Here is a 57,671-nt window from a genome sequence, read left to right on the forward strand (position 1 = left end):
CCCTTTAGTTTCAGGTACCATTTTCCAAATAAAAATAGCAGAAAGCACGCCCATCACGCCGTAAATCCAATAGGCAAATCCATGATTGAATTTTGCAGTCAGCCATACGTTGTCATTGAGCATGGGAAAAGTCAGCGAAACGATCCAGTTTGCGATCCACTGCGCAGCAACAGCGATTGAAAGGGCGCCCCTGATGCTGTTTGGAAATATTTCGGCTAGCAGGACCCAGCATACCGGTCCCCAGCTCATGGCAAACGACGCGGTGTAGGTCAGCATAAAGATCAGCGCCAGCAGACCAAGCCTGTCGAGGTAAAACGCAAATCCCAGCGCCACCATACTAACGGCCATGCCAATGGAACCAATGATCATCAGCGGTTTCCGGCCAAACTTATCGACAGTCAGAATAGCTACAACCGTAAAAGCCAGATTTACCGCTCCCACAATAATAGTTTGCAATAAAGAAGAATTGGTTGAAGCACCCATATTTCTAAAAATGTTCCCCGCGTAATAGAGCACCACATTAATTCCCACAAACTGCTGAAAGACCGACAGGAGGATGCCGATTAAAATAATCCCGAACCCATAAGAAAGCCAGGGAGCATTGACTTCGTGCACCGTATCTTTTATTTCCTGCAGGATCTTCGGTGCGTCTTCCTCTCCGGCAATTTTATTCAGAACCCCAAGCGCTTTATCATGCTCGCCATTAATAGCCAGGAATCGCGGCGTTTCGGGGACGAAAAATAAAAGGATCAGAAACACCACCGCGGGAATCGCGCCTGAGAAAAACATCCATCGCCAGCCGGTGTGTGTCAGCCACTCCTCATTTCCCCGACCGGCAATAAAATAGTTCACAAAATAGATGACCAGCATCCCGAAAATAATGGCAAACTGGTTAAAAGAAACCAGCCTGCCCCTGACTTTTGCCGGAGCGATTTCTGCAATGTACATGGGCGAAATCATGGATGCAATCCCCACGCCGATGCCGCCAATGATCCGGTAGATCACAAAGGAATAGACATCCTGCGTCCCGAATATGTTAAACGCTTCAGGTTTCCACGCGCCGATTGCCGAGATCAGAAAGGCGACAGCCGCAACAATCAGACCTTTTTTGCGTCCGAGGGATTTGGAAATAAATCCGGCAGCCGCACCGCCGATAATGCACCCGATCAATGCGCTCGCAATAACAAAACCTTTGACGGCATCCGCCGTATCCTTAATGTCTGCTGCCGTTTGCGGCAAAGGTTTGCTGAGAAAATAGACCGCCCATACAGTCAGTAGTCCAATTAATGAAGCCGAAATAATCAGGCCTTTCTTCCGGCCCGTAAGTTTTAATATTTGCCCGCTGATAATCACAAATACAACGTAGAGTACACCTACGAGTAACCCGCGGTACTGACTGATCACCTGCTGGATCTGATCCACGTATCTGTTATTCTCGGGATCGCCTATGTAAAATCCGACCAGAGCCTTTTCTGCACCGTTGACTACGGCCGTATCGTAGCCAAATAATAATCCTCCCAAAGTGGCCACCAGGGTTAACATAAGCGTGTACAAGGGTTTGCCCTTGCGGTAGTTCTCTGTTGCAGTTGACGCTGCGGTATTGATAAACGCCATTTATTGGTATTTAATATAAAAAAAGTTTATATATTTAAACCCGTACTCAGATATACCGGTTGATGATATTCTCCATGTATTCCTGTCTACCGCTGATCGTTTTCGGCTCACCGTGATCGATGGCATACTGCCTGAGCTCCCCCAGCGTCAACCTGCCTTCCTCAAAAGCCTTTCCCTCGCCTGTGTCATAGCTCTCGTAACGTTTCGTCCGCAGCGACCGGTATTCAGACTTCTCCCAGATCGCTGCCGCCACCAGCAACGCCCTGGCAAAACTGTCCATCCCTCCGATGTGCGCATAGAACAAGTCTGCCGCATCGGTGCTGTTGCGCCGGATCTTTGCGTCAAAATTGATACCCCCGCCCTTCAGTCCGCCTGCTTCCACAACCACCAGCAGCGCCTCCGACAGCTCATTGATATTCGTCGGAAACTGATCCGTATCCCAGCCATTCTGATAATCGCCCCGGTTGGCATCCATGCTGCCCAGCAGTCCCGCGTCCGCAGCCACCTGCAGCTCATGCTGGAAGGTATGACCCGCCAGCGTGGCGTGATTCACTTCCACGTTCAGTTTGAAATCATCCATCAGCTTGTGCTGCTGTAAAAAACTGATCACCGTCTCGCTGTCATAGTCATACTGATGTTTGGTGGGTTCGCAGGGTTTGGGCTCGATGAAAAAATTACCTTTAAATCCTTTCCCCCTTGCATAGTCACGCGCCGTTTTTAAAAACCTTGCCAGGTGCTCTTTCTCCCGTTTCATGTTCGTGTTCAGCAGGCTCATATATCCCTCGCGGCCTCCCCAGAACACGTAGTTCTCGCCTCCCAGCGCGATAGTCGCGTCCAGCGCCGCTTTCACCTGCGCCGCTGCATGGGTCAGCACGTGAAAGTCCGGGTTGGTCGCCGCACCATTCATATACCGGCGGTGGGAAAATAAATTGGCTGTACCCCAAAGCAGTTTCACTCCGCTGTCTGCCTGTTTCTGCCCCAGGTAGTCCGTCATCGCTTGCAGCCGCCGGTCATTGTCGGCTATATCCTGCGTATAGCTTACCACATCCACGTCATGAAAACAATAATACGGCAGTCCCAGCTTGGTCATGAACTCAAAGGCTGCATCTGCCTTATCCCGCGCGCGCTGCAAAGGATCGGGATCCTGGTTCCAGGCAAAAATATGCGTCGGATCCCCAAAAGGATCTGCTCCGCTGCCGCCGAAACTGTGCCAGTACGCACAGGCAAACCGCAGCCAGTCTGACATCCTACGGCCAAGCACCTCCCGATCCGCATCGTACCAGCGGAAACTCAACGGATTATCACTCTGTGGCCCCTCATAGCCTATCCGGCCAATCCCACTGAAATATTCTGTCTTTCCCATTGTAATGCTCATATGATTCGTTTTATATGGTTATTTAAATTTATATATATGTAAAGCTTATAGTCGAATTGAATAACACTTTGCGGTGTCCAAATGCAGGGGTTCACTTAATAAAAGCGTAGCAGAAAAAAAAGTCATAAGAGCTTTTGGAGTTCAACAGTCCATTTGGCGTACAGTTCTTCGTATGCAGATGCATTTTTTCCGGGCTGGATGGTCTCAACGGGCTTACGCTTGCTACCGGCTTCCTCGGCACTAAAAAATCCAGCACCAATACCAGCGCCTATGGCAGCGCCAAAACTTCCGTCTCCCTCGTAAAACTCAAGCACCACATCATTAGTGTCGGCAAAAGCCTGACTAAAAACTTCACTCTGAAATAAATTTGCTTTGGGTGCTCTGACAACTGAAGGAGACATACCATTTTCACGCATGATATTCAGTCCATAACGGAAAGAAAATACAATACCCTCCTGGACAGCCCTGATGAGATGTGGCGTCCGGTGGAGATTGAAGTCAATGTTTCGGAAATGTGCACCCACGATCTTGTTGTCAAGCATTCTCTCCGCACCGTTGCCGAAGGGTATTGCAAATAATCCATCCGAACCTGGCGCAACACGTCCTGCCAATTGATTCAATTCCCGATAATTTATATGTGCGCCGGCAATGTTCCGGATCCAGCTGTTGAAAATACCGGTACCATTAATACATAACAATACACCTATCCTTTTTTCCTCTTCGGTATAATTGACGTGGGCAAAGCTATTGATCCTGGAAGCCCTGTCGAAAGTCAGCGCATCGCTGACTCCGTAAATTACACCGGAAGTACCAGCAGTAGCGGCTACTTCCCCTGGCCGAAGCACGTTCAGCGAGAGTGCATTGTTAGGCTGATCACCTGCTTTGTAGCTGACCGGTATGCCCGGCTTTAGTGCCAGACTTGCCGCAACTTCTTCTGTTACCCCGCCATGGGTTGAAAACAATGGGTGAACCTCAGGTAGCAGATCCCGGCTAAATCCATAGTATCGCATTACATCTTCCGAAAGGTCGTTATTTTGGAAATCCCAGAAGACACCTTCCGAAAGCGCTGAGACGGTCGTGGTAATCTGACCGGTAAACTTCATGGCCACAAAATCCCCGGGCAACATGGCTTTGTACACTCGCTCATATATGAATGGCTCATTTTCTTTGACCCAGGCCAGCTTGCTGGCCGTAAAATTCCCGGGAGAGTTTAGAAGATGTGACAAGCACTTTTCTTCTCCAATCGTTTCGAATGCCCGGTTTCCGGTTTCCACCGCCCGGCTGTCGCACCAGATAATGGAGTGCCGGATGACCCTTTGATCCTTATCGACCAGCACTAACCCGTGCATCTGGTACGCAATACCTATTGCCGCAATGTCTTTCGGCTCATACAATCCCGTTGCATGACATTTCCGAATGGCCTTTTGGATGAATGCCCACCATTGATCCGGAACTTGTTCGGCCCAACCGGGATGAGGAGTGAGAATTTCTGCTTCCGTTTCGGGAAATGAGGCAGCGGCGATGAGCTGCCTTGTAGCGGCGTCAATAACAGATGCCTTAACAGAGGAAGTACCTAGATCTATACCAAGCAAATACATAATATTCTTTAAGGTTAAATTTAAAAACCGGTAAACAATCAATACGATCCGGCTTCACGGTAAGGCCGGATTACCGGCAATATGGTAAGCCGCACCAGGAGTCCCAAAACCTGCCCGTGACGTCCGGATTTTTTCCTGAGCGAATATAAAACATAATTCATTATTTTTGCAACCGATTGCAAAAATAATCACCTATTTATCCAAAAATCCGGCAGAATGAGTAACGACCTTTTATTTTGGCAAAGTAGGGGACTGAATATGAACTCAATAATTTTGCATTATGATTTCTAAAAAAGAAATTACCATATATGATATTGCCAGGAAGCTTGCACTTTCATCTGCCACAGTAAGTCGTGCGCTGAACAACAACCCGGCGATCAATAAAAATACCCGCAAGAAAATACAGGATGTGGCCCGGGAGATGGGATACCGCCACAACACCTTTGCCAGCAACCTCCGCAATCAGAAGACTAATACAATTGGCGTGATCATGCATGAGCTGAACTCCAATTTCATGACGTCGGTACTGGCGGGGATTGAAAAAGTAACAACTGATGCCGGATATGACCTCATCATTGGACACTCATCCGAAAGCTTTCAGAAAGAAATCGCAAACGCGCAGAACTTATACCACAAACGGGTGGACGGACTGATCGCCTCAATGGCTTTTGATACCCGTGATCTGGAGCATTATCAACCCTTTCAAAAGAAAGGTATTCCGGTTATATTCTACGACCGGGTAGATGAAAGCAGCGATTACACGCATGTGATCATCGACAACGAAAAATGTGGCTACATGGCCACGCATCATCTTATTGAACAGGGATGCCGGAAAATCGTGCTGATAACGGCCAGTTTGGCGAGGAACGTCTATGCACAGCGACATCGGGGATATGAGCGGGCGCTGAAGGAAGCAGGTATTCCTTATAAAAAGGAACTCGTTATCGTCAAAGACCTAAGCGAACAGAAAGCGGTCGAGGCAGCGCAGCAGGTCCTGAAAATGAAGCCCAGACCAGACGGCGCTTTTATAACCAACGATTTCTCAGCAGCGGTATTCATGCAAACCCTGAAAAAAAATGGCGTTAAAATACCAGGGGATATTGCAATCGTGGGATTCAACAATGATGCCATCAGCAAACTCGTGGAACCGCAGCTCACTACCATCGATTATCCGGGTAATGAAATCGGGGAAGTAGCTGCACGTACGCTGGTCAACCACCTGAAAGGCGTAGCGTCCCTGAATCAGATGCGGACGATTATAGTTCGCTCCGATCTTATTATCAGAAAGTCTTCTCTCAAAAAAGGCCAGAATCCTGATTAACCAGATAAATATTTTAAACTGATCATAAATGAGAAAACTGCTTTTTACCCTGATTGCCTCCTTTTTCCTGTGCCCGTTTATCAACGCCCAGGACTACAGATCGTATCCCATGTGGAACGCAAATCTCCCACTTGAACAACGAGTGAATGACCTGATAGGGCGTCTGACACTCGAAGAGAAAGTGGCCCAAATGCTAAATACGGCGCCTGCGGTTCCAAGACTGGGCATACCCGCGTACGACTGGTGGAATGAAACCCTGCATGGCGTTGCCCGCACGCCATTCCCTACTACCTCGTTCCCGCAGGCGATCGGGATGGCAGCCACTTGGGATACGGCTTCCCTGCGCAAAATGGCTGATATTTCGGCGACTGAAGGAAGAGCGATTCACAACCGGGCCATTGAAGAAAACAAAACAGGAAATCGCTACTGGGGGCTCACCTACTGGACTCCCAATATAAATATCTTCAGAGATCCCCGGTGGGGTCGCGGTCAGGAAACTTATGGCGAAGACCCATACCTCACCGGTGCATTGGGAATAGCCTTTGTCCATGGACTGCAGGGTGATAATCCCCGTTACCTGAAAGCAGCCGCCTGTGCCAAACACTTTGCAGTACACAGCGGGCCAGAGCCCAGCCGCCATGCTGATAATTTCGATCCCACGCCTTTTGATCTCTGGGATACCTACTTACCTGCTTTTAAAGCCCTTGTCACGCAGGCGAAAGTAGCCGGCGTGATGTGCGCCTATAACGCGATCTACAAACAGCCTTGCTGCGGCAATGATCTGCTGATGACAGATATTCTGCGCAATCAATGGAAGTTTACCGGTTACGTCACCAGCGATTGCGGCGCCATTGACGATTTTTTCCGTTTCCATAAGACCCATAAAGACGCAATGTCATCAGCCGTGGACGCCGTGGTGCATGGCACAGACGTAGAATGCGGGAATACGGCCTACCGCACACTCGTTAACGCCGTGAAAAGCGGGTTGATTAAAGAAGATCAAATAAATATCTCCGTTCGGAGACTATTTGACATTCGCTACCGGCTCGGTATGTTTGACCCTCCTGAAATGGTGCCTTATGCCCGCACACCGATATCCGTGCTGGAAAGTCCGGCTCATAAAGCACATGCCCTGAAAATGGCGAGACAGTCGATCGTCCTGCTGAAGAATCAAAACCAGGTGCTCCCACTATCGAAATCCATTAAGAAAATCGCGGTTCTGGGTCCTAACGCCGACAATAAAATATCAGTCCTCGGAAACTATAATGGCATTCCCTCAAAAGTGGAGACCGTACTGGAAGGGATCAGGGAAAAACTGGGTCGCGGCGTCGAAGTGATCTATGAACAGGCCGTCAACTTTACAAACGATACTCTTTTTCAGTATTCCAATCTTTCCGACCTCTACACTTTCGAAGGCAAGAAAGGCGTTCGGGCTGAATATTTCAATAACCCAACACTAGACGGTACTCCTGCCCTCACCCGAACAGAAAAAGACATTAACATGTACTTGACAGAGGGACAATCGCCAGCCGCCGGCATCTCCCCGTTTAGATTTTCGGCCAGGTATTCCACTAGGTTCATCGCGCCTAAAGATGATCGACTTCATTTTGAGGCCCGCGGAGACGACGGATACCGGATCTTTATCAATGATTCCCTGTACGTCAACGCCTGGGAAAGGAATAATCGCGGCGTAAGGACTTTTGCATTACAGGTGAGGAAAGGGAACACGTACAAAATCCGCGTCGAGTACTTTCAGGGAGAAGGCAACGGAGAAATAAGCCTGAAAAGCGGCGAATACCTGAAGTCTGATTTTAATGCCCTCGCCCAAAAGCTGAAAGATGTGGACGCCATCATCTTCGCAGGTGGTATATCACCACAACTGGAAGGTGAAGAAATGCCGGTTAAAGTGCCTGGTTTCAAAGGGGGCGACCGGACCAGCATCCTGCTGCCCGCTGTCCAGACTGAACTGCTCAAATCACTGAAGAGCACAGGTAAGCCAATCATTTTTGTGATGATGACTGGTAGTGCATTGGCTATACCCTGGGAAGATAACAATATACCGGCCATTCTGAATGCCTGGTACGGAGGACAAAGCGCCGGCACTGCCATCGCCGATGTGCTATTCGGTGATTATAACCCCGCCGGAAGGCTTCCCGTAACTTTCTATAAAAGTGATGCAGACCTTCCGGATTTCAGCAATTACTCCATGACAGGGAGAACTTACCGTTACTTCAAAGGGCAACCACTTTACCCGTTTGGATTCGGATTAAGCTATTCGCATTTCAGGTATGATCACTTAACAGTGAGCGGCGCCTTCAAAAAAGGAAAAACGATTAAAGCCAGTGTAAAACTGACAAACACCGGCAAACGCACAGGTGAAGAAGTTGTTCAGCTTTATATCAAACACGATGGAAAAATCAGCCACGCCCCGGTGCGTGCCCTTAAAGCATTCAGGCGACTGAGCCTGGCAGCAGGCGAAACGAAGACCATTTCATTTGAAATTACCCGGGACGACTTGTCCCTGACAGACGAGAATGGCCATTCATATCAGCCAACCGGGACTGTAACCATCAGTATGGGTGGCGGGCAACCGGGAATATCCAAAGAGGCAACAAGCAACGTTGTTTCAAAATCGATTAAAATTATAAAATAAGCAGACCGAACTGATTTTATCTGATAACTGCCGGGTTGTATTCCGGCAGTTTTTTTTTCGAGGTTTCCTGCACAAGCCATCATCAACTTTCTGCAGCACTGAAAATTAGATGGAGAACCCGCACAAATTACATCCCGATCGGCAAAATTTGGGATTGAGTATTCACATTAATTTGCAAGCCCAGGAATATTTTTGTTATGGTTGCGCTCGAGCCGCCAAGTGCGTATTCTCATTAATTTGCACGCCCAGCCGTCTAAAATCATATCTTTATTAACCGATGAAAAAAGAATTAGAAAGGAATTTGGCAGAGCTTGCAACCCATTTCACAGGCGAACTGTATTTTGACGAGTCGGCGGAACACCGCGCGCAACGAATGATCTATTCAACTGATGCATCCGTTTATCAGGAACTGCCCCTTGCAGTTGCGATACCTCGTGAAAAAGATGACATCAGGGCATGTATTGATTTTGCCACCAACCACCAGATCACCGTGATCCCGCGGGCTGCGGGCACTTCACTGGCCGGACAAGTAGTGGGAAATGGAATGGTGGTGGATATTTCCAAACATTTCAGAAAAGTACTGGAGTTAAATGTAGAAGAGAAATGGGTCAGGGTTGAACCCGGGATCATCCGGGATGACCTGAATCTATACCTGAAGCCCCACGGTCTAATGTTTGCTCCGGAAACATCGACCTCAAACCGGGCTATGATTGGCGGGATGATTGGCAACAATTCCTGCGGCCTGCACTCGATCGTCTGGGGCGACGCCCGCAAACATTTACTGGAGGCAAGCGTATTCCTGAGTGATGGCTCCGAGGTGGTATTCAAAAAACTAACCGCTGAGGAAGCTGAAGAAAGAGCCAATACCGAATCCCTGGAGGGTCGCATTTATCAACAGTTATTATCATTACTGGCAGACGACCATAACCGGCAACTGATCAGTGATCATTATCCTAAAAAAAATCTGACACGCAGAAATACGGGTTACGCACTGGATATGCTCGTGCAGGGACAAATCGCCAACGATGGCGCCATCAACTTAAGCAGCTTGCTGGCGGGCAGTGAAGGAACATTGGCATTTTTGACTGAGGCAAAATTAAATCTGATTCCCTTACCTCCGCCAAAAGATGCTCTGGTTTGTGCTCACTTCCATTCACTGGCAGATGCCATGCATGCTAACAAGATCATTTTAAAGCACGCACCTATGGCTTCCGAACTCGTGGACCGGTTTATCATGAATTTTACCAAAGATCATCCCACCTATAAACACAACCGCTTTTTCATCGAAGGAGATCCGGAAGCCTTGTTGATGGTGGAATTCATGGAAAACACCGATGAGGAATTATCCCTTAAGACATCCGGGCTTATTGAAGAACTTCAGTCGAGTGGACTTGGATACGCGTTTCCGGTGATAACCGGTGAACAGACCAAACAGGTCTGGGACGTGCGGAAAGCAGGGTTAGGACTGATCCGTAATTTACCGGGGAATAAACAACCCGTGAACCTGATTGAGGATTGTGCGGTTTCGCCGGATGATCTTCCGGATTACATCGATGACCTGCAGATGGTATTGAAAAAACACGAGCTGGATGCCTCCTTCTACGCACACGCCGGCGCGGGTGAAATTCACGTGGAACCCATGATCAATCTAAAAACTTCCGAGGGTAAGCAGGTCTTCAGGGATGTTCTGAGGGAAACCGTCGAATTAGTAAAAAAATATAATGGTTCTCTTAGCGGGGAACATGGTGATGGTCGTCTGCGCGGGGAATTTATCCCGGATGTTCTTGGTAAAGAAATTTACGAACTGCTGCGTCAGGTGAAACAAATCTTTGATCCGAAAGGTGTCTTCAATGCCCGAAAAATTGTGGACACGCCTTCAATGCTGGAAAAACACCGCTATGATGCGGATTATACTCCCCCGAAAATATCTACTGTTTTTGACTTTAGCGCACAGGAAAGCATCCTGGGGCTTGCAGAAAAATGCTCTGGCTCGGGAGATTGCAGGCGTTCCCACCTGTCGGGAGGCACTATGTGTCCTTCTTATATGGCTACGCTTGACGAGAAAGACAGCACGCGCGCCAGGGCGAATATTCTGAGACAATTTCTCACCCGTCCGGCAAAACAAAACCCGTTTGACCAACAGGAGATCAAGGAGGTGATGGATCTCTGCCTGAGTTGCAAAGCCTGTAAAAGTGAATGTCCAACCAAGGTGGATGTTACAAAGATGAAAGCCGAATTCCTGCAACATTACTATGACGACAATGGGATTCCTTTCCGGGCCCGGCTGATTGCCAATTTCTCCAGGCTCCAGCAGTTGGCCATGGTACTACCCGGGGTTTACAATGCTGTCGTCAAAAATGAACTAACCTCAGGTCTGATCAAGAAAATGATTGGATTTGCTCCTAAACGGTCGCTGCCAACAGTTGGAAAACAAACAGTCAGAAAATGGCACTTGAAAAGAATACACCGGGGTTTACATTACCATTCTGCAAAAAAAATAAACCTGTTTTGCGACGAGTTTACCAATTATAATGATTTCGAAATAGGTCAGAAGACCATTCTGTTATTGGAGGCCCTGGGATTCGAAGTGTTTATACCTCCACATGGGGAAAGCGGAAGAACTTACCTGTCTAAAGGTTTTGTTCGGCAGGCGAAGAAAATAATCAACGAAAATATTGCGCTTCTGAGCGAGGTTGTTACACCCGACCGACCTCTGATTGGCATTGAACCGTCAGCGATAATAACATTCAGAGACGAAGCCCTTGACCTTGCAACGCCTGAACTGAAAGAAAGTGCGAGGAGTCTCGCTAACAATAGCTTTTCGATAGAAGAATTTCTGCTGGCTTCATTCCGAAAAGGCGACTTTAGTGAAAACCAGTTTCACGATGAACCCAGAACTATAAAGTTGCATGGACATTGTTATCAAAAATCTTCGGGGCTGATGCCCGTGTTGGAGGAAGTGTTGTCTATACCGCAAAATTATAAGGTCGAAACGATACCTTCGGGCTGCTGTGGAATGGCAGGCGCTTTTGGCTTTGAAAAAGAGCACTATGAAGTCTCAATGAAAGTTGGAGAGTTAGTGCTTTTACCTGCTGTGAGAACAACAGATCAGGACACCCTGATCGCTGCGCCGGGCACAAGTTGCCGTCATCAGATTAAAGATGGCGCCGGCAGAATTGCCCTGCACCCTGTGGAAATTCTTTGGAGAGCTCTCAAAAATCGCCCCCCAACTGACTGAAATTTGCAAAGGCTGACTACGCATCACCAAAATGAAATAACTTTTACCGGAAAAGGACGTACAAAGTATTTTAAACATTGACAGCATATCTACCTTATATCACCGTCGTTCTTGAAATCCTGTATTTTATCGCCATTGGTTTGGTTGCCGTGAAGATCATCATGGACACCAAGACAACGGCCAAGACATTGGCTTATCTAATGCTGATCATTTTCCTCCCAATCATTGGGGTACTGATCTATTTCATTTTTGGCGTCAATTACCGGAAAAACAAATTTTACACTTTCAAGATCCGCCACAATGAAAACGTGTTCCAGAGCATGCAGGAGTATATCTCGCAGGTTAATCAACAGGTGATTCAAAGCCATGGGCAAGCACTTTTTCAATATGAAACGCTCATAAACTTCCTGTTCAACGCCACTCATTCACCCGTAATGGGAGGAAACGAGGTGGAAGTCCTGCAAAATGGTGAAAACAAACTGAAGAAGGTGATGGAAGTGCTTGGGCGGGCCAGGCATCACATCCATTTCGAATATTATATTTTTGATATGGATGAAACCGGCTTCAGCATCGCCGATGTCCTGATCAAAAAGGCGAAAGAGGGCGTTAAGGTCAGGTTTTTGTACGATGCATTTGGCAGCAGTGGCATTCGCAAGGATTTCATCCGCCGCATGGAAGCTGCAGGCGTGGAAATCTCACCTGTGAACAGGATCCGATTCAGATTGTTGGCCAATCGAATCAATTACAGAGACCACCGGAAAATCATCATTGTTGATGGATATGAAGCTTTCACGGGAGGCATTAATATTTCAGACAGATACATCAATAACGGAAAATACAAAACTTACTGGCGTGATACGCATTTGTATCTGCGGGGTGAAGGTATATTTTACCTCCAGTACATGTTTCTGAGCAACTGGATGTTTTCGAGACATGAGCAGGTTCCTTTAGACAGGGAGTATTTCTATTCCGGACCGGCGACAGGAGAAAAGATCATCCAGACGGTAGGTAGCGGTCCCGACACCAGGCCCGCAATTATGCAGAGCACCGTATCTTCTATTTACGCTGCAAGAAACAGGTTATATATTGCAACACCTTATTTTATCCCGGGGGAATCTGTCCTGAATGCGATTAAACAATCGGCGCTGGCGGGGCTTGATGTTCGACTGATGGTTCCGGCAAAGTCTGACTCAATTTTCGTGAACGCCGCGGCCTTCTCCTATTATTACGAGCTGCTCCGGGCGGGAGTCCGGGTTTACCTCTACCAGAAAGGATTTTTGCATGCAAAAACAGTGGTTATAGATGACAACCTAAGCATGGTGGGAAGTGCCAACATGGATATCCGCAGTCATGAGGTCAACTTTGAAGTAAACGTGTTAGTTTATGACAGGGACATTAATGAACAGCTCTATCAGGCATTTATATCCGATCTTAAAGATTGTGAAGAAATTGATCCGGAGAAATGGGCCGGCAGAAATAAATGGAAAGTATTTTTTGAGCACCTGGCCAGGCTGCTCTCTCCGCTGCTTTAAAATGATTGGTTTGATGCAGAATACCTGCGAAGATCCCATTTATTAAACAGCCTTCGCTGCGAGTGAGGCTTCCCATTCCTTCCTCCCCAAGCCCGGAATTACATGTCGCTCGCTATGATAGGATGAACGCACCAGGGGACCGCTTTCCACATAGTCCAGTCCCATTTTATAGCCTTCTTCCTTGTACATGGCAAATTCATCGGGATGTACGAATCGCTGCAGGCGCAGGTGATGGGGGCTAGGTTGGAGGTACTGACCGATCGTTACTACATCGCAGCCATTATCTTTCAAATCCTGCATCGTCTGCAGAACTTCTTCCTTTTCTTCGCCCAGTCCCAGCATAATACCACTCTTTGTACGCATTCCACCCTCTTTCAATATCCGGATCACTTCCATACTGCGCCAGTATTTTGCCTGAATGCGAACCTGCCTGGAGAGTCTTTCCACGGTTTCTACATTGTGTGACACGACCTCGGGGGCGACTTCTATAATTCTGTTGATATCTGCTTTATTCCCTTTAAAATCTGGTATGAGCGTTTCCAACGTCGTTTCCGGGCAAAGAGTTTTTACAGCTCTGATGGTATTCTGCCATATAGTGGAACCACCATCCCAAAGTTCATCCCGGTCTACCGATGTAATGACGGCATGTTTTACTTTCATCAGGAAAATGGCTTCCGCCACACGCTGTGGCTCATCAAAATCCGGCGCTTCGGGTTTACCGGTAGCCACCGCGCAAAATCCACAACTACGGGTGCAAATATTCCCAAGGATCATAAAAGTGGCTGTCCCTGCACCCCAGCACTCACCCATATTAGGGCAATTTCCACTTTCACAAATCGTGTGTAACTTGTGCTGATCGACCACATTCCTTACGTTTCGGTAACTTTCTCCTATTGGTAACTTGACCCTTAGCCATTCAGGCTTCTTCAGTTTATTGGTCGTTGGTAATTCTGTCATGCTGCGAAAATAATATAAATGTACGAACCTGCCTTTCAATCGCACCCCATCCCCTGTTTACCATTCAATATCTCACGCCACCATTGTGAACCTTCTCCGCGCGAGCGTTCCGGGCGATTTGCCTGCTCCGATGCCCGTCTTTCTTTATATTTGCCGAAATTCAACAGATGACATCAGAGGTAAATTACAAAGGAGATCTGCGGACTATCTGCACACACCTGAAAAGCGGTTCAAATTTTGAAACGGATGCTCCAACAGATAACAATGGAAAAGGAGAAAGGTTTTCACCGACCGATTTATTAGCCACGAGCCTGGCAGCTTGTATGATTACCGTAATGGGAATTAAGGCAAGAACCATGGACTTTGATCTGACCGACATAAAGATTGACGTATTAAAAATCATGGCTGCAGAACCACGAAGGGTAGGCGGTATTTCTCTGAAATTTCATATTCCTGCATCGCTTTCGGCCATTGATCCTAAACATATCAGCATTTTGAAGAACACGGGACGGAACTGCCCTGTTGCTAAAAGTATTCACCCCGATCTTGAAGTAAATATCGACTGGGGAGCCTGGGCCTGAGCGCATCCCATTCTCTATTAGACGTTTTTTAGCACAAATCCGCTCGCCCGAAACTTCTCTGAATTTTCGATTGATTTGGATAATACCCCCCCTATCCCGACAAGCAATGAACGCCTTCGGACTGATTGCCGGGGAGCTGTTGTAGCCACCCGGCTTTTGAAAAAACAGGATTACCGATTGTTGTTTGAATGACTAATCATCCAATGGACCTCATACTTATCGGCCAAACTACCAAAATAATCTCCCCAGAACTGGTCGCTCATGGGCATTTCCACTTTACCGCCTTGTGAAAGACCGTCGAAAAACTTGTCTGCTTCCTCCCGGCTATTCGCATTTATTGAAATATAATTGTTATTACCGGTGTTCAGCTTATGACCCATCGAAGGGAGGATATCAGAACCCATCAATATATTTTCACCTATGGGCAGGGCAACATGCATGATTCTGTCTTTTTCATTTTCAGGCAGCTTATCATCGAGACCAGGCGCCTCAGCCATTGTCATCACACCCAAAAACTCCCCGCCAAAAACGGATTTGTAGAAGTTGAAGGCATCCAGGGCGTTCCCGTCAAAATTGAGATAAGGATTCAGCTTTGTCATTGTTTATTTGTTTTATTGATTAAGATTCTCTGACATCTTTTTGATACGTTTCAGCAACGAACCCACCTAAGTCTTCCACGGGCAACTCGCCATTGTATGCAGCGAGCAAGGTTGCTATATCCATTTTTTTCATCTTCATGAGGGCCGTGTTCAGGCGGTCCAATTTTTCCTTATCGCCCTTCATGAATATTTCTATGAACTGTTCAGGCACGATCTGCCAGCTTAAGCCGAATTTATCCTTCAGCCAGCCGCACATGCTTTCCTGCCCTCCGTCTGCCGTCAGCTCATCCCAATATCGATCCACTTCCTGCTGGTCACGGCACAATACGACCAGCGACATCCCTTCTGTGAAACCAAAAGCATGCGGGCCGGTGCTATCCATACACATCAGGGTGTATCCATTTATCCGGAACTGTGCATGCATCACATTTCCCGGCGTGTCACCGTCACCCTCAGCGTATTTCAAAATACCGGTCACATCGCTGTCAGGAAAAAGCCCCGTATAGAGATGTATTGCTTCCTCGGCCCTTCCGTTCTGCGCTCCGGTAAACATCAGGGTAGGTGTGAATTTCTGTGTGACCTTTTCTTCTTCTGCTCCATACAATTGCCAGGATACGCCAAATTTATCCTGCACCCAGCCATATTTTGGACTCCAGGGGTAGCTGCCGAGTTCCATCAGGGACTGTCCTTCGTCAATAAGAGCATGCCAAAGCCGTTCCACTTCCTCCTCTGAAACGGAAACCATCATAGAGATGGAGGGGTTTGGTTTAAATAAGTCGCCTCCGTTCAGCAGCATAAACTGCTGCCCGCCCATGTCGAGAGTGACCACCACCGGATCGTCATGGGTAATGGTTGCGCTTTGAAAACGGTCTGCATAATATTCAGCCATTTCCCTGGCATTTTGATTACACCAGATACATGGGAAAACGGGATTTTTCATATTGATTTTTTTAGAGGTTGATTTAATTTGCCGCGGCGTCAGATCCGGATGCGCCGGTTGTTTTTAGTCGGGGCTACGCAGGCATTTTTCGGCGTAGCTGGTTCAAGATAAACGGAGCAGGCGATTCCATTATTGCGTTTTTTAAATACTTTTTGATTTAGTAATATGAAGTTCGCAATTTTCTTAACAACTTAAGAGATAAATTCATTAAATGCTCGCCGGATTTTTTTTCTTTGCTCCATTTACTGGCAACCATGAACCCGCCTCCGTCCCCATTAGCTTTCTACGTCACATTCGATTTCGTTTGTTTTCTCCTGCACCATCTTGCCTCCATCTCCTTCAGCTTTCTTCGTGACCCGGATCAATGACTTTCCACATATTGCTTGAAATTATCCAGGATCATCTGCCAACCCTGTTGCTGCATTTCAGCACTGTTCGTTTCTTCTGCCTCGAAGCTTTCTATGACGCGGGTTTGATGTTCTCCAGCTTTTTCAAATCGTACTTCCACCTTCCGGCCATCACCCATTGTATACTTTATGTAGCGGCCTGGTTCAACCAGATCATAAATTCCTGAAAAATCAAAACCCTGACTGCCATCTTTTGCCTCCATGCGGATATTGAACCGGCCTCCGTCCCTCAGATCATTTTCCGCACTGGGAGATATCCAATCATCAGTAGCATGGTTCCACTGCATAATATGTTCCGGAGAAGACCAGTATTTCCATACTTTATCAGTTCCTGCTAAAATCGTGGCTGTGACAGTAATCATCGAAGTCTCAATACCCATAAACTGTGTATTTATTTACGTTAAAAATACGCGTTCACAATTACCGTTAGGTTAAATATCCAGGAAATCTCGGGCCGTGTTAACCGGTGACTGTTCAATTTCTGCGATCTAAATAAACGTTGCGAGTCACTCCCTCGATCTTCCGATCATGACGGCGTTTTTTAGATACGGCACCTCTGACAATCTTTCCATTCAGTGGTTACCGGGGAAACTAAGTCAGGCTGCTAACCGGACTGGGATCAGGCCGCGCCGCTTCAAAGTATTTCCTGAAAGCATAACGGGACAGGAAGAGTAATATCAGGAAAAAAATCGGGAAAATCGCATTAAATCCAAATCCATCGACAACAGAATGCGATACCGAGGCTGAAAAAAAATCAAATGCAAAACCCGCGTAGGCCCATTCCCTTATCCAGCCCCTGATGGCGGGGATGGCCAGCACTACTGCACCAGCCACTTTCAAGAAGGTGAGCATTACGCGAAAATAATCGGGATACCCGAGGTGGCTGATACCTTCTCTTGCCTGCTCGCTATTCAAATACATCAACGGCATCACACCGTCGAACAGGATAATGATTAAAGTGGTGATCCAAAAAAGGATCAGGTTTGATTTAGCGGGCATTACGTTTGTTTTCATTGCGACGTTCAGTAACGCATATTGTCGCAGGAGTGATGAAATTTGTTGATTGGGCTTAAGCTTTTCGTACCTCAAAAAAAGCACCAAAGACTGTTAAGGCGAAGTTAGTCTAATCCGGCCCATTCTGAAAAAAATATCTGGTTGGGAATTTGCACCTGGGATGATATCAAAAACGATTATTAACAACTACTGAAAAGTAACTATTGAATACCCTAAAACCTTCGGCGCAACATAAAATGAGATTTTCGTTTACTTCATCCAGCACACTACATTGCACTATCGGATGGTCTGATGTACCGGACGAAAGCGATCCGTCTGCCATCTGGGGCCCAACTGTGAACGTTGAGGGAACCCTGCCCACCATAGAAAATCGGTGTTATATCTTTTGCCCTGCCTGTTGTCAGATCTAAAATTCTGATTTTGACGTCCTTTCCAAAAGGATGTTGTCCCTTTTGGTCCTGAAGATAAGCGATGTAAACCAGGTAGTTCCCGTTCGGGGAAGGATGCGGAAACCAGTTGTCGTATTCGTCAGACGTTAGCTGTTCCTGTTTTGTACCGTCCGGTTTCATACGGTAAAGGTGCATCCGCCCTGTACGGTTTGAGTTAAAATAAATCCACCTCCCATCATAACTGTATTCGGGTCCGTCGTCAAGCCCTGCTGCATTTGTCAGTCTTGTTTCTTCACCTCCCCGAATACTGATCTTATAGATATCCCACTCCTGGTTGCGGTTGGCACAGTAAACCAGCCACTTTCCATCGGGACTGATCCCATGCCAGTAGCTCGGAAATTTTTTAGTGATCAGGCGAGGTGTTCCGCCGTTTGCGGAAACAACAAATATTCGGGAGCTTCCACCCTTAACGGCGGAAGAATCCTGATGACTGATGATCAAAGTTCTTCCATCCACGCTAAAGCCATGATCATTGTTACAACGGTTTGCAAAACCGGTAGGTATAACACCAATTTTTTCACCATTAAGAGAAATTTTTTCAATTTTGCCGTCTGCATTTATAGCCAGGAATTTGCCGTCTCTGGACCAGTTTGGTGCTTCAAAATGGCGCTTCTCTTTGAGAACAACATCCGTTTTCCCGGTAAACACGTCGAGTACAACCAATTCGCTTTCCACAGGATGCTGATCCTGTGCCTGGAGTGGTAAATAGGTCATAGAGCAATAAATCAACATTAGAGCAATCGTCTTCCAAAAAAAATCCTTTTTCATGTTGCAGGTTTATTTTTCATTGAAAATAACAAAAACCCGTCAAACTGGCCCTCGTTTCGCCAATAAGTTTTCCCAAACAGACGTATCTTTGTTCATATGTTCAGGCGCACTTTGGAAATTGTTGATACCGGGTTCAGGATGGCTATCCAGGAACTCTGGAAGAACAAGTTGCGTACTTTCCTGTCATTATTTGGGGTTACCATTGGCATTTTCTGCATCATCGGGGTATTGGCTACGGTGGGAAGCCTGCAGTACAATATCCAGAACGAGATCAAGGCGATGGGTAATAACACCATTTATATCGATAAATGGGTTTGGGCCGGCGGGCCAGATTACCCCTGGTGGAAATACGTGAATCGCCCGGTGCCCAAGTATTACGAAATCCGCCAGATCAAAGAGCGTTCACGGCTGACCGGAAACATAGCCATGTTTATCAATACCAGGGACAATGTGGATTTCCGGGGTTCCACGCTTAATAACGCGGTAATTTACGGCGTAAGTGAAGAATATTTCAAAATTCAGCACCTGGATTTTGCTGTTGGCCGGCAGTTATCTGACGCCGAATTCAGCTTCGGTTCCAACGTGGCTGTGATTGGCGATGAAATAGCGAGCAAGATTTTTTCCGGTGCGGAGCGGGCGCTGAACAAGCAAATCACGATTAAAGGCCGGAAGATCCTGGTAGTGGGCGTTATAAAAAAGCAGGGTAAACAAATGACGGGCGGGTGGGATTTTGACCGTTGCGTAATTTTGCCTTTTCAGTTTGCGCGCACGATTTACAATGAGCTCCGCACAGATCCGGTCATTATTGTAAAAGGCAAGGATAAAGTGCCGATACCCGCGTTGACCGATGAGCTGGAAGGGGTGATGAGGGGTATCCGGAAACTCAGTCCGCGCAGCGAGTCCAATTTTGCCCTGAATAACATGGACGATATCAGTAACCAGGTAGGTCAGATTTTTACCGGGCTAAATATCGGCGGAGCGGTGATTGGGGGAATCAGCCTGATCGTGGGATTATTCGGAGTGGCCAACATTATGTTCGTAACGGTAAAGGAACGAACTCCTCAGATAGGTATTAAAAAAGCCGTTGGAGCCAAGCGGCGCATCATCCTGACAGAGTTTCTCCTCGAGGCTGCATTTCTGTGTATCATTGGCGGGCTGATAGGTCTGATCCTTGTGTTTATTCTGTCCGTCATTTTATCGAAAGCCCTCGAGTTCCCCGTTTTCGTTTCTGTCACCAATATGATCTGGACTTTATTGATTTGTATTTTAGTTGGAATTATTGCCGGTATCCTGCCAGCTATTCAGGCTGCCAAGATGGATCCGGTTGTTGCAATCAGAAGTTAAGTGAAAGAATCCGTTTGTATATTAGCTATTGAATCCAGTTGTGATGAAACCTCAGCGTCGGTTTGTTGCGATGGAAGTGTATTGTCTAATGAAGTTGCCACGCAGCAAATTCATGCGCAATATGGCGGTGTGATCCCAGAACTGGCCTCCCGTGCTCATTTGCAGAATATTGTTCCGGTAGTGGACATCGCTTTAAAAAAAGCAGGAAAGGATCTGCATGACCTTGATGCCATCGCATTTACGCAGGCGCCGGGGCTGATTGGTTCGTTGTTGGTGGGTGGTCAGTTTGCGAAATCATTCTCTCTGGCGTTGAACATTCCGTTGATAGCGGTCAATCACATGCAGGCTCACGTGCTGGCCAACCTGATCCCGGAAAGAAAACCCTCGTTTCCCTTTTTATGTCTGACGGTGAGTGGTGGGCATACTCAGATTGTAAGATGTGACAGCCCGCTGGACATGACGGTAATTGGCGAGACGGTTGACGATGCGGCAGGTGAAGCATTTGATAAATCGGCCAAGCTCCTAGGTCTCCCCTATCCGGGCGGACCATTGATCGATAAGTACGCGCGGCAGGGTAATCCGTCCCGTTTTCAGTTTCCCGAACCAAAAATTCCGGGTTATGGTTTTAGTTTTTCGGGTCTCAAGACGGCGATATTATATTTCCTGAGAAATGCGGGTAAGAGCCAGGTCTTTAAAGAAGAATTTGTAGCCACGCCGGAAGAGCAGAAAGCTTTCATTGATGAAAACCTGGCGGATATCTGTGCTTCGATCCAGGAGCGGATCATTACGATATTGCTGAACAAACTTACCCGGGCAGCCCGGGACCTGAATATCCGGGATGTTTGCATAGCCGGTGGTGTTTCCGCAAATTCCGGTCTCAGAGCGGCATTTGTGGAAGCGGGTGTCAAAAATAATTGGAACACATTCATTCCGGATTTTCAGTATTGTACGGATAATGCCGGCATGATCGGGATCACGGGCTATTACAAATTTCTGGCTGGCCAGTTTGCTGATCTGAGTGTTCAGTCGGTTGCCAGATCAGGGTTTTAGCTGCGGTTGAAAATTTATGTCCAATTCTTATTTTCGTTTCAAGGAGTTTTTGGTGGATCAGGATGCCTGCAGTATGAAGGTGACTACAGATGCTTGTCTCTTTGGTGCCTGGGTTGCGCGGGAGACCAGGAATTTTACGGAAGCAGATACGATGCTTGACATCGGTTCAGGGACGGGGTTATTGTCACTCATGGTGGCCCAGCAAGCTCCGTCGTTCATTGATGGTATAGAATTGCAGGAACCCTGTTATAGGCAGTCATTACAGAATGTCGCTGCTAGTCCGTGGGGAGGCAGAATCCGGATCCATCATGACGATGTGAGCCGGTTTGCGTTTGATAAAAAATATGCGGTGATTTTCAGCAATCCTCCTTTTTACGAAAATGATTTGAAGAGCGATGATAGCGGAAAGAACCTGGCCCATCATGATACCGGGCTTACCCTTGACCAACTTGCCGGTATCATTTCGCACCAGCTTCTTGAAGAAGGCAGGTTTTTTATGCTTCTGCCGGCCAGGCGGGAATCAGCGTTAAAGAAGGTTATTTCAAATGCGGGGCTCTTCCTTCACAGGATTGTCCGCGTGCATCCAACAGCTCAACATGAGGCTGGTCGGATCATGGTTGAGGGCGGTTTAACTTCTACGCATATCTGGGAAGAAACCTTGTTTATCAGAGATGGCGACAATTATTCCGGGGCGTTTACCACGTTATTAGGCGACTATTATTTATATTTGCGCACCTGATTTCGGAAGTGGCGCAGCGTCATAGAAAATCAACGCGGGATGTAGCGCAGCCCGGTAGCGCGCTTCGTTCGGGACGAAGAGGCCGCTGGTTCGAATCCAGTCATCCCGACAAAAGAAAAACAAAACCCCCACCAAGGTGGGGGTTTTGTTTTGAAATGCAACAATCAGGCTTGCCTGAATCGTGGAATGAAAAAACAAAAAGCCCAACGGGCTTGTTTTTCTTTTGATCCTCCCCCACCTCCTGGATCAATGAAATTAATCCAGCACACCTACACACTTAACGGGATACTCCCTTATATTTAGATAGAAAACTCCAATTTTCTTTTAACGTGTTTTTTTTCGTTTTCAATCATCCCCCTATTATGTAATAGTTCATACACTCTTTCCTTTTCCAAAAGTTTAAACCACATCAATGCCGGGAAGTTCTTATTTGAATGTATCTCTAACCTGTATATGAGCTTATCGGTTGGTTTCCGATGTTTATTAATAACCTGGCTCAGTTCTGTGGGATCAACGTCTATCTCGGCTGCAAATTCTTTGTTTTTCTTTTCTAAACGAGAGATATACTCTTTTAGAAAATATCCGAAATAATAGTTCTTATTAAAGGAGTTCGCATCTAAGTAATCCTCAATTAAAAACTTTAATTGCAATAAGAGTGAGATAGTTTTACTTTTCTCACTTTGCTTATCAGATATGTTCTTTCTAAAGTCCCGAAATTCAGAAAGTATAGCTTCCCTTTCTTTCGTATCTTTTGTTCCGGGGAAAACTATCGATTCTGCAATTTCCTCTGGGGTGTACTTCTTTTCAATTTCTTTATACGATTTCATACTATACGATTTTTTTTTCGATTGCTAACAAAATGCATTACAACTCCCGTAATATCAATCTAAATATTTTTTTATCAATTTTCTCGAATCTTCCTCATACAATATCATTAAGGCTTCTGGCCGCAGCACGGTTCTTAGAGGCATATGATGAAAACCGTATTTTGTGGGATAATGTTTCAATAATTGGGTTTTGGGAGTAAGGAATACAAAGCCATCGTGCCCACGCTTAAATGATTCCCTACACGCAAAAGCTATAAGGCAACCCCCTATATTATCCAGTCTCTTTTCCGATCCAATGTTTTCTTCACCTACTTCCAATAGCTCAATTTCAATAGCATTGGTTGCCTCGTCCGCATGATCTATCAGGCACATCAATCCCAAAATGGTATCATCACTTTTTAATCTGAGTTTGTAAACCTCCTCACCCCGGTAATCGTCCCAGTCAAACTTATTAAACCTAAGCTTACTTTTTTTGATAACTTTAAAATCCTTGTTGGTCATTGGCTCAATAACCGCTTCTAATGCCCATCCTGTTGCTACATCTTTTACATGCATTCATCAGAATTTAATTTTGTCAAAGATACGAAATATTTACGAATATGTAAATTATTTACAAAAATTGTAAATATTATTATTGGTTGATAATCAACTTATTTATATTGAAAAATTCAAAAATTAGCCAAATTTTGGCTTCATGGGTAATTATTTGATTTTTCTTTTCTCACAATCATCCCTTCAAACCCGGCGTATCCATATTCCGTTCCTGCTAGCGTATGAACAAGAATCCGTGCAGATATTCATTCGCCACTCGTTCCGTCGACCCCTGCAAAACAAAAGCCTGCAACCATTAAAGTTGCAGACTTCGCCACGTGCAGTACACGATAATTTTTGAACGGTAACTTTGCCGGCTTAGGGTATCTGTGCGGTCATCGTCACAGATCCGGAGCCGGAGTTATTTTGTACGGCCTGTTGTCCGTCAATGTCAATAGACCCGCTCACGGCACCCCCGGTGACGCTGTTAATAGTGAGTTTCACCTCCTTACCTTTTTCCGAAGTTGTGAAACTATAGGTCCAGGATGAAGATACACTGTTTACTGTTTTGAGAACCCAGTCGGAACCGGTGTAATTCACATTCATAGCACCGGCACTTGATACGTGGTAGGTTACTGTATGTTGTGTCCCATTGTCTTTCTTGCTGCACGAAACTGCAAGAACTGCGGCGAAAATCGCCATTACAAATACTACTCTTTTCATGATTATTGGTTTAAGTTTAGTGAAAGTTTCTCACATTTGTTGTAACGTAAGTTAAGTTTAGTCACATTCTTTTTAAGGTTCAAAAAAATCTTCAATTTATAATTTCCATTCACATACTTTGATGCAGAAAACTTTTTAAGCGTTGCACAGATTCAGAAAAAAAAAGTTAAACCACATCAAGGCTATCTGAAGCCACTTTTTAGACAAATAAAACTAGTGAAGATTGAAGCAGGTATGGTGGGAGTTCCAAACGATACACGCCTATTCTTACACCTTGATTCCCAGAACTACACAAAGCATTGAACTACAACATGCTTAGATATTCAGACTACCTAAACAAATAGTTTGCCAATTTTTCCATCAACCTGAAAGTTCCCGCATGCTCAAACGCGAAAACGCCAAACCCAGCTGCAACGCTACCCAAACAGCCACTCTACATCCTCCAGTTCCAGCCCCCTGATAAAGTCCTCATTGGGGCTGATCAGATCACGCGCAAGTTTCTTTTTCCGCTCCTGCAAGGTCAATATTTTTTCTTCAATGCTGTCTTTGCAGACCATTTTATAGGCAAATACTTTTTTATCCTGCCCAATGCGGTGGGTCCGGTCAATAGCTTGCTGTTGAACTGCTTCATTCCACCAGGGATCTACCAGGAACACATAATCAGCAGCAGTCAGATTTACACCTGCATTACCAGCTTTCAGGCTGATAAGAAAGAGCCTAATCGGGTTTTCCGTTTTCTGAAATGAATTGACCATATCCATCCGTTTCGCTGGCGCAGTCTGTCCATCAAAATGATAGTATTCAATATCTTTCTCAGTACACGCCGCAGCTATCAGATGCAGCATCCCTGTAAATTGTGAGAAAACAAGCACCTTGTGACCCTCCAGGACTTGTTCGAGTTCCGTAAACAATACTTCCGTTTTTACTGATTCAGCACCCGACGGCACTCCCTCGCCGATCAACGATGGAGCATTGCAAATCTGCCTTAATCGTGTGATTCCTTCCAATACATTTAATTTGCTCTGGGCTAGTCCCCTATCCCGAATGCCCTCCAGAATCTGTCCCCTGATCCGTTGCAGTGTAGTGTTATAGAATTCCCTTTGCCCTGCGCCCATTTCACACCACAACACTGTCTCAGTTTTTTCCGGGAGATCTTTGGCCACCTGTTCTTTAGTTCTCCGCAATACAAAGGGTGCAATCAACTTCTGCAGGTTCTTTGTTTTATCCTAATCTCCAAACCGGTCGATCGGATCTGCGTACTCCCTTTTAAAAAATTCACGACTCCCCAATATCCCCGGCATGACGGTAGTCATTTGAGCGTAAAGATCAAAAGTATTATTGACCACAGGCGTACCACTCAGTACAAACCGACTGCCTGCTTTCAATTGACCTACAGCCCGAGTTATCTTAGCAGCGGGATTTTTAATATTGTGGCTCTCATCAATAATAACCACATCAAAATAATGTTCCGTGAGTTGCTCCACGTCAGACCGGTAAGTGCCGTAACTGGTGATGATAACCCGCACTTCAGGGTCGCTCAGCACTGTTGCATCTCTTTGTGAACCATGATAAACAGCCGATGTCAACATTGGCGCAAATTTCTCCAATTCCTGCTGCCAGTTGTAAATGAGTGAAGCGGGACATATGACCAGGCTCTTCATGGCCGGAACCCTTTCCATGACTGAACCCAAAAAACAGATGGCTTGAAGTGTCTTCCCCAGACCCATGTCGTCCGCCAGACAACCACCCATTCCTAATTCCGACAATAAACGCATCCATTGATATCCTTTGAACTGATAATCCCGCGGATTGATCCGGATGAGTTCCGGCAAGGGGTATAGTTTGTCATCTTCCATCCAGCGTTGATACCGTAGCCACCAGTTTCTTCTGAGATCCGGTTTATCAGGGCTCCCGGCTTGTTTTTCGCGGCTTGCAACAATGGTTAATACCAGCCCCGGCGATACTATTATTTCGTTAGGTCCCGACACTTTGCCGTGTTTAATTAAGATGCCATATTCTTCCATCCATGGGTCTGGCAATATGCCGAGGCTGCCATCTTTCAGCAGCACTGCCCTTTGTCCGGCCCAAAGTATTTTCTGCAATTCGGAAAGCGGTACTTTTTCATTGCCAAATTTGACGGTAAAATCAAAAACAACCGTGTCTCCAATTTCCTTTTTCAATAATAGTTCAGTCGCAGGCAGATCCTGGGAGTATCTGAAGTGGACCAGCATGTCCATCCCTATCAGATCGATGCCCGAAGTCAGGAGTTTGTGGTACGATTTTGCAAACCATTGCTTTTTCTGCGCGTCCGCAAATGACAGGTAGTAGAAGTCTCTTTTTTGATTTGGAAAATTGGTATGCAGGGATTTCAACATATGTCTGAGCTCATCCTCTTTTTCCCGATTGCGTAGGATATGTACCTGCCAGTCATTTTTTTCGATGATTGTTTTTTCCTGCCACTCCCCTTCAACCCTGTATCCATCGTAAAACCATTGCGGCGTCAGCATGAGAAACGATCCGCTTAGTTCTGATAAAAACACCGCAGGTAATGGATCCACGCTGATCGTCTCTGAAGACTTCAGTAATTGCCGGTCAACTTTGTATCCTTTTTTCTCCAGTGGAATAATTACATGCTTCAGTAATTTTTCCGGAGGACCTGAAAACCGGTCCAATTGATCCTGCAACCAATCGAGCGCCTCGTAATCTCTGAAATAAAGGAGAAAATATTCGTCATCCCGCTCCATAAAAAAATGGTGGCGCCGGAAATCATTGAGGTTGAAAGCGCTCCCTTTGATCTCCACAATCCCTTCCAGTTCGAATCTATGATCGTTTCTGATAACCCTGAACTTTAGCTGAGGGAATGCGGGATTCATTTTGCATCGCAGCGTTAACAGTCGTTTTGAATCACCGCGTGAAACCGAATGGTACCAGGTGACCTGATCGAAACTTGATCTGACAGCCCTGAAAAGCTTATAATAATGACTGATGAGCGACTTCCGAAAGTACGTCCCAAACTGCGGTTCCGTTTGCTGAGAATCAAACGCTCTTCTGATATCTTCAATAGAAACGTTCATGACTTCATGGCCAAAACTCCTGAAGTTGCTACCATTAACTGAAGGCAGGAATGGGAACGCCTCAAGGAGGGCTTTAGGCGAGATGTCGATACTGTTGTAAACGGGGGGACTCGATTCTTTATTGATAGCCAGAATTCTCAAAACACCGGAGCCTTCTCCTAGTTTCTGCGGGAATAACTGTATCGAGAATGCTGTTTTACTACTCATAGCCCGTCCAAAAAGCCGCAATTTAATTAATGCAGTTGCCATCAAAGGCAAATTCTTTTAACTTTTCGGCAGGATTCATACGCCAGACGGAATTTAGGATTTGTTTGTTTATTTTTGACAGGATTAACATCACGACACATACGAAATGAAAGAAATCTGGGATGAACGGTATAACCGTTCTGAATACGTTTACGGCGAAACGCCTAATTTATTTTTGAAAGATCAACTTGATCAGCTCCAACCCGGCAGGATTCTATTTCCCGCTGAAGGCGAAGGTCGGAACGCCGTGTATGCTGCTTCCTTGGGGTGGCAGGCCGATGCCTTCGACATCAGCAGCGAAGGCCGGCGCAAAGCGAATTTGCTGGCACTAAAGGCCGGAGTACAGATCAATTATTTTGTTGGGGGTTTCGACGAGCTGTCATACCGCAACGAAGCGTTTGACGCCATCGCTTATGTTTTCACACACGTCGGCCCCGACCTGCGACATAAATTTTTCGGCGGGCTTGTCCCCCTTCTCAAGCGCGGAGGTATCGTAATTTTTGAAGCATTCAGCAAGAATAACCTGGCGCTAAGGCGAAAGAATCCCGCAATTGGCGGACCTGACAAGATTGAAATGTTGTTTACCACCTTAGAAGTTGAAGAAGAATTTAAAGAATTGGAAACTGTTTTACTCGAGGAAAGAGAAGTGGAATTGCATGAAGGCGCGCTCCACAACGGCATAAGTTCAGTGGTCAGATATATCGGGAGGAAGCGGTAAGCGAAATTCGAGTCATTCCCTTCCCCAGCCAGGAGTTTGCGCGCACGACCGATCTATTAAGGTATACTTTTTTTGGGGAATTTCCAAATTTATCGGTGACCCTCCGCAGGATGGACTGAGTCCCAGATTACCTCAAAAAATCCCTTGTCCAGGTACCAGATTTTATGCCTACACAAATCGCAGGCCCCCGTTGCCGGTCAGTGATCTTTGACTTTTTAAATAAATAGCTGAAAAACTACCACTTTTTTGAATTTTGATAAATCATTGACAATTTTATTAAAAGGACCGACAATCATTTGATCATTTTATTGAATTTTCTTATTTTTGCGCCCGCAATTGAGGATCTTTATCTGGAAGCCTGTACCACAACCAGGAACACTGTTTAAAAGGTCCACCATAAAACAACCGTATAGATTAATAAAATGGACAGGGAAATTTTAAAGCGGGAACAAGCCATCACACTGGTTAAAGATACATTTTCAAACGAGCTAATCAGACAATTGAACCTGGTGAAAGTGTCATCACCGCTGATTGTGCTGGATGGTACCGGATTAAATGATGACCTCAACGGTATTGAAAGACCTGTAAAATTTCCAGTAAAATCACTCAACGAGCACAAGGCTGTAGTAGTCCACTCTCTGGCAAAATGGAAAAGGCTGCGGTTGAAGGAGTTGGATGTAGAGCCCGGCCGGGGTATCCTGACTGATATGCGCGCGCTAAGACCCGATGAGGATTACAGCCCCCTACATTCCATTTATGTAGATCAGTGGGATTGGGAGAAGCACATTACTGCTGATCAGCGCAACCTGGAACTTCTGAAAAAGACGGTGAATAAGATCTATGCGGCGCTCAAACATACAGAACAGGTCGTTCATGATCATTACAAAAAAATCCTGACCAGCCTTCCCGAAAAGATCACTTTTGTTCACACTGAAGAATTGTTACGGCAATATCCTAATCTCAGTCCGAAAGAAAGAGAAAACCGGGCTGCCAGAGAGTTTGGAGCTATTTTCCTCATTGGAATCGGCGGCAAATTATCCGATGGTGATGCGCACGACGGAAGGGCTGCAGACTATGATGATTGGAGTACACCGAATGAAGAAGGTTACAAGGGTCTGAATGGCGATATTATTCTCTGGAATTCTGTTTTGGAATGTGCTTTTGAAGTTTCATCGATGGGCATCCGCGTTGACAAAAAAGCGCTCAGGCTACAAATGAAGGAAAAAAACTGCGAGGAAAGGGCTTCACTTTTATTTCATAAATTATTGTTGGAGGATCAGCTACCGGAAAGTATTGGCGGGGGGATCGGGCAATCCAGGTTAACCATGTTTATGCTTCGGGGTCGCCATATTGGCGAGGTTCAGGTAAGCGTATGGTCGCACAACGAAAAGGAAAAGGCCGCGTCCGCAGGTATTCATCTTCTCTAACCCCCGCATTGCATAGGAATTATGGAAACCCTCAAATAAAAAAAATACCCTGATAAGGGTACTTTCACTATAGTTTATTTTATTCAGGTCAATATTCATCCTCGTTAAACAGGAAGTCCTCCTGAGTCGGGTAATCCGGCCAGATATCTTCAATAGTTTCATAAACATCGCCCTCATCGTCCAGTTCCTGCAGGTTCTCAACAACCTCGATGGGCGCACCGCTCCGGATAGCATAGTCTATCAGTTCGTCTTTAGATGCCGGCCAGGGAGCATCTTCAAGATAGGAGGCTAATTCAAGTGTCCAAAACATATCAAACTAAAATTTAAGATGATCAAAAGGCTCTTTGGAACCGGTTGCCCGTTCCAATTTTTTTGCAAAAGTAATTGTATTCGGGAATCTACCAAATTGCATTTTTAGGATTTATAACGCGGTCGGGAATGTATTTGTTTTGAATTTGGCCCTAATTCCGGATATTTGAATGATTATTACCGGAATCCATGATTTCATGCACAAATATCTTTAAAGCATACGGGCAGGTGGAGGTGTTAAAAGGGGTAAATCTACATGTCAGGAAAGGTGAAGTTGCTGCCATTGCGGGACCATCGGGTTGTGGCAAGAGTACCCTCCTGCATATATTGGGAACCCTGGACAAGGCCGATTCAGGGTCACTCACGATGAATGGCGTCGATATGGCTAGTCTCTCAGGAAATAAACTCGCTTCATTTCGAAATTTGAATATCGGCTTTGTTTTTCAGTTTCATCACCTGCTGCCGGAATTTACTGCCCTTGAAAACGTATGTATTCCCGCCTGGCTGGCAAAACGGAAGAAGAGGGAAACCGAAACTAACGCCAGGAAATTGTTGGAAATTCTTGGTGTGTCACACCGCCTCAACAACAAACCTAACGAGTTAAGTGGCGGCGAGCAGCAAAGGGTGGCCGTTGCCCGGGCGCTGATCAATAAACCCGCAATCATCCTGGCCGATGAACCTACGGGTAACCTGGATACAGCAAACGCCAGGGAACTGCATGAGCTTTTCTTTAAACTGCGGGATGAATTTCAACAAACCTTTCTCATTGTAACCCACAATGAAGAACTGGCCCGGCTGAGCAACAGGGTCCTTCATATGAAGGACGGTATTATAGCGTAGGGCAGGCTGAGGCCTGATGAATTACGAATTACGATTATATTAAGTTAGTTGTGCGTTTTTAAAACGCTGTAATCACTCTTACCAATAAGCTAACCATTATTTAAATTATATATATCATTATACCTATACAACACATCTAGAGAATTAGTCTAACGTCTAGAGTCTAATGTCTCTTCTCTAATATCTGGTATCTAATGTCTGGCATCCCCGCCCCCGTCCGAATCGTCCGCCGTGGCGGACGGGCGGGCGTACCGAACGGTACGTTCGGGCAGGTAGCGTCTAATATCTAAAATCTAGCGTCTAATATTTCGAGCTTACCTCACAAAGAGCACTACGGTTTTCCCAAGCGGATCTGTTTTAATCAGCGTCATTTTGCTAATTGTACCGCCAAGTGTTTCCTGTATTTTAAACACATCTCCCTCCAGGATCATCGTTTGAGTATCCTGAAAGCTATAAGTCCTGGCATCATACTCAATCTGATCAGCATCGTAAAAGTGTACCTTGCTGTCCGACCTGAACTCAGCATACTGAAGTCCACTAACCAATTCCTCGGTCGTCCCTATCGTTGGCGTGGCAGCCGGGTAAAAAGTTTTCGTGACAGTTTCCCATCTTCCAGTACGGACAATGTTATTGATGGTGTTTACATCCAGACCATCTCTTGTTTTTGCACACGAAGCTAAAAGAATAACCAAAAGTCCCAATGTAGTGATATTCAATAATAATCTCATTCTTACAAATCATTAAACCAGTTCTACAACGCAACAAATGTGCCGGACCCCGACACCAATAGCAAAAATTTCCAAAAAAAAAAGGAAAAGATCCGCTGCCAACCCCGGCAAGGTTATTGTCCGGATCGCGGATGCCATTTAATTTCTGTCACCCCAAGTTTGAATGCCGCATAGCGCGCCAGCACGAAAAGGTAGTCACTAAGCCTGTTCAGATATTTGATGACAATTTCATCGTCCATGGATGACTCCAAAAGACGAATACAGGCTCTTTCGGCTCTCCTGCAGACGCATCGGGCAATATGCAGATTTGATACAACCACATGGCCCCCGGGCAATACAAAGGATTTCATAACCGGCAACTGTCCATCCATCCGGTCGATCTCCCGTTCAAGTTCTACACAGTCTGCTTCAGCCAAACTCGGCAAGGCCATTTTAATTTCCTTATTGGGATCACATGCCAGCTTTGAACCCATCGTAAAAAGCCTGTCCTGTATAGTTGGCAAAATAGACTCAATTTCATGTCCGGATAACAAATCCTGGCATAGTCCCATCCAGGCATTCAGTTCATCAACCGTACCATACGCTTCGATCCTGGTATCTGATTTCGAAACCTTGGTACCGCCCAGTAAAGAGGTTTTTCCCTTGTCTCCCGTCTTTGTATAAATTTTTAAGGACATCCCGGAATGAATATTGTTAAGAAGTTACTGTATCTAAGTATGAGGCAAACCTACGGGGATCTCTGAACGGATCCGATCGCTTTCAATCATCCCATCGCGAAGCCGGATCACCCTTTTTGCATATTTCGCTATGTCCTCCTCATGCGTAACAAGTACCACGGTGTTGCCATTGTCGTGGATCTTTCCAAATATATCCATAATCTCATAGGAAGTCCGGGTATCCAGATTCCCGGTTGGCTCATCCGCCAGAATCAATGCCGGGTTGTTTACCAGGGCTCTGGCGATAGCCACCCGCTGGCACTGGCCTCCGCTTAACTCATTGGGTCGGTGGTGAGACCGGTCGGTGAGGTTCACGGTTTCCAGCATTTGCATGGCCCTTTCCTGCCGGTCATGCCGGTTCATGCCCGCGTAGATCAACGGCAACGACACATTCTCCAGCGCTGTGAGCCGGGGTAGCAAATTGAACTGCTGAAATACGAATCCGATCTGCCTGTTCCGAACCTCTGCAAGCGCGTTGTCATCCATCTTGCTGACATCCTTTTCGTTCAGGATATAAGTTCCGGAGGTGGGTGTATCCAGGCAACCCAGTATATTCATCAGGGTACTCTTCCCGCTCCCTGAAGGCCCCATGAGGGCGAGGTACGCATTCTTTTCTATTTCCAGTGAAATTCCTTTCAATACTTCCAGTTCCTGTTGTCCCAGGAAGTAGCTTTTTCGCAACTCTTTCAGGTGAATTAATGCCTGCATCTTGATTTTATTTTTTGATGACTTTGGGAACCCTAAAAAAAACGCCGTCGGTTCCCTGTGCATTTTGTAAGGCGACAGCGCGCGGAACAGATCCCCTGATCTCGTCATCCCGCAAAACATTGATCTCATCACTCATATGCAAAAGCGGCTCAGTTCCCGACAGATCCAATTCATTCAGTTTTTCCATAAACCGGATCATTTTCTGCAGGTCCTCACCGAATTCTTTTTTCTCCTCTTCCGAAAAATGAAGCCGGGATAAATTGGCCAGTTTTTCGAGGAGTTCTTCATTCACTTCCATTCTTCAAAGATAATCTGATACAGACAATTTTCCGGACTTTAGATATCTCGCATCAGCAATCGCCGCCTGGCCAGACTCTTTACAAAAAAAATTCAGAGGGTAAATTTACCGTGTCACGTTTCAGGCCTCCTGACCCATCCACAAAGCGCCGCCAATATTGTCTCTCTGTGAACCTGTCACAGAACTCAGGACATTATACTCCTGCCTCCACCTTAGGACGCCTATCAGGGCCATGATCAGCGCTTCTTTAAACTTTACCAGTCTATCATCAGGAATTTCCAATGTAACATTCAGTTCCAAAAGCTTTTCTTCCAGGCGGTCCATTAAAAATTCGTTAAAAGCACCACCACCGGTAACCATCATCCTGCCTTCACCTCCGTGGATTTTTACCTCGTTCACGGCCTGGCGAACCTGAACGGCAATATGCTCCACATAGGTCCTGAGCAAGTCCTCTACCGGTTCATTGTAGCTTTTAATAATGGGATAAACCATATCAGTTCCAAAACTATTGGCCAGCGATTTCGGCGGGGCCTGACGGTAATATTCAAGGTTGTTTAATGCATTTAGCAAAGGTTCTATCACACGTCCTGCTGCGGCCAATCTCCCACCCCTGTCAAATTCTTTTCCTGTCTCTTTCGCAAGCATGTTCAACACCCTGTTTGCCGGGCAAACATCAAACGCCTGATAGGGATCACTGTTGAGCGAAATATTGGCAATCCCGCCGATATTGAGAAAATAAGGATACCCACTAAACAACAGCCGTTCCCCGATGGGCACGATGGGAGCCCCCTGGCCTCCAAAAGCAACGTCCAGCGCCCGAAGGTCAGATACGACCGGCAGCCGGGTCTCAGCAGCCAGCGCCGCACCATCACCCAACTGGGCGGTCATTCCGCGACCCGGGACATGAAAAGTAGTGTGGCCGTGGGAAGCAACCAGCGCCACCTGATATTGCAATCCACGCTCATCGATGAAAGCATTCACTCTTTTTCCAAGATAATGCCCGTATTCAACGTGCAGCAGTTGATAATCAAAAGCGTTTAGTTCTGTTGCAGTCTGCAGGCGTTCAGTCCACATGGACGGATAAGGATCGCAGAAAGTCTCCAATATCTCAAAGTTCCAGGACCCCCTGATTTCCTGAAATGACGCAAAAACAATGTCAAGTCCGTCCAAAGAACTGCCACTCATAAGCCCGATAACCCTATAAACCATTTGTCGTTTTTTTAAGGCAGGGAAACCCCCTGCAGTCAATTTATTTTGTTTTAGATTTGTCAAAAATAAAAAAGAAACAAGCTCGTGGAAACAATTACCGCTAATTACACTAACGAAATCATCAACCTCAGCAAAAAGCACAGCCTCTTGAGCAATTGGGTCGGTGAGCTCAGGGACGTAGAGGTACAACATGACCGGATGCGCTTCAGGCGAAATCTGGAAAGGATCGGGGAAATCATTGCATATGAGATCAGCCAAAGACTGCCGCATATTTCCCGGGAAATCCAGACGCCATTGGGCGTTTCCGAATGTCTGGTACTCAAAGAGCAACCTGTCCTGGCCACTATTCTCCGGGCGGGGCTTCCTTTGCACCAGGGTCTGCTGAATTACTTCGATAAGGCTGATAATGCATTTATATCCGCCTATCGCAAACACAGTAAGGACGGTAGTTTCGAGATTTCGGTTGAATATATGAGCAGCCCGGAGGTAGAAAACCGGATCCTTATCATTTCGGATCCCATGCTGGCGACCGGTGCATCCCTCGTTAAGACTATTCAATTCCTGAAAAGTGAAGGCCGGCCCAGGGAAATCCACGTGGTGTCTGCCATTGCCTGCACTGAGGGTATTGAGTACCTGGTGCGCGAATTGCCTGAGGCAATCCTTTGGTGTGGTGCGATTGATGAAGAACTAACTGCAAAAGGATATATCGTTCCAGGGCTGGGCGACGCTGGTGATCTGGCCTATGGCCCAAAAAACCAATATTGATTTCACGAGCGTAACATTCCGGTGCCGGAGCGAAATGGTTTTTTCGCTCAAAAACTTCCGCACTTAGGGAAGTAAACGGAAGCGTCCCTGAGCGGGGGACTAACACAACCTGCCCGCCACGACCAACACAGCGAATAAACCGTCTTAAAGCCATATATTTCTTCATAATTTTTTCATATACAGTTTCTAAGTTTGTCTTGAAACCATTAAATAAATTATATGAAATTTAAAACATTGATTATTCTGGCCCTGATGGCTACGGGTACAGCATGGGGGCAGCCCTCAAAAGTCAAACCAGCGCAGGGTAAACCCGCAAAACCGTTTACAGTCACAAAGCCCGGGAGGCCAGAGACACATGGCTCAGAAGTTAGACAGGTTGCCCGAGAAAACCAGGATGGTAAGGCCGTTAGCGAAGTAGCTTCGTCAAAATCAAGGGGTCATCATTATGGCCAATTTAAGGAGAAGCGGTCAGAAGCGAAAAGCGCCGAAAGGATTAAAAATGAGAGAACCGATTGGGAAATAAAGAATGAGCGCGGAGATCGGATGCAGAACGAGCAAAGGGATCGGATAAAGAACGAACGTGGAAATCGGATGCAGAACGAGCAAGAGGATCGGATAAGGAACGAACGCGGAGACCGGGTAAGGAACGAGCAAAGGGATCGGATAAAGAGCGAACGTGGAGACCGGATAAGGAACGAGCAAGAGGATCGGATAAAGAACGAACGTGGAGACCGGATAAGGAACGAACGCGGAGACCGGATAAGGAACGAGCAAAGGGATCGGATAAAGAACGAGCGTGAAGACAGGATAAAGAATAAACGCGGGGATTGGGAAAAGAACGAGCATAATTCACAGTCTAATGAGAACAATCAATGACGCGGTTAATTCCGCATAATCGGGTTATTTAATCCATACCTTTGATTGCCTGTCCCTTCTGCGGCAGGCAATCATTTTTTTAAAGTGAATAAAATTGGCATCTTGTTTGAAATACTATTTGGTTGGAATTTGTATCTTCCTGACCCTGACTGTGACAGCGACGGCTGCGGGCGGCAAGGCGGGTGCAAGGTACGGGTTGGAGATCCCGAACGGTGCAGTCCTGACTGACACCCTTCCGAGGAACCCCGCCAGGTCAGAACCGGATGGCAAGGGACTAGAGAATGGTAAGGGACTAGAGAAAAGCTTCCAAGGGAATAGTGAAAACGTAAAAGGTAAATTAAAGGATTGGAAGATAAAGGAAGTTCCCAGGGCAAAGCCCCAGGCCGTTCCGAGGATAGTCACACCACCAGGTCTGATGAAACCCAAAATTATTAAACCAAAGATCATAACTAAAGGTATCGGCAGGTAATAAAAGCGCAAATTTAAATCGTAATATTATTTAATTTAAATCGTCATATTTTATAGTGATGCGCAAACGCACCCATTAACATTAATCGAACCAAAACCCGGATATTATTATAAAAGGCTAGCTACAACCAAAGCTACCCAACCGTCCGACTCCAACCTTTATGCAGCATTATATCCGTATAAGTGCTACTATAGTTCACATTCGCCACCACCTTTGTTACTTCAGCCCCGGCAAACGGATTACCACCATAGCTTTTACTGGCCATCCACTCACAAAGCTCCAGAATATTGCTTTTATTACTGGTAAAGTAGAAATAGGACCCCGCTCCAAGTGTATCGAGCACGTCCAGGTAATCTGAAAGACGCCAGTAATTGTTATAGGTCCCGCACTCCGTAGACAGATAGGGCGGATCAATTAGAAACACGACATGGTCCGCATCCTTATATTTGTCAAACAATACCTTGTAGTCCACCCGCACAATTTCAAGTCCATCTAGGTACCCATCTGCACTGTAACTACTCTTCCGCACTACATTGTATAATGTTTCCTTCGCCATGGCTTCATAACTGGCTGCATAGTTCATGCTGAAGAGTAAAGAACTACTTAGAGTAATATAGTCTACAAATCCAGGCTCCTCCTTTATCCGGGATAGGATCAAATGCCGCTGGGGGTCTTTTATGATCTTATCCCTATCCAGCCCATGAGTTAATACACGGATTTCTTCCAGCAGCGTATTTGTTCTGGGTACGTTGCGGATCCTAGACTCATAATTATCGTAGTCATTATATATTACCCTAGCTTGGGGATACAATCTTTTGGCAGTATGGGCCAGTAAGCCACTACCACCAAATAAATCGACATACAATCCATCACATGGATACTTCTCAAGCGCTGCCCTGAAGTCGCGCAGAAAACGCCGCTTTTGCCCCATAAAAGGGAGAGGCGCAGAGGTGTAATTCTTCATATATTTATTTATTTTTGCCATCTCTCACAACAAACTAAGGTGCATACACACCGGCAAAGGCACTAGCCTCTGTTCGTGGTGTGTATGCACCTTAACTATTGTGGAGGGGTGAGAGCCTCCCTTTAGAGTTCAGGGGCTTCTTTATGCCCCAAACTTTTTAAAAGCCCGGCTGTAGACACAGCCAGGCCCAAAACCAAAACTACCCTATGAAACTATGTGAACTTCCTGTATTTACTATATGCCTTCTGTAAGCTAATATTGTACGGCTCCCGGCCCCACTTGCGAGCCATGACAGCATAAGACGCGCCATTATAGATAGCCGCCATACGGTCATAATTACGATTCTGGACGGCATTTAACAGGTTGATATCCGTCTTGATGAACTTGGCAAGGCCATCCAGTTGGAACCTTTCGCCTTTCTTGAAGCTGTCCCACATGTCTCCCACACTCTTATAGCCTAATCTCACCCAATACAGTCCCATAATTTGGGGTAAACCGATGCTAGTGCTTTCCATCGCTGCGACCTTGTTGATTGCAAACGCTGAGTTGAATGCTATCCATTCCCTGGACTGACGCTCAACCTTATTAACACTCCACTCTCCAGAGGGTGCGAAAGGCTGTTTGCGCTTAAACCAGACAGGCTCAAATTGGATTATGAGCTTTCCCGTGGTAGGATCAAAGCCCATACCACCACTCTCTACCTCTATAAAGGCTAGAAACATGGCTTCCTCCAGCCCTGCGTTTCTCGCTACCTCTCTACCGTATTGCTCTATAACTGCTCGCATTTCATCTTATTTGAGTTCCGACATACACTCCAGCGGCACCAACCAGGAACGGCTTCAACCAGCGGTTCCAGGCCTTTGTCTTAGGCTTAAGCGTCATGCTGGTCATACCCGTGGTCACGATTAACGGATTTGAATTTGTAACCTGTACAACGGTCTCATTTGGCCGAAATAGGCCCCGACTCTTCTCAGCTACCCGTAACCGCATGGTATTGTATATGGCCAGGCTATCTATCACCACGTAACCCTTTGTTACGGTCCCTGCAATAAAGTATGCCGAGCTATCCCGGCGAAACTTCTGCGGCACAGCAATAGAGTCAAATCGATCATTGATCGAAGCCATAGGCTTAAGGTCTATACTATCATCCTGCACCACGAAGGCCTGATCTGCCTGCACGTATGTATCCACCCGCTTAATCTTCCTTTCTTCCCTTCTAGGGAGATTAAAACCAGCAGCACTGGCTTTCTTTGTTGCATCGGGGTCCACGAACACCGCCGCACTTTGCTCCGTTACAGCGGCGCCTGTGCGGCTTTTAAGCACCCTTATTGTGGACATAGCAGTATCATATCGAGCTTTCCAGTTAGCCGCCTGATACGCGTTATTTGAACAACTGCGCACGGTATAGAAGATATACGCTAGTAATGATGCTACAAGCACGATAATTAGTATCTTATTTTTCATGCGCTTCCTTTTTAAATTGATTAAATTGTTTCTGAAGATTCTCAAACTTACCCCTCCAGCTTGCGATCTCTGCCTTGTAGCTGGTAACTTGTTCAGTAAGTCGCTGGATGAGCTCCTTGTCCGTTTTATGCTGCTGGGACAGCACTGTAATCTGCCCAGTGAGCTCTCCCCGCTCCTTTATTGCTTCACGCTCTCTATTCTCCAGATCCGAGATACGCAGGTGCTGCTCCTCATACTTCTCCTTCAGATCGGCAGCGATCTTGTTATTTAGCTCTCGTATGCTGTCCAGGGCACTCGCCTCACCGGTATCATTTTCAATGCGCCGCTTCTTGAAAGCGAATGCCCAGGCGACCGCTTGTATGATATTCGTGGCCAGCATGGTGAGGAAGGCGTTATCGGCGAGAAAGTTTACAAATCCATTCATATTTCTGTTTTATCGTTGCGATATTCGTCGAGTGTCTTATCAAAGTGTCCAGGGTCTGCCAGCTCAACAATCCATACCACCCAGCGACCAGTCTCTGTAAGCATTGCCCAACCCTTGTTAACCGCAAGAACATAACTTATAGACTGGTAGAAATTACCGAACTTGACGGGAGCGTCCGTCTTTATAAGAACCGCATTAAAGAGTGTCCTAAATTCGTAGTTGGCATAATGATCTATGCTGAGCGCGGTGCTTCTAAAGAACCCGGCTAAGTCTCGACGCCTTACCCAGACAATGACTAGGTTTACAATGTAAAGTGGCACAAACAGCGCTAAAGCCAAGCCAACGAGCAGGATATTTATCACGAGACTCCTCATGGTTCAGCTATTAAGCCATCCGGCATCAGACGGTTACGGTTCTTTATCAGTGTGGCGGTGATGAGATCAAAGAATATGCTCGGGACACTCTTGGCAATATGCAGAAAGAAATCCCACTCACCTATCGATCCGGTCGGAATCGTCATATCAGGCTGCTGCGGTGTTACGTAGTCTCCAGTCCCAGGATTAACTAAAGTGGAATTATCAGCTGTGAGCATGCGAAAGTACTCGCCCATTGCTTCGCCTGTCATCTGATTACCCGACATGTCGGACTGATAACAACGTATCGCTAGACGAATCGAACCCGCCACCATGTGCAAGTCATACACCGTGCATCCGTAATGCACACCACCGTGTTTGCCAATGTAGAAATTTAGCATACTACTTATGTAACGGTTACAGGATTGAGGGTATCCAAGTAGGATATGACGGGGTTCTTAAGCCAGGTGAAGAATCGAATACCTTCCATGCAAGCCCTCAACAAATCAACCTCCGTTTCTTCGAGCTCCACCTTGCCATTACAGTTCCAAAGCTTGTCACTTAAGACATCTAGCGCCTTGGTGTCTGCGCGATCGTATATCGCTTCGGATATCATTTTCCAGGCGGGTTGATTCAATAATTTGGTAGACCCATCTCTGTTTAGGAATGTCATCTTTGTAAAGTCGATTTTCATCTTTGTAGTTTTATTTGTTTTAAAATATTATACTGTTATTGCTGGGTAAGGCACACTAATAGCACTTTCATCAAGATATAACACCCATCTGAGTACATTAGCAGCATCATATATCTGAGTCGCTTTCACACGACCCTTGACATTAGGTGTATTGTAATCTGCCCTAAATACATCATCCAGGTATATAAACCCTCGACTGACGCGTAATGCGATATCATCATCATTAAAGATCTTGCCATAGTACCCATTCGGATTTATTGTAAACGCGTGCCTTTCTGCAGCCAGCGTGAGAACCACTTTGGTACCAGAAGTACTGCGATCGTCCATGATAATGCATCCAGGGCTTCCGATCTCGGTGGTATAGTTTATGTATGCTGTTGTCCGCTGTGTAAATCCACCATACGGGTGCGATTGACTGCCATTCTCATAGAATATGAACTGGCCATCATTATATATGTTACTTACCTTATACGGGTATGTACCTCCAAGGCTCGCCATCGTAAGATTATTAGCCCCAATATCCCAGCCCCCGATCTTCGCTGAGCCGTTGGCATAGAACTGGATCTTTCCATCCGCCAGCCAACCAGAACCATCATGCTTCAATGCGATCATCTGAGATTCATTCGGTGCTCCAAAATTTGTCACACCAGCTGCGAAAGCGATGCCGTGTTGACTTGCCTTATAATCCGGATGCAGCACATCATCAATCCCATTGACGTATGCCTTTATTTCACCTACGGTGTTACGCACAGCGAAGATGTTCCCTATCGTCACACCGCCCACGGTGTCGGTGCGGAGCTTCAGTGCATCGTAAATATATTGCAGCCCTCTGAGCCCCGTGCTGACCCAATCGTTTGCCGGTGTTAGTGTCGCATATACCCAATATTTAGAATTCGATAAATCAAACCATTTATCATCCAGTCTGATATTATCAGTACCAGTTCCGGTAACCTGGATCTGAAATCCTGTTCCGGAAGAAGCTCCGCCAATGGAGTTCACAACTGATTTCTGTGCATACGATGTACCCACAGCAGTCACGGTGTATGCTCTGCCCCTGAATGTCAGCGTTGCCGCGGTGACCGCACCGGCGTTGATTGCCGTTACTGTGATTCGGGCATCTTCTCCACCTCCGGCCATTGTGATCTCGTCGCCGACGGCATAGTTCGCGCCTTGCGCATATATTGTAAATGCAGTAATATATCCGTTCGCTGGTTTCTGCGTTGTGTGGAACGTCCTGTCACGCGTCATCGCGAGCGTGTCATCCGTGTATTTGTTCTTCTTTACCCAATGCGCTGCGACAAACCCAGCCGAGGCCGTTGTGGCCTGATATTCTTCGCCAAGTTTGAACGTAACGCCGTCCACAGTGACCTCCGTCCACACCGTCCACATATCGCCGATACGGTAGTTTGACGGGGTAACGTAGTAATGCTTCACCGCTGCGTTAGCCGCTGCCGTAGCGTCCTGCACATCTGCTAGCGCCCAATCCGACGTTAGCCACGTTGCTCGCGGCGTTTTGGTCTCGTATACTTTATTTGCCGTGAATGTCACACCATCAACGGCCGTTGTATAGTTAAGTATAAGCCGATCACCCGCTTTGTAGGGTGCTTGACCGGGTGCGGTAAGCGTCTGTGCTCTGGCGTTCGCTGTGGCCTGCGCATTGCTGGCAGCCGTTTGTGCTGCCACCGCTTTACCGTCTGCTGTATTGGCCGCTGTCTGCGCCGTATCAGCCAGGCTTTTAGCCTTCGCTGTGATCGCTATCTTTAACGCCTCATATTCAGCACTGTATCCATTAAACTTACCGTCAAACTCAGACCTTATAATATCACTGATAACGGCCATATTTGCTAAAAGCGGAGTAATGTAAGTACTAAGTGCATTATAAGCCGTGTCATATGCTGTCCGTGTTACAGCAAACGCATCCGCCTGGACGATAAGTTTATTATACTGATCTATAATATCAGTCCAAGTTTGTTTTACCTGTGCTTTCTCTTTAATGTCCAGTTTTTCGTCAGAGGAGATGTCGGAAATAAGTTTGGCTGTATCTTCGGGTGCGGCTGACCATGCCGATGATGCTTTATTACCGCCTTCCACCATCGGGTAACCTGTCTTAGCGGACGTGAATGTTCCACCGATATTAAGCTGTGCCCAGTCTACTACCAACGCCTCAATTTCTTTACTCTGCAATGCAACGGAAACCGAATATCTACCTTTATAAGACTCCCCTACCACGCCGGGAAACTTGCGTCCATCGACAAACTGATTCGTAGCGTCTGTATATCTAATCTGTAATACAAATCCAATGTATGAATTCGCTGACGCATTTACATACTCTATGTCCGTTGATATTGTGAGGAACGGAATAGTCCTACCAACTAAGTAAGACGAGAGCGAAAGAAATAAATTTGTTGCCGGATAAACAAGTTCCTGTTTACTGTTAAGAACTAAGTTCCGACCGCCGATCTGTAAATTATTCACAGCCTCCCACTCAGATGAAACAATCGGCGTGGTGTAAACAATAGTCGTATCTGTATAAGTAATCTTAACTCGTGTCCAAATATATTTATTAACCTCCCATGCCGGTGGTGCGGTAAGCCACGATCCGCCAAGCTGTTCCGTCTTCGAAGTGGACAAATAATATTCTTCGATCATACTACTAACACCCACACCAGTCGCACCCATAATATTTACCGGAAGGGACGTTGATGTGGTGGTATCACTGAATATTGTCTTCGTTCTACTCCAGATATAAAATCCAGCTTCCCATGCAGGTGCCGTTGTTTGCCATCCGGTAGTAGGAGCAACAGTAGCGGAGTTTGTCTTTGAGAACTCTATGTCTACTGATGTTACAGCCTTACCCGTAGCACCTTTAAAACTAATTGCATAACTAAACTTCCGAACAAACGTCATTCCGTCTGCGATGATCGTAATATCAACTGTGCCTGATGCTACAAGCGATGTTGTTATATTAAATGTAATAGTCGATCCATTGACCGATGCTGTCATCCCAGCCGGTAACGTGCCGAATGAAACCGTACTACTGATAGCAGTATTTCCCTTGTAAACAAGCACATCACACGCCGTAGACCCAGCCAGTGCAGCCGTTTCACTTCCGGGAAACGTGTGTGATTCGTTACTTAGAATAATAGTGTATCCATTTTCCCCAGGTGCGCCACGATAAGGCACGCCGTTTGGCTCAGTCGGGAATGATGTCCCATCGTAAACATATAGTTTCCCCGTATCTACTGTCAGATAACCATCGCCCGATGCAAGCCCCGTTGTGGGTAGTGCTGAATAAGTCGCAACCGAACCTTTGGGCGTAGCAACCGCACCATCCACTCCATCCCGTGCGACTGCAACTGTGAATATATCAGCCACGATCCCATCGCTCACGCGAATGGTTAATGCTTTAAAGGTCACCGTTGCTGGATCAATCGTAACAATAAGTCCAGATCTTGTTACCCCTGTCGGTAACCCAGTTGAGAAAGTGCCGCCATCAACAGCGTACTCCCAAGTCGTTATTGTTGTATTTTGTTCAGTCGCTGTTACAGTGAATGCCGTGGCTGGCGTCCTTGCGCCAGCTTTGTCAATTTTTATTAGTTGAGTTGCACCGGAGAGTGATACCAACTTAGATATCTGAGCAATAACATCTTCGGGTGCAGCAGTCCACGTTGATGATGCTTTATTTGCAATTTCAAGTTCCGGATAACCTGTCGAGCATGTCGTGAAAGTACCGCCAATATTCAACTGCGCCCAGGTAAGAGAACTTAATACTTTATTCTGAAGTTGAATAACAACAGAATGTCTACCACTATAACTTTCACCGGCTGTTGTAAATCTGCGGCCATCGACAAATTGCGTTGTATTATCAGCATAGGCAAATTGTAACACAAAGCCCACGTATCCGCCCGCCGATGCCCCGGTGTATGAAATATCTTGCGAAATAACGATCTCGTTTACTACACCCCCAAACAACTTACTTGATAGCGTAAAGAACAAGTTCGTCGTTGGATATGTGAGCGTTTTATTACTATCTAAAATAAAATTTCTCCCGCCTATCTTCACCCCGTCAATCGCCGCCTCCAGCTGTGCCGTTGTGGCACCCCCACCGTCCACGACTACCTGCTGCGCATTTACCCGGTTCGCGTTTATCTGGCCAGTCCCTTTATCATTGATCGCACTTATAAGGTCCGCAGTGACCACTTTACTGTCTACCCAGCTGGCAAATACGGCGTTGCTTTGTAAGTATCCGCCTTCTTTAAACACTAGAGCTTGCTTGGTTACATCAATAAGGCCGTCCCGCGCTATAGGATCCAGTCCATCGATGGCAGTTTGTAAACCCGTCGTTGTAGCTGCATTGCCTCCCGTTACGATAATCTTTCCTTTCAGGAATACATTCTCCCCATATAACCCATATCCAGAAACTCCACCGTATGGCTCGAAAGCTGCGTCAACAATGCCATTCATATTACCCAGCCGCACCTTCAGCTTATCTGATAAGCTGAGATTATTTATCCCATCATACGCATCCAAATACGGAGCGCCTGTATCGTTCGATGTCAAGTACAGAAGCCCCTGGCGGGCTGCATTAGTCGCATTCCCAAACTGGAACACATGATCTCCAGCTGCAGGAACGCTGGGCCCTTCCAGAAGTGGTTTGGCAATATCAAACGTGTTAGATGTTATGGCGATGATCTTTCCCCGGTAGGCCTTGGCCCTGGTGCTATCCCAGATCTGACAACGTACCAGATCATCCACCGCGAACTGTACTGCAATGCTACCACCCTCATCCTCGATCGTGCACACATATCTGTCAGTCCCTTCTGTAACAGATTTGATCTTATTGCTATTCGTGATAGCTACACTGCCGCCCTGACTCGTGATCTGGCGGACCCTGAACTCGCTGGCGGAAATAATTCCACGCACTGCAAGATTCTGAACCTCCGCATCTCCGGATGCTGATATCTTAAACCCGGATCCAAGCGCGCCACTCACGTAAGAAGCACTGCTCATGTAACCACCTATCGTCAGATCTTTACGAACGATACCACTGTCAAACTCTCCCTTACCATCGGAGTGAAGCTTCCAGCCAGCACCCGTCAAACCTGCCGCATATCCCTGACTGGTTACGCTGCGATAAACGACATCTGTACCGCTTAAGTCAGTCACTATACTGTTCAGCACGTAAGCCTTCAGCACATCTGGCGTAACAACATAGTCGATGTTATCCGCTACCACGCCCAGTGGGATCTGCTCGGTCCCGGTAAGGGCCGCCCGCTTGGTAATTGTATTATCGTTTATTCTCTTGCCCACTTAAGCGCCAATTAAGTCCATTATAGTTCCACTACTCCAGAGCATACCCACATTGCTGCTCCACATCCATTCCCATACGTCGGGAACATACTCCAGTGATCCGCAGCCCGACAGCTGTGCATTCCATTTCGCAGGCTCTCCACCATCTCCCAGGCTCGCCGAATATCCAATCTCGCGAAGCCTTGCCCTGTGCTCCAGCTGCATAACTCGCCCTTCTTCATCGGTCAGCACGAATTTTAAACTCATTATCGCATTACTCTCCAGAGCAGCTTCCAACTCCGCGGCGGCCCAGGATCCAGCCACGTCCGTTAACAATGTGACACCCCGCAGACTGACGTCCCAACTGCGTGACCGGCTATATGCCATCTGTGCCCAGTAACCAGTACCCAGACCAACTTCTTCCACCACTTCTTTACGCTGTTGGTGTTGCATATCCTCCACGCAGGCAATCGGATAATAGAGTCCGTCCGTTTGTTTCGCCAGGATGATGGCCTCCTTGCTATATACCTGCTTTCCTGTCATACGAGTGCACCTGTTCCTTTAAGTACTACGTTCCATTTAGCTGGCTCGCCGCCATCTCCCATGCTGGCCGATATCCCAAGCTCACTAGGAAGCACCTGCCCGCTCTTCTCCATCACCGTACCAATAGTATCCGTAAATATTATCCTTATATCTAACTTATCCCAGCTGTCCATTAAGGTCCAAACATCCGAAAGCGTCCAACCGCCTGCATCGGCCAATAACGATACTCCGCGCAGGTTAACGTCCCAGCGTCGCCTACGGTCAAATTCCCATTCATCCCAGCCGCCAGTGGCCGTGCTAACTGTTTCGATCACGCCTTTGCGTTTCGCGATCGACATTTCCTCCACGCACAGAAACGGATAGTAAAGACCGTCAGACTTCTTGGCCTTTATAATCGCATCTTTACTATATACAAACTCCTTCATTATTGCGGTTCTGTTATATGCCTGGTGATCTCTTTTGCTTCTTTACCGATTACTGTGTCGTGAACTTCTTTAAACGTAGCACCACTGACCTGCGCGGCGCGCACGTCCCAGTCGTAGCCCAGCAACATAAATTTCTTATTGGCGATGCCGTCTATCGTGTACTGCGTAACGTTCGATGGACCCGCACCCGCTTTGATCGTGCCCTTAACCGTCTGCAATGCGCGGTTATGCTGGTTCCAGATCGTTCTGGCCAGAATTGCTCCGTAATTACCCAAGGCGCCATTCTTCGTATTGATCTGGGAAATCGTTGTATAACCATAGAGATTCGCTGCGTTACTGTCTGTCTGTAACAGGCAGCCGGCGAAGACCATCGGCCTGGTATTATCCAGGTCGATATCCTGTGTTTCTTTGTTGTTATACTCTCCGCTGCGCTCTGCGCGGTAATACCACCCTTGAGCGGCGCCGGTGAGAAAGCCATCGACCGACTTAACATCCAGTTTTATGTTCCGATAAAATGCAGGAGCCGCCCGGTTATATGTGCTGTTCGGTCCTATTACGCCATTCTCGTATTCAGAGATAAATGAACACAGCCGGATCTTAAGTACACCATCTGCTGGCGCTGGCTGGGATCCGATCTTCTTATTGTCGTTCGATATCGTTGCCCACTCGTGGGTACCATAGACACCGGCATCTGGGCTGGAACCATAAAGCAGATCCAGCCTGGTCTGACTGAGCACGCCTTTGATTCGCCAGAAATATTCTTTGTTATATCCACTACTCGTTACATCCTTCCAACCGTTTGGAAATACCGCTGCATTATCCGCAATCAGCGTGTACACCTTACTATCCGTTGTGAACAGTAGAACCTGCGCACATGCTACATCAAACGGATTGGTATTGATAAAACCCGGATACATCGCCTCCAGGCTGAACACAATCTTATCCCCTTTGCGGATAGGCACCTTGGCATTATTCTCCAGGATGTAATCATTCCACCCTGTATCCTTAATGTTGGCTAATGGGCTATCTGGCACTTTATAGATCTCAATGTGCCTGCTGTTCTCTGAATCCAGCACGTAGTTCCGTCGGATCTTTGCCCACGCGTTCGGTGTACCTAACACACCGGTGGTCCGGTTAACCTGCTGGAGTGTCCAGCCTTCGAGAATGTAGTGCTTAACCGTATAGTCCGGATCGCCATAAGCGGCGCCGGTAACATAGATGGATTCCAGGGCAAGGTCTCCTTTCTTCGCATCCTGATTTAAAAGTAGGTCTCCAGTATCTATCTTGTACTTCGTTGATACATATTTCACAGGTCTGTTTAAAACGCGCTCAGCGGGATCACTCAGGAACGTAGCAACACTGGCCGTCTTGGCCAATGTACCAGTACTGATTCTAACGCCATCAGCGCCGTACTTTACTAGTACGATCGCAGCGCCATCCAGATCGTCCACATCTACGATGTACCATTCACCTGCCGACTGGGTGATATAGAAACGCCCAGCGAATATCTTGCTCAGCACATCATAACAGTTTGTACTCTCCAGGCTGATAGTGTCAAATAATTTCGAATCTATAAATGCAAACTCAAAGAGTTCTTTCGCGCCGGTTGGCGAGGTGAATGTCAGGCTGCTACATACGTTAATATTGAGAGCAAGCCCGGTCCGCTTCAGGGCCATGGCTAAGATCGTAATCAATGAATAAATACCCCAGAAGGTATTGCCGTTGAAATCCTTTATTGGTACGTCTTTCAGCCTGCCTAGCTTATCGGTTGCAGTGAGCTCCACCACGTTGGTACCAACGCGCATAGGTTCTGACAGGTCGTCCAGTTGCAGGAAGCCGATAAATTCCATAATGGTATCGGGTGACCCTACGGGAATGTGTTCCACTTCAACCCGCCATTTGTTGTCCGGGCCGTCTCCGGAGAATAACTCAACGCCGGTAGTGCCTTCATCCAGGTAGTGGATCTGCACTTCTTTGGCTCGGATGGGTGTTAATGCATCTTCCGCATTATTTACTGTTTTGATTCTTAAAGGTGAAGTAGTGGCAGCTTTCAGGTTGGTAACGGTATTGCCCACGCCGGTCGTGTCGCGGATCCACACGCGCCAGAAGTCATCATAAACGTCCCGAAATTCTATTTTATAATCGACTGCCATTTCTTAGTAACTTCTACGCTGGCGGGACTCTCCCCTGCGCAGCACACCTATTAAATTATCGCCAGATACCTGGAACACTACATCTCCCTCCAGCACGGCTGTTGTCTGTCCGGATCCTATCTGCATCGGTCTGCGATCGAGCATGTTTCTAAATTCGCCGTTTATCAGACTTGCAAACTGGTCGAAGCGGGCAAATGCTTCCGGGTTATTTCGGCTCGTTCGGCTGCTTTCCCCAACCATAGCCAGCATGGGAGAGAAGGCCAGACCACCGTCCGCAAATCCGGTAACGCGCTGATCAGCCCGTTTCTCCAGTGAATTTTTAAACGCCGTTCCCATTGCAATAAGAGATATACCAGCAGCTATCGCCACAGCTGGATGCGAGGAGAAGTATTCAAGCGCCTTCTTTGCCGCCTCCATGGTAACTCCAGCCTTAATGATCGCCTGACCAAACTGGATCATGGCATTACCAAGCACCAGGCCAACCTTACCGAATATTCCACCCAGCCCATCTACACCACTCATAGCATCCCCGAGGCCCTGTCCAACTGCGCTCAAGCCGTCTACAATAGCCTGGTTAATCAACGAGTTGAATACAGCTATCTGGCTGCGCGCTTGTGAAATCGCGGCATCCATCTGCTTGGCATCCAATTCTGCATTGAAGGGGATCTTTTGTTTCTTCCAAACGAAACTCTTTATTCCCAGCTCCATGCCTTCTTGCAGTAGTTCGGCCTTATGCTTCATACCAGCAGCCTGCCGGTTCGCACCTTTACTGTTCGCATCAATGCCCGGTTCTAGATTGAGGCTCATGTTCCATGCTGTCGATCCCGCTTTCTGCATCTCCTGCACCCAGCTGGCATATTGGATCTTCGTGCGAGCGAGACTATTACTCAGGACCGCAAGCTGTCCGTCCAACTCCTTAATTATCGAACTATCAGGCGCCTGTCCGAAACTCGTTTGGAAATCCCTGCTGGCCTTAGAAATTAGTTTATACTTCTGCTCAACAAATTCAAGCTCTGTGATAAGACCCTTTGCAAGTTGATCGTTCAGGAACTGCGTTTGTATAGCCAGGTCTTTCTGCGCGGCCGCAAATTCTTTAGCAGCTTTATCCCCCTTATCAACCTTGTCTTTGTGATCCTTCAGCTTGATACCCAGGTCATCAAACTTGTCAGTAAGGTTCATTAGCGGCTTAAGGGTATCTTTCAGCTGATCTTTTGCCGCTTCGAGCCGCTTCTCATAGGTCGCATTATTACCCACATTTGCCATCAGGGCCTGGTTGGCATGTACCTGTGCGATCGTCCCATCCCGCTGAGCGGCATTATACTGCTGTAAACCCAACGTCATCCGTTGCTGATCGGTGATGACGTTTTTATCCTTATCAGATTTCGCAGCAATGGCCATCTTCCGCTTCTCTTCCGCCTCAGATAGCTTTATCATTTGTTGCGCTGTCTTCTCGACTTCCTTGGCAATCTGCTCCTGCAATCCCTTAACCACCGCCTGACGCACCATGGCATCAATCACGGTATCATATGCGTTTGCAACATTCTTAAGTGTTGCGCCCTCTTTGCCCAGGTTACCCAGGTAGCCTTCGTACTCCTGGTTGATTGCCTTTATCGCATTCTTCTTATCGTTAACTGACGCAGTGCTACTTTGGGTAATACCTACCAGCGATGCAAGCCTGGCCGCACTCTGGCTAATTTCCTCTGCGTATTGCTTTTGTGAAGCGGCGGCTGCACTTACTTCAGTCTTTGCTTTATTAGCCCGGCCCTGCCACATCTGGAACCCAATAGCCCCAAAGGTCAGCGCCGCACCCACCGCAGCTACTGCAAGACCAAGACCTCCACCACCAATAAGACTCCGTGTCATTGCGCGCATAGCACCACCAGTGCTTCCAGCTTCAGTACGCAATCGTTGGAAGCTCTCAAGCAGCGGGTTTAGGTTGTTACTAATACCCATAAAGCCGTATGGTGAGTCTTGTACAACACGGTTAAGGTTAAGCATTGCGTAGTTCGCACTATTAGCCGCCGGGGCAACCCTACCCAAGTCAGCTGCAGCTTGCTTCGCACCCCAGCCAAGATTTTTAAACTGATAAACTGCTGGAGCGGTATTCACCTTTACGTCCAGGCCGATCTCGCCAAAACGTAGCGGGCGACCAATACCCGTAATAGTCTTGCGGGCCTCGGAACTAAATTGCTTTAGTTCGTTCAGCCCGCTGGTCTTATCGACTGTGATCGGTATGATAATACTTTCGTCCATATCAACTAAGCATCCCTTTCTCTTTCCACCTGTCTATCATCTGTTGCTTCCTGTCAGCCGCTGTTACTATTATTTCTCCTGGAAGCTGTAACCATTCTGATTTACTAACTCTTTCATTCTCACTCGTGTTGGCGCAGTAGAGCGTGTAAGTAATCTCCCTGTTGCGCCGCCACTTCTCCACCTCATTTTGCTCATGCGCCTGGATCATTTCCAGCACATCTTCCAGCGCCGAGTTCCAATACTCATCTGGGTTTAAGCCAGCCTTAAGCGCATTATGTTTAAGCATATAGCGCTCAAACAGCGCTGTTAATCGCTTTTTTTTTCTTCGCCCGACTCCCCGCCCTGGTCTGTCTGTGCTCCGGCATCGAGCTGCGGAAGTGCAGCCACACGGCCGATCGCGTGAAAGATCAGTTTCTTAAAATCTTCACCCAGGATGCCATCGAATACGCTATCAATAATATCCATCACTTGCGCTCTGGTGTAACGTTCCTTGCAGCGGTCCATATCATTGAGGCCCGCATGAATCAGATCGGCGTACTCGCCGATCGACATACCAACACTGATGCGTTCCATGAGATTCATATAACTTTCAATGCCAGTTTGCCTCATAAACACGTCCATCGCGTACATGCTAAAGCGCCCCTGATATTCCGTAAACTTTGGAGGGTCATCGGTAGCTCTCAGCTTAAATCCACCTTTGGGTAATAGTTCTAGTTTGTCCATTTGTTTTGATTAATCCCAGCCCGCGTTCACGGACTGGGGATCTGTTCAATTGTTATATCGCGCTAATTGTAATCTTAGAACAGGCTCAGCGTGCCTGAGAACGTTGCGACATTATTCATGGGGATATCTAACTTCAGATCTGTCAGATATGCCTTGCCCGAGAGATTAACAACTGCCCCTGTATCTGTCGGGTGCTTTATCTTTACCATTACCGCTGTTCCATCCGTAATGATGGCGTCCAGCTGCGTATAGCTCAAATAGTTAACCTGCTCGGCCGTCAAGACGTCGTTCACCGCACCTTCAATCGGTATACTCTGCTTCAGGCTACCTTTGCCCACGATTGTACCGCATTGCGTTTCAGTTTCATTATTGCCCCTGGACTTATCAATGCCCTGTTTAATCAGGCACACAACCTTCTTGTAAGTCGTTCCGTTATCTGTAGAAATCTCAAGAAAGATATCGATGCCGTTAACCGGCGCCGTTGTTACCATTGCTACTGCCATCTTTCAAATTATTTGTTTTATTAATGCTTTTTAGTTCGCTTCTCAGGTAGCTGGTCACGCAGTGCGCATTGACAAACTTCCTATAAGCCCGTGCGGCACCAAGGTTTTCAAACACACGATCCAGGACCACATGGCAGGCCTTTGCTTTAGGGTGCCGCTTAAAGAAGTCTTGTGCGTTCTGTAACATAGCCTGATTTAACGTTTAGGTTTCGTTGGGGCCTTGGGTGCTTTAACCGGCGACTCAGGCTTAACCTTCGCCTCCGCTTCGGTCGAAACTTCGGGTTCAGTCTCTGTATCGTCCGCACCATCAGTCTCAATATCTGGCTCCGGTTCATGTTCGACTACTGTCAGCCGCATATGCTTCGAGATGCTACGGTCCTCCAGCGTTCTGGCGTGATTGTAAGCGTGATTTTCGGTAAAGAAGATCTGATCATCCGCGGTCACAAAACACTCATTCACATTTTCAAAAGCATCAAACACAACCTTTACTTCTTGATCTGTCATGGTAATTTGATTTGAGTTTTAAAATAGGAGCCCGGACACAGCCAGGCTCCATTTATATGCCTCGCCTAAAAGTTTCTTGAATAAGGCTTACGCGCCCTGGATAATGGCTACAACACCTTTATTATCCTCGCGAAGCCTGCGTCCGCCACTTCGCACGATCATGGACCAAATGTCTCCGTAGTACAATGGATTGTCTTTGTCCTGGAATGGCTTCACCTCGCCGATTGCGCGGGCTACAAAGTCAGGGTGCCAGAACAGTGATGCCAGGTTATCCGTTGCAGCAAGTGCGGATCCGTAAGCCTTCGGAGTCGTGGATGCGCTTGCATAAGCCACCGCACTACGCACGTAGAAATCAAACCCGTGCAGCTTTCCGATGATACCGCGTGCGTTGTCCGCAAATTGCTGGAACGCGTTCATTTGGGTATCGCTCAGACTTGCGTAGAAGCTTTCCTCCATGTAGGAATCTATTACAGCAACGCGACCATTAACAGGCACTCCCTGAGTGTTCAATATCGCCCTGGCCTTCGCTACGTCAGCCGGAGTAAGTCCTTTTCTGGTCAATGTTTGCCCGGGTGCCGGTTGGCTAAGGAACGTTGCGCCCGTGGTTGCTAACTGGTTACCAGCTTCCGTCGGAGCCCATTTTATCAGCATGTTATCGGCAATAGCTTCCACGAGTGCATTGGTATGCCCACCCACCACGGAATCAATCTTGTTATAAGATATCGTTTGAAGCTCAGCCCAGGGTATATGGGTCGGCACCGTGCGGTAGCTATCCAGCGCATAGTTGATATCGCTATCAGTACGCCGAACGGCCACACCCGGATAAGTACTTGCATTCACTTCTATCACCGGATCAGCACCCGCTTGCGGAATATATACCACCGCGCCCCCCAGTACACTGCCACTATGATCCACACTGCGAGTAAGGAATTCATTTGATTTGCGAATCTTCTCAACGATATAGTCCAGCCAGATCTTGACGTCCGTCACGACGTTAAGGGTGTCGGCATATTTCAGCCTGGCTACGGGGAGAATCAAGCCACCTGCAAGCGCAACCACAGAAGTCGCCACCACAGCTTTTGTAAATACACTAGCCTCGGGGCTAAGGGCCACGGTGACCATCAGTAAGGTCAGCAACGCAGCGGTAAAGAATTTGATAAATTTCACTTTGTCTCTTTTTATGTTAAAAATTTCTATTATCCGTCCAAGCGATACGAGAACCGAGAACTAAACCTCGGCGTCGCGGCCCGTATAATCCTTCCATTTTTTCTTAAACCCGTCGGGGCTGAGCTTTCTCAGGCGTTCGAACTTGTTTTTAACAAACAGTTCACCGCCAGGCACACGCATCAGTTCAGTCACTTCAGCTTGCTCTGCTGCGGTCAGATTTCCTTCGATCCCGTCGGTAACAAGCGGCTGTACCTGCATGGTATCCACCAGCTCTTTGAGTCCGTCGTAATCGTCCGCATACTTCGCCGCGAGCTTCACCTTCTGGTTTACGGAGATCCGGCCTTCCTTGTTAGCCTGGTCCAGCAGCGCGTTGATCTTCTCAGATTCCTGCGTCTTCTTATAAGCGGTCAGATCAGCTACGGCCTGCACGCGGGCAGCTGTTGCAGTATCCAGCGCGGTTTGCAGGGTATTCGCTTCTGCGACACGCTCCGCCAGCACTTTGAGCGCAGCGGTGATATCGGCGGCACTGGCATCAGGCTTAAGGCCAAGCTGAGCCACCATTTCGGGTGTAAATTGTACTCCTTCCATATTTGTATTGTCCTTTTGTGCAGGTTCTTTCGGGGCCGGATATGTTAGCTGTCCGGCATAATGTGCGTAAGCCTGGTGTTCATCCAGTTGCGCCGCTGGCTTCTTTACACTAGCCAGGTCGAAGAGCGTATCAACAAGTCCGTGTTCAAGGGCCTGGGTAGCGGTGAACCAGTTATCTTTACCATTCAGATAAGCAGTTTTGCATTCCTGCTCAGTCTTGCCGGTCTTCGCTGCATAAATACCCGCCATCGTAGCCTCCAGATCATCCAGCAGTTGGGCTTTGCGCTTCAGTTCTTCACTATCGCCACCGCCACCAATCGACGGTTTGTGTGTCATGATACTGGCGTTCATACTCATATGAACCTTACTACCTGCCAGAGCGATGATGCTCCCCATGCTCGCTGCCAGGCCATCTACGTACGTTTCGACAGTCGCACTGCTGGCCCGCATGGCGTTATAGATTGCAATGCCTTCAAAGACAGATCCACCGGCGCTGTTAATACGCACGTTGATCTGCTTATAATCCTTCTCGAGGGCCTTCAATTCCCTGACGAAGTATGAAGCACTAACTTCCCAGCCAATTTCTCCATAAATCAGTACTTCTACTACACTTGCAGAAACCTTATTAAGTATCCAATATTTGCGCTTTAGGTCCATAATTTAGACCCAAAATTGCAGAGGCTTCAAACCACCGCCAAATGCGCATTACAACGCATTACGCGCATTCCCTTGCCTTGGCACAAGCATTCCCCTGCCATAGATCAGCCCCAACAAAAGGCCCTTATTATGGTGTTGTTTTGCGTGTAAATAACACGCAAACACGCAATGGCAGACATAACAATCGCAGACAAGCAATATATGGCCAAGATCCTGTTCACCGTGCAGAAACTGGATCAGAAGATCGTGGCCAAGAAAGTCGGCATCAGTGCCACTACAATGAGTAAGTGGGTCGAGCAGTTTCAGTGGAAGAAGTTGCGCAACAGGTTATTGGTAAGCAAGGAAGAAGTACTAAGCAATTTGTATGAGCAGCTGGAAGAATTGAACAACGCGATAAGTGAACGTGAGGCCGGGAAACGGTTTGCTAATACCAAAGAGGCAGATGTACAGGTGAAGTACACGGCGTCGATACGCAACCTGGAAACAGAACTGGCGATCGCTGATATTGTAGATAGTGGGATCCGCTTTGTGAGGTTCATCCAGCAGCGTATCACACCCGAGGAAGTGATAGAGATCGCAAACATGTGGAACGACTTTCTGCACGAACAAATAAAGAAAGGATAGCATGAGCACAGTAAAGCTATTTACCGGCAATAAATCCAACCGGCAGGCCATGCTGGACTGGGAGGACTTCCTGCACAATACCCGCTCACGCACCGCTGCAACGCAGTTCACGAGCCAGGCAGATAAGGAAACTTTTCGAAAGAAGATTGAAAAGCCAGGCAATCAGGAACTTTGGTTTGAGTACATGTTCCCGCAATACTGCACCGCCAAACCAGCTAAATTTCAAATAGCAGCTACAAAGCGGCTGATGGGTAAGAAGCGGCACCGGCAATCCCGGCGCTGGGCGCGGGGTCTTGCTAAGTCCACCAGACGCATGATGGAACTCCTTTACAAGATGTTTGTCGAGAAGTACCGGGTGAATATGCTGCTAATCTCCAAGACTGAAGACAATGCTGCCCGACTGCTGGATCCATACCGTGCTAACCTTGAAGCAAATCAGCGAATCATCGATTTGTACGGAGAGCAGGTCAAGCCAGGCAAATGGGGTCAGTATGAGTTTGTCACCCGTCGGGGAAATAGTTTCCGGGCTGTGGGCGTTGAACAGAACCCACGGGGTGCGAGACTGGAAGAACTACGCGTAACGGCCATTGTGTTTGATGACGCCGATGACGATGAGGTCTGCCGCAACGTGGACCGACTTAATACAAGATGGGAATGGATTGAGAAGGCGGTACTGCCCACGATTGATATCGCTGGCGACTACATGATCTTCTTTGATAATAATCCGATCGCGGAAGACTGCCTGGTAAATAGGTTTGCAGAGTTTACCGAGGATGATGAGGTCGTTCCAATTATCACTGACCAGGGGGAAAGTAGCTGGCCGGAGAAGAACTCTTTAGCGGACATCGAAGCTATCCGCAGCACAATGTCTGACTATGCCTTTCAGGGCGAATACCTATGTAATCCTGTCCGGCTTGGCAAAGTCTTTGAGTTTGTCAACTGGGGCAAAGTGCCGCCAATTAGTCGTTTCAAGTTCATTGTCAACTATTCGGATCCGGCTACGAGCAACCGCGATAAACCATCAGGCAAAAGCACCGCGCCAAACAGCTGCAAGGCTACGATGTCAGTCGGTTACCTGGACGGTAAATTCTACGTACTTAACGCCCGGCTGGATCATATGAATAATGATGCCTTTGTTAATGGCATCTACGACCTGAACGACCAGCACGCGGGTCAGAGTGCAGGATCTGCGAGGGCTGTATATAATATGATTGAGAATAACACGCTCCAGGATCCGTTCTTCGAGCAGGTCCTCATGCCCGCCATCCATCGCGTTGCCAAAGAGCGCAAACGGGCAGTACTGAGCATACAAGGAGATGATCGTAAGAAGCCAGATAAGTTCTTCCGAATAGAAGCTACGCTTCAACCGCTTAACAAAAACGGTCAGATGATCCTAAACGAGGCTGAGAAATCAAACCCGCACATGAAGCGCCTGGAGTCGCAGTTCCTTTCAGTATCACCTAACTCCAAAACAATGGACGGACCCGATGCTGTAGAAGGTGCTGTCTGGCTCATTCAAAACAAATTATCCATCGCGGGTAATATTAATGATAATATTAAAGTAATCCCCCGGCCGATCAGCCGAAAACGCTTATAACATGGCATATCTAACATCAACAGATCTACAAACGCATATTTATGGCGAGAACATTACCGCCATTACGCGCAGCGATGCAACCCTGGTCACGCGCGCAATAGAT

General features: G+C 47.0%; 55 protein-coding genes, 1 tRNA gene and 1 pseudogene (2 of these 57 running past the window's edge). 18 read left to right on the plus strand and 39 right to left on the minus strand.

Going from position 1 to position 57,671, the window contains the following annotated elements; all coding sequences use genetic code 11:
* The 3 genes from xylE to AC3WS5_RS07175 all read right to left on the minus strand — a co-directional run.
* Positions 1-1,614 carry the 5' portion of a D-xylose transporter XylE gene (gene xylE / locus AC3WS5_RS07165; protein WP_492466593.1) on the minus strand. Its footprint begins 45 nt before the window's first position, so 1,614 of the gene's 1,659 nt are visible here — the first part of the coding sequence; the start codon lies at positions 1,612-1,614; its stop codon lies off the left edge, out of view.
* A 46-nt stretch (positions 1,615-1,660) separates the two neighbouring features.
* Positions 1,661-2,989 (minus strand): xylose isomerase, encoded by a 1,329-nt coding sequence (xylA, locus tag AC3WS5_RS07170; RefSeq protein ID WP_492466594.1) that lies wholly within the window; start codon positions 2,987-2,989, stop codon positions 1,661-1,663.
* A gap of 122 nt (positions 2,990-3,111) precedes the next feature.
* Entirely contained in the window at positions 3,112-4,587 is a 1,476-nt protein-coding gene (locus AC3WS5_RS07175; protein ID WP_492466595.1) for a xylulokinase, read from the minus strand.
* Between the two features lie 280 nt (positions 4,588-4,867).
* On the opposite strand from AC3WS5_RS07175, the gene AC3WS5_RS07180 reads away from it, so the two are divergent.
* The 4 genes from AC3WS5_RS07180 to cls all read left to right on the plus strand — a co-directional run bounded on the left by AC3WS5_RS07180 (position 4,868) and on the right by cls (position 13,331).
* Positions 4,868-5,908, plus strand: a complete 1,041-nt coding sequence (locus AC3WS5_RS07180; protein WP_492466596.1) for a LacI family DNA-binding transcriptional regulator — start codon at positions 4,868-4,870, stop codon at positions 5,906-5,908.
* Between the two features lie 28 nt (positions 5,909-5,936).
* A complete protein-coding gene (locus AC3WS5_RS07185; protein ID WP_492466597.1) occupies positions 5,937-8,561 on the plus strand; it encodes a glycoside hydrolase family 3 C-terminal domain-containing protein in 2,625 nt (874 codons plus the stop codon).
* 277 nt (positions 8,562-8,838) lie between these two features.
* On the plus strand, positions 8,839-11,799 hold the full coding sequence (locus AC3WS5_RS07190) for an FAD-binding and (Fe-S)-binding domain-containing protein (protein ID WP_492466598.1): 2,961 nt from the start codon (positions 8,839-8,841) through the stop codon (positions 11,797-11,799).
* Between the two features lie 77 nt (positions 11,800-11,876).
* The gene (gene cls, locus AC3WS5_RS07195) at positions 11,877-13,331 is read left to right on the plus strand and encodes a cardiolipin synthase (RefSeq protein WP_492466599.1); all 1,455 of its coding nucleotides are present in this window, start codon (positions 11,877-11,879) and stop codon (positions 13,329-13,331) included.
* A 42-nt stretch (positions 13,332-13,373) separates the two neighbouring features.
* On the opposite strand, the gene lipA is transcribed toward cls, so the two are convergent.
* Positions 13,374-14,288 (minus strand): lipoyl synthase, encoded by a 915-nt coding sequence (lipA, locus tag AC3WS5_RS07200; RefSeq protein WP_492466600.1) that lies wholly within the window; start codon positions 14,286-14,288, stop codon positions 13,374-13,376.
* 167 nt (positions 14,289-14,455) lie between these two features.
* On the opposite strand from lipA, the gene AC3WS5_RS07205 reads away from it, so the two are divergent.
* Positions 14,456-14,869, plus strand: coding sequence for an OsmC family protein (locus tag AC3WS5_RS07205; protein ID WP_492466601.1), 414 nt, complete (start codon positions 14,456-14,458; stop codon positions 14,867-14,869).
* A gap of 170 nt (positions 14,870-15,039) precedes the next feature.
* On the opposite strand, the gene AC3WS5_RS07210 is transcribed toward AC3WS5_RS07205, so the two are convergent.
* The 5 genes from AC3WS5_RS07210 to AC3WS5_RS07230 all read right to left on the minus strand — a co-directional run bounded on the left by AC3WS5_RS07210 (position 15,040) and on the right by AC3WS5_RS07230 (position 19,046).
* Positions 15,040-15,468, minus strand: coding sequence for a VOC family protein (locus AC3WS5_RS07210; protein WP_492466603.1), 429 nt, complete (start codon positions 15,466-15,468; stop codon positions 15,040-15,042).
* Between the two features lie 19 nt (positions 15,469-15,487).
* The gene (locus AC3WS5_RS07215) at positions 15,488-16,408 is read right to left on the minus strand and encodes a VOC family protein (protein WP_492466605.1); all 921 of its coding nucleotides are present in this window, start codon (positions 16,406-16,408) and stop codon (positions 15,488-15,490) included.
* Positions 16,409-16,769: 361 nt separating this feature from the next.
* Positions 16,770-17,195 carry an SRPBCC family protein gene (locus AC3WS5_RS07220; protein WP_492466606.1) on the minus strand — a complete coding sequence of 142 codons (426 nt, stop codon included), beginning with the start codon at positions 17,193-17,195 and terminating at the stop codon, positions 16,770-16,772.
* A gap of 211 nt (positions 17,196-17,406) precedes the next feature.
* Positions 17,407-17,829 (minus strand): DoxX family protein, encoded by a 423-nt coding sequence (locus AC3WS5_RS07225; protein ID WP_492466608.1) that lies wholly within the window; start codon positions 17,827-17,829, stop codon positions 17,407-17,409.
* A 266-nt stretch (positions 17,830-18,095) separates the two neighbouring features.
* Positions 18,096-19,046: a TolB family protein gene (locus tag AC3WS5_RS07230; protein ID WP_492466610.1), complete on the minus strand. Its 951-nt coding sequence runs from the start codon at positions 19,044-19,046 to the stop codon at positions 18,096-18,098.
* Between the two features lie 96 nt (positions 19,047-19,142).
* Between AC3WS5_RS07230 and AC3WS5_RS07235 the strand changes: the two genes are divergently transcribed.
* The 4 genes from AC3WS5_RS07235 (at position 19,143) to AC3WS5_RS07250 (ending at position 22,288) form a co-directional block, all read left to right on the plus strand.
* Positions 19,143-20,390 carry an ABC transporter permease gene (locus AC3WS5_RS07235; RefSeq protein WP_492466611.1) on the plus strand — a complete coding sequence of 416 codons (1,248 nt, stop codon included), beginning with the start codon at positions 19,143-19,145 and terminating at the stop codon, positions 20,388-20,390.
* A complete protein-coding gene (tsaD, locus tag AC3WS5_RS07240) occupies positions 20,391-21,440 on the plus strand; it encodes a tRNA (adenosine(37)-N6)-threonylcarbamoyltransferase complex transferase subunit TsaD (RefSeq protein ID WP_492466612.1) in 1,050 nt (349 codons plus the stop codon).
* A 16-nt stretch (positions 21,441-21,456) separates the two neighbouring features.
* Positions 21,457-22,179 carry a tRNA1(Val) (adenine(37)-N6)-methyltransferase gene (locus tag AC3WS5_RS07245; protein ID WP_492466613.1) on the plus strand — a complete coding sequence of 241 codons (723 nt, stop codon included), beginning with the start codon at positions 21,457-21,459 and terminating at the stop codon, positions 22,177-22,179.
* A gap of 35 nt (positions 22,180-22,214) precedes the next feature.
* Positions 22,215-22,288: transfer RNA gene (locus AC3WS5_RS07250), tRNA-Pro, on the plus strand.
* A 190-nt stretch (positions 22,289-22,478) separates the two neighbouring features.
* Here the strand turns inward: AC3WS5_RS07250 and AC3WS5_RS07255 are convergent.
* The 5 genes and pseudogenes from AC3WS5_RS07255 to AC3WS5_RS07275 form a co-directional block, all read right to left on the minus strand.
* Complete coding sequence (locus tag AC3WS5_RS07255) at positions 22,479-23,006, minus strand: hypothetical protein (protein ID WP_492466614.1); 528 nt, start codon at positions 23,004-23,006, stop codon at positions 22,479-22,481.
* A 54-nt stretch (positions 23,007-23,060) separates the two neighbouring features.
* Entirely contained in the window at positions 23,061-23,561 is a 501-nt protein-coding gene (locus AC3WS5_RS07260; RefSeq protein WP_492466616.1) for a hypothetical protein, read from the minus strand.
* Positions 23,562-23,915: 354 nt separating this feature from the next.
* The gene (locus AC3WS5_RS07265; protein ID WP_492466617.1) at positions 23,916-24,260 is read right to left on the minus strand and encodes a hypothetical protein; all 345 of its coding nucleotides are present in this window, start codon (positions 24,258-24,260) and stop codon (positions 23,916-23,918) included.
* A gap of 416 nt (positions 24,261-24,676) precedes the next feature.
* The gene (locus AC3WS5_RS07270; RefSeq protein ID WP_492467449.1) at positions 24,677-25,207 is read right to left on the minus strand and encodes a DEAD/DEAH box helicase; all 531 of its coding nucleotides are present in this window, start codon (positions 25,205-25,207) and stop codon (positions 24,677-24,679) included.
* 24 nt (positions 25,208-25,231) lie between these two features.
* Positions 25,232-27,583: pseudogene (locus tag AC3WS5_RS07275) on the minus strand (DEAD/DEAH box helicase); the annotation flags it as partial.
* A gap of 103 nt (positions 27,584-27,686) precedes the next feature.
* On the opposite strand from AC3WS5_RS07275, the gene AC3WS5_RS07280 reads away from it, so the two are divergent.
* Both AC3WS5_RS07280 and asnA read left to right on the plus strand, forming a co-directional pair.
* The gene (locus AC3WS5_RS07280) at positions 27,687-28,298 is read left to right on the plus strand and encodes a class I SAM-dependent methyltransferase (RefSeq protein WP_492466619.1); all 612 of its coding nucleotides are present in this window, start codon (positions 27,687-27,689) and stop codon (positions 28,296-28,298) included.
* A gap of 422 nt (positions 28,299-28,720) precedes the next feature.
* Positions 28,721-29,725: an aspartate--ammonia ligase gene (gene asnA / locus AC3WS5_RS07285; protein WP_492466621.1), complete on the plus strand. Its 1,005-nt coding sequence runs from the start codon at positions 28,721-28,723 to the stop codon at positions 29,723-29,725.
* 88 nt (positions 29,726-29,813) lie between these two features.
* Here asnA and AC3WS5_RS07290 read toward each other — a convergent pair whose 3' ends face one another.
* Complete coding sequence (locus AC3WS5_RS07290) at positions 29,814-30,035, minus strand: DUF2795 domain-containing protein (RefSeq protein WP_492466622.1); 222 nt, start codon at positions 30,033-30,035, stop codon at positions 29,814-29,816.
* A gap of 188 nt (positions 30,036-30,223) precedes the next feature.
* Between AC3WS5_RS07290 and AC3WS5_RS07295 the strand changes: the two genes are divergently transcribed.
* On the plus strand, positions 30,224-30,874 hold the full coding sequence (locus AC3WS5_RS07295) for an ABC transporter ATP-binding protein (protein ID WP_492466623.1): 651 nt from the start codon (positions 30,224-30,226) through the stop codon (positions 30,872-30,874).
* Between the two features lie 314 nt (positions 30,875-31,188).
* Here AC3WS5_RS07295 and AC3WS5_RS07300 read toward each other — a convergent pair whose 3' ends face one another.
* From AC3WS5_RS07300 to AC3WS5_RS07320, 5 genes are all read right to left on the minus strand, one after another.
* Positions 31,189-31,602 (minus strand): hypothetical protein, encoded by a 414-nt coding sequence (locus AC3WS5_RS07300; protein ID WP_492466624.1) that lies wholly within the window; start codon positions 31,600-31,602, stop codon positions 31,189-31,191.
* Positions 31,603-31,715: 113 nt separating this feature from the next.
* Entirely contained in the window at positions 31,716-32,279 is a 564-nt protein-coding gene (locus AC3WS5_RS07305) for a cob(I)yrinic acid a,c-diamide adenosyltransferase (protein WP_492466625.1), read from the minus strand.
* A 33-nt stretch (positions 32,280-32,312) separates the two neighbouring features.
* Positions 32,313-33,026 carry an ABC transporter ATP-binding protein gene (locus tag AC3WS5_RS07310; protein ID WP_492466626.1) on the minus strand — a complete coding sequence of 238 codons (714 nt, stop codon included), beginning with the start codon at positions 33,024-33,026 and terminating at the stop codon, positions 32,313-32,315.
* A gap of 7 nt (positions 33,027-33,033) precedes the next feature.
* Entirely contained in the window at positions 33,034-33,324 is a 291-nt protein-coding gene (gatC, locus tag AC3WS5_RS07315; RefSeq protein ID WP_492466627.1) for an Asp-tRNA(Asn)/Glu-tRNA(Gln) amidotransferase subunit GatC, read from the minus strand.
* A 120-nt stretch (positions 33,325-33,444) separates the two neighbouring features.
* Complete coding sequence (locus tag AC3WS5_RS07320) at positions 33,445-34,533, minus strand: anhydro-N-acetylmuramic acid kinase (RefSeq protein WP_492466628.1); 1,089 nt, start codon at positions 34,531-34,533, stop codon at positions 33,445-33,447.
* Positions 34,534-34,617: 84 nt separating this feature from the next.
* Between AC3WS5_RS07320 and upp the strand changes: the two genes are divergently transcribed.
* The 3 genes from upp to AC3WS5_RS07335 all read left to right on the plus strand — a co-directional run bounded on the left by upp (position 34,618) and on the right by AC3WS5_RS07335 (position 36,643).
* Entirely contained in the window at positions 34,618-35,298 is a 681-nt protein-coding gene (gene upp, locus AC3WS5_RS07325) for a uracil phosphoribosyltransferase (protein WP_492466629.1), read from the plus strand.
* A 219-nt stretch (positions 35,299-35,517) separates the two neighbouring features.
* Positions 35,518-36,174 carry a hypothetical protein gene (locus AC3WS5_RS07330; RefSeq protein ID WP_492466630.1) on the plus strand — a complete coding sequence of 219 codons (657 nt, stop codon included), beginning with the start codon at positions 35,518-35,520 and terminating at the stop codon, positions 36,172-36,174.
* A 106-nt stretch (positions 36,175-36,280) separates the two neighbouring features.
* Positions 36,281-36,643: a hypothetical protein gene (locus AC3WS5_RS07335; protein ID WP_492466631.1), complete on the plus strand. Its 363-nt coding sequence runs from the start codon at positions 36,281-36,283 to the stop codon at positions 36,641-36,643.
* Between the two features lie 133 nt (positions 36,644-36,776).
* Here AC3WS5_RS07335 and AC3WS5_RS07340 read toward each other — a convergent pair whose 3' ends face one another.
* The 19 genes from AC3WS5_RS07340 to AC3WS5_RS07430 all read right to left on the minus strand — a co-directional run bounded on the left by AC3WS5_RS07340 (position 36,777) and on the right by AC3WS5_RS07430 (position 55,347).
* On the minus strand, positions 36,777-37,607 hold the full coding sequence (locus AC3WS5_RS07340) for a DNA adenine methylase (RefSeq protein ID WP_492466632.1): 831 nt from the start codon (positions 37,605-37,607) through the stop codon (positions 36,777-36,779).
* Positions 37,608-37,819: 212 nt separating this feature from the next.
* Complete coding sequence (locus AC3WS5_RS07345; RefSeq protein ID WP_492466633.1) at positions 37,820-38,392, minus strand: N-acetylmuramidase domain-containing protein; 573 nt, start codon at positions 38,390-38,392, stop codon at positions 37,820-37,822.
* 1 nt (position 38,393) lies between these two features.
* The gene (locus tag AC3WS5_RS07350) at positions 38,394-39,071 is read right to left on the minus strand and encodes a hypothetical protein (RefSeq protein ID WP_492466634.1); all 678 of its coding nucleotides are present in this window, start codon (positions 39,069-39,071) and stop codon (positions 38,394-38,396) included.
* Positions 39,061-39,495, minus strand: coding sequence for a hypothetical protein (locus AC3WS5_RS07355; RefSeq protein WP_492466635.1), 435 nt, complete (start codon positions 39,493-39,495; stop codon positions 39,061-39,063). The genes AC3WS5_RS07350 and AC3WS5_RS07355 overlap by 11 nt, the downstream gene beginning before the upstream one ends.
* A complete protein-coding gene (locus AC3WS5_RS07360; protein WP_492466636.1) occupies positions 39,492-39,869 on the minus strand; it encodes a hypothetical protein in 378 nt (125 codons plus the stop codon). The genes AC3WS5_RS07355 and AC3WS5_RS07360 overlap by 4 nt, the downstream gene beginning before the upstream one ends.
* On the minus strand, positions 39,866-40,249 hold the full coding sequence (locus tag AC3WS5_RS07365) for a hypothetical protein (protein ID WP_492466637.1): 384 nt from the start codon (positions 40,247-40,249) through the stop codon (positions 39,866-39,868). The genes AC3WS5_RS07360 and AC3WS5_RS07365 overlap by 4 nt, the downstream gene beginning before the upstream one ends.
* A 5-nt stretch (positions 40,250-40,254) precedes the next feature.
* On the minus strand, positions 40,255-40,542 hold the full coding sequence (locus tag AC3WS5_RS07370; protein ID WP_492466638.1) for a hypothetical protein: 288 nt from the start codon (positions 40,540-40,542) through the stop codon (positions 40,255-40,257).
* Between the two features lie 27 nt (positions 40,543-40,569).
* Positions 40,570-45,852: a hypothetical protein gene (locus AC3WS5_RS07375; RefSeq protein WP_492466639.1), complete on the minus strand. Its 5,283-nt coding sequence runs from the start codon at positions 45,850-45,852 to the stop codon at positions 40,570-40,572.
* The gene (locus AC3WS5_RS07380; RefSeq protein WP_492466640.1) at positions 45,853-46,374 is read right to left on the minus strand and encodes a hypothetical protein; all 522 of its coding nucleotides are present in this window, start codon (positions 46,372-46,374) and stop codon (positions 45,853-45,855) included.
* Positions 46,371-46,688, minus strand: coding sequence for a hypothetical protein (locus tag AC3WS5_RS07385; protein ID WP_492466641.1), 318 nt, complete (start codon positions 46,686-46,688; stop codon positions 46,371-46,373). The genes AC3WS5_RS07380 and AC3WS5_RS07385 overlap by 4 nt, the downstream gene beginning before the upstream one ends.
* A 110-nt stretch (positions 46,689-46,798) precedes the next feature.
* Complete coding sequence (locus tag AC3WS5_RS07390) at positions 46,799-48,952, minus strand: hypothetical protein (protein ID WP_492466642.1); 2,154 nt, start codon at positions 48,950-48,952, stop codon at positions 46,799-46,801.
* A gap of 3 nt (positions 48,953-48,955) precedes the next feature.
* Positions 48,956-51,205: a hypothetical protein gene (locus AC3WS5_RS07395; RefSeq protein WP_492466643.1), complete on the minus strand. Its 2,250-nt coding sequence runs from the start codon at positions 51,203-51,205 to the stop codon at positions 48,956-48,958.
* A gap of 1 nt (position 51,206) precedes the next feature.
* The gene (locus tag AC3WS5_RS07400; RefSeq protein WP_492466644.1) at positions 51,207-51,491 is read right to left on the minus strand and encodes a hypothetical protein; all 285 of its coding nucleotides are present in this window, start codon (positions 51,489-51,491) and stop codon (positions 51,207-51,209) included.
* Positions 51,492-51,511: 20 nt separating this feature from the next.
* Positions 51,512-51,928 (minus strand): hypothetical protein, encoded by a 417-nt coding sequence (locus AC3WS5_RS07405; protein ID WP_492466645.1) that lies wholly within the window; start codon positions 51,926-51,928, stop codon positions 51,512-51,514.
* A 74-nt stretch (positions 51,929-52,002) separates the two neighbouring features.
* Positions 52,003-52,431, minus strand: coding sequence for a phage tail tube protein (locus tag AC3WS5_RS07410; protein WP_492466646.1), 429 nt, complete (start codon positions 52,429-52,431; stop codon positions 52,003-52,005).
* On the minus strand, positions 52,397-52,618 hold the full coding sequence (locus AC3WS5_RS07415; protein ID WP_492466647.1) for a hypothetical protein: 222 nt from the start codon (positions 52,616-52,618) through the stop codon (positions 52,397-52,399). The genes AC3WS5_RS07410 and AC3WS5_RS07415 overlap by 35 nt, the downstream gene beginning before the upstream one ends.
* Before the next feature lie 8 nt (positions 52,619-52,626).
* Positions 52,627-52,935: a hypothetical protein gene (locus tag AC3WS5_RS07420; protein ID WP_492466648.1), complete on the minus strand. Its 309-nt coding sequence runs from the start codon at positions 52,933-52,935 to the stop codon at positions 52,627-52,629.
* 87 nt (positions 52,936-53,022) lie between these two features.
* Positions 53,023-54,102 (minus strand): hypothetical protein, encoded by a 1,080-nt coding sequence (locus tag AC3WS5_RS07425; RefSeq protein ID WP_492466649.1) that lies wholly within the window; start codon positions 54,100-54,102, stop codon positions 53,023-53,025.
* A 60-nt stretch (positions 54,103-54,162) separates the two neighbouring features.
* Positions 54,163-55,347 (minus strand): head maturation protease, ClpP-related, encoded by a 1,185-nt coding sequence (locus AC3WS5_RS07430; protein WP_492466651.1) that lies wholly within the window; start codon positions 55,345-55,347, stop codon positions 54,163-54,165.
* A gap of 168 nt (positions 55,348-55,515) precedes the next feature.
* On the opposite strand from AC3WS5_RS07430, the gene AC3WS5_RS07435 reads away from it, so the two are divergent.
* The 3 genes in view from AC3WS5_RS07435 to AC3WS5_RS07445 are tightly spaced (at most 1 nt apart) and all read left to right on the plus strand, a layout consistent with a single transcriptional unit that may run on beyond the window.
* On the plus strand, positions 55,516-55,971 hold the full coding sequence (locus AC3WS5_RS07435; protein WP_492466652.1) for a hypothetical protein: 456 nt from the start codon (positions 55,516-55,518) through the stop codon (positions 55,969-55,971).
* 1 nt (position 55,972) lies between these two features.
* A complete protein-coding gene (locus tag AC3WS5_RS07440) occupies positions 55,973-57,568 on the plus strand; it encodes a hypothetical protein (protein WP_492466653.1) in 1,596 nt (531 codons plus the stop codon).
* Between the two features lies 1 nt (position 57,569).
* On the plus strand, positions 57,570-57,671 hold the 5' portion of the coding sequence (locus AC3WS5_RS07445) for a hypothetical protein (RefSeq protein ID WP_492466654.1). Its footprint extends 357 nt past the window's final position; only the first 102 of its 459 coding nucleotides appear in the window; it begins with the start codon at positions 57,570-57,572; the stop codon falls past the right edge of the window.

Source organism: Niabella sp. CPT15-335-S11, assembly GCF_058792415.1.

What these genes read in the sequence shown, in the direction of transcription:
- AC3WS5_RS07310 (WP_492466626.1), bottom strand. Translation starts at nt 33,026, where the DNA reads ATGCAGGCATTAATTCACCTGAAAGAGTTGCGAAAAAGCTACTTCCTG.
- gatC (WP_492466627.1), bottom strand. Translation starts at nt 33,324, where the DNA reads ATGGAAGTGAATGAAGAACTCCTCGAAAAACTGGCCAATTTATCCCGG.
- AC3WS5_RS07265 (WP_492466617.1), bottom strand. Translation starts at nt 24,260, where the DNA reads ATGAAAAGAGTAGTATTTGTAATGGCGATTTTCGCCGCAGTTCTTGCA.
- AC3WS5_RS07365 (WP_492466637.1), bottom strand. Translation starts at nt 40,249, where the DNA reads ATGCTAAATTTCTACATTGGCAAACACGGTGGTGTGCATTACGGATGC.
- AC3WS5_RS07410 (WP_492466646.1), bottom strand. Translation starts at nt 52,431, where the DNA reads ATGGCAGTAGCAATGGTAACAACGGCGCCGGTTAACGGCATCGATATC.
- xylA (WP_492466594.1), bottom strand. Translation starts at nt 2,989, where the DNA reads ATGAGCATTACAATGGGAAAGACAGAATATTTCAGTGGGATTGGCCGG.
- AC3WS5_RS07345 (WP_492466633.1), bottom strand. Translation starts at nt 38,392, where the DNA reads ATGCGAGCAGTTATAGAGCAATACGGTAGAGAGGTAGCGAGAAACGCA.
- AC3WS5_RS07245 (WP_492466613.1), top strand. Translation starts at nt 21,457, where the DNA reads ATGTCCAATTCTTATTTTCGTTTCAAGGAGTTTTTGGTGGATCAGGAT.
- AC3WS5_RS07350 (WP_492466634.1), bottom strand. Translation starts at nt 39,071, where the DNA reads ATGAAAAATAAGATACTAATTATCGTGCTTGTAGCATCATTACTAGCG.
- lipA (WP_492466600.1), bottom strand. Translation starts at nt 14,288, where the DNA reads ATGACAGAATTACCAACGACCAATAAACTGAAGAAGCCTGAATGGCTA.
- AC3WS5_RS07210 (WP_492466603.1), bottom strand. Translation starts at nt 15,468, where the DNA reads ATGACAAAGCTGAATCCTTATCTCAATTTTGACGGGAACGCCCTGGAT.
- AC3WS5_RS07205 (WP_492466601.1), top strand. Translation starts at nt 14,456, where the DNA reads ATGACATCAGAGGTAAATTACAAAGGAGATCTGCGGACTATCTGCACA.
- AC3WS5_RS07320 (WP_492466628.1), bottom strand. Translation starts at nt 34,533, where the DNA reads ATGGTTTATAGGGTTATCGGGCTTATGAGTGGCAGTTCTTTGGACGGA.
- AC3WS5_RS07185 (WP_492466597.1), top strand. Translation starts at nt 5,937, where the DNA reads ATGAGAAAACTGCTTTTTACCCTGATTGCCTCCTTTTTCCTGTGCCCG.
- AC3WS5_RS07330 (WP_492466630.1), top strand. Translation starts at nt 35,518, where the DNA reads ATGAAATTTAAAACATTGATTATTCTGGCCCTGATGGCTACGGGTACA.
- AC3WS5_RS07290 (WP_492466622.1), bottom strand. Translation starts at nt 30,035, where the DNA reads ATGTTTTGGACACTTGAATTAGCCTCCTATCTTGAAGATGCTCCCTGG.
- AC3WS5_RS07225 (WP_492466608.1), bottom strand. Translation starts at nt 17,829, where the DNA reads ATGAAAACAAACGTAATGCCCGCTAAATCAAACCTGATCCTTTTTTGG.
- AC3WS5_RS07300 (WP_492466624.1), bottom strand. Translation starts at nt 31,602, where the DNA reads ATGAGATTATTATTGAATATCACTACATTGGGACTTTTGGTTATTCTT.
- AC3WS5_RS07230 (WP_492466610.1), bottom strand. Translation starts at nt 19,046, where the DNA reads ATGAAAAAGGATTTTTTTTGGAAGACGATTGCTCTAATGTTGATTTAT.
- AC3WS5_RS07180 (WP_492466596.1), top strand. Translation starts at nt 4,868, where the DNA reads ATGATTTCTAAAAAAGAAATTACCATATATGATATTGCCAGGAAGCTT.
- AC3WS5_RS07355 (WP_492466635.1), bottom strand. Translation starts at nt 39,495, where the DNA reads ATGAATGGATTTGTAAACTTTCTCGCCGATAACGCCTTCCTCACCATG.
- AC3WS5_RS07190 (WP_492466598.1), top strand. Translation starts at nt 8,839, where the DNA reads ATGAAAAAAGAATTAGAAAGGAATTTGGCAGAGCTTGCAACCCATTTC.
- AC3WS5_RS07405 (WP_492466645.1), bottom strand. Translation starts at nt 51,928, where the DNA reads ATGGACAAACTAGAACTATTACCCAAAGGTGGATTTAAGCTGAGAGCT.
- AC3WS5_RS07280 (WP_492466619.1), top strand. Translation starts at nt 27,687, where the DNA reads ATGAAAGAAATCTGGGATGAACGGTATAACCGTTCTGAATACGTTTAC.
- AC3WS5_RS07340 (WP_492466632.1), bottom strand. Translation starts at nt 37,607, where the DNA reads ATGAAGAATTACACCTCTGCGCCTCTCCCTTTTATGGGGCAAAAGCGG.
- AC3WS5_RS07390 (WP_492466642.1), bottom strand. Translation starts at nt 48,952, where the DNA reads ATGGCAGTCGATTATAAAATAGAATTTCGGGACGTTTATGATGACTTC.
- AC3WS5_RS07400 (WP_492466644.1), bottom strand. Translation starts at nt 51,491, where the DNA reads ATGCTTAAACATAATGCGCTTAAGGCTGGCTTAAACCCAGATGAGTAT.
- AC3WS5_RS07380 (WP_492466640.1), bottom strand. Translation starts at nt 46,374, where the DNA reads ATGACAGGAAAGCAGGTATATAGCAAGGAGGCCATCATCCTGGCGAAA.
- AC3WS5_RS07440 (WP_492466653.1), top strand. Translation starts at nt 55,973, where the DNA reads ATGAGCACAGTAAAGCTATTTACCGGCAATAAATCCAACCGGCAGGCC.
- AC3WS5_RS07235 (WP_492466611.1), top strand. Translation starts at nt 19,143, where the DNA reads ATGTTCAGGCGCACTTTGGAAATTGTTGATACCGGGTTCAGGATGGCT.
- AC3WS5_RS07430 (WP_492466651.1), bottom strand. Translation starts at nt 55,347, where the DNA reads ATGGACCTAAAGCGCAAATATTGGATACTTAATAAGGTTTCTGCAAGT.
- AC3WS5_RS07255 (WP_492466614.1), bottom strand. Translation starts at nt 23,006, where the DNA reads ATGAAATCGTATAAAGAAATTGAAAAGAAGTACACCCCAGAGGAAATT.
- AC3WS5_RS07395 (WP_492466643.1), bottom strand. Translation starts at nt 51,205, where the DNA reads ATGGACGAAAGTATTATCATACCGATCACAGTCGATAAGACCAGCGGG.
- AC3WS5_RS07360 (WP_492466636.1), bottom strand. Translation starts at nt 39,869, where the DNA reads ATGAGGAGTCTCGTGATAAATATCCTGCTCGTTGGCTTGGCTTTAGCG.
- AC3WS5_RS07370 (WP_492466638.1), bottom strand. Translation starts at nt 40,542, where the DNA reads ATGAAAATCGACTTTACAAAGATGACATTCCTAAACAGAGATGGGTCT.
- AC3WS5_RS07220 (WP_492466606.1), bottom strand. Translation starts at nt 17,195, where the DNA reads ATGGGTATTGAGACTTCGATGATTACTGTCACAGCCACGATTTTAGCA.
- AC3WS5_RS07420 (WP_492466648.1), bottom strand. Translation starts at nt 52,935, where the DNA reads ATGACAGATCAAGAAGTAAAGGTTGTGTTTGATGCTTTTGAAAATGTG.
- AC3WS5_RS07215 (WP_492466605.1), bottom strand. Translation starts at nt 16,408, where the DNA reads ATGAAAAATCCCGTTTTCCCATGTATCTGGTGTAATCAAAATGCCAGG.
- AC3WS5_RS07435 (WP_492466652.1), top strand. Translation starts at nt 55,516, where the DNA reads ATGGCAGACATAACAATCGCAGACAAGCAATATATGGCCAAGATCCTG.
- asnA (WP_492466621.1), top strand. Translation starts at nt 28,721, where the DNA reads ATGGACAGGGAAATTTTAAAGCGGGAACAAGCCATCACACTGGTTAAA.
- AC3WS5_RS07305 (WP_492466625.1), bottom strand. Translation starts at nt 32,279, where the DNA reads ATGTCCTTAAAAATTTATACAAAGACGGGAGACAAGGGAAAAACCTCT.
- AC3WS5_RS07415 (WP_492466647.1), bottom strand. Translation starts at nt 52,618, where the DNA reads ATGTTACAGAACGCACAAGACTTCTTTAAGCGGCACCCTAAAGCAAAG.
- AC3WS5_RS07260 (WP_492466616.1), bottom strand. Translation starts at nt 23,561, where the DNA reads ATGCATGTAAAAGATGTAGCAACAGGATGGGCATTAGAAGCGGTTATT.
- AC3WS5_RS07295 (WP_492466623.1), top strand. Translation starts at nt 30,224, where the DNA reads ATGATTTCATGCACAAATATCTTTAAAGCATACGGGCAGGTGGAGGTG.
- AC3WS5_RS07175 (WP_492466595.1), bottom strand. Translation starts at nt 4,587, where the DNA reads ATGTATTTGCTTGGTATAGATCTAGGTACTTCCTCTGTTAAGGCATCT.